General features: G+C 66.4%; 54 protein-coding genes. 27 read left to right on the top strand and 27 right to left on the bottom strand.

All coding sequences use genetic code 11. The features are described from left to right. Positions 1-81 precede the first annotated feature (81 nt). Together QW863_RS30780 and QW863_RS30775 are read right to left on the bottom strand one after the other, a co-directional pair. Complete coding sequence (locus tag QW863_RS30780; RefSeq protein ID WP_315717796.1) at positions 82-381, bottom strand: hypothetical protein; 300 nt, start codon at positions 379-381, stop codon at positions 82-84. A 432-nt stretch (positions 382-813) separates the two neighbouring features. After that, on the bottom strand, positions 814-1,998 hold the full coding sequence (locus QW863_RS30775) for a urate hydroxylase PuuD (protein WP_315717795.1): 1,185 nt from the start codon (positions 1,996-1,998) through the stop codon (positions 814-816). Positions 1,999-2,197: 199 nt separating this feature from the next. Here QW863_RS30775 and QW863_RS30770 point away from each other — a divergent pair, with 199 nt between their 5' ends. After that, entirely contained in the window at positions 2,198-2,500 is a 303-nt protein-coding gene (locus QW863_RS30770) for a hypothetical protein (protein WP_315717794.1), read from the top strand. Positions 2,501-2,523: 23 nt separating this feature from the next. Here QW863_RS30770 and QW863_RS30765 read toward each other — a convergent pair whose 3' ends face one another. After that, complete coding sequence (locus tag QW863_RS30765; RefSeq protein ID WP_315717793.1) at positions 2,524-5,238, bottom strand: molybdopterin-dependent oxidoreductase; 2,715 nt, start codon at positions 5,236-5,238, stop codon at positions 2,524-2,526. Beyond that, positions 5,235-6,059 (bottom strand): FAD binding domain-containing protein, encoded by an 825-nt coding sequence (locus tag QW863_RS30760; protein ID WP_315717792.1) that lies wholly within the window; start codon positions 6,057-6,059, stop codon positions 5,235-5,237. Before QW863_RS30760 ends, QW863_RS30765 begins: the two co-directional genes overlap by 4 nt. Positions 6,060-6,199: 140 nt before the next feature. On the opposite strand from QW863_RS30760, the gene QW863_RS30755 reads away from it, so the two are divergent. Next, positions 6,200-7,546, top strand: coding sequence for an 8-oxoguanine deaminase (locus QW863_RS30755; RefSeq protein ID WP_315717791.1), 1,347 nt, complete (start codon positions 6,200-6,202; stop codon positions 7,544-7,546). A 75-nt stretch (positions 7,547-7,621) separates the two neighbouring features. Here QW863_RS30755 and QW863_RS30750 read toward each other — a convergent pair whose 3' ends face one another. The 4 genes from QW863_RS30750 to QW863_RS30735 all read right to left on the bottom strand — a co-directional run bounded on the left by QW863_RS30750 (position 7,622) and on the right by QW863_RS30735 (position 12,327). After that, positions 7,622-8,701: a BMP family ABC transporter substrate-binding protein gene (locus tag QW863_RS30750; RefSeq protein WP_315717790.1), complete on the bottom strand. Its 1,080-nt coding sequence runs from the start codon at positions 8,699-8,701 to the stop codon at positions 7,622-7,624. 81 nt (positions 8,702-8,782) lie between these two features. Then, entirely contained in the window at positions 8,783-9,700 is a 918-nt protein-coding gene (locus tag QW863_RS30745) for an ABC transporter permease (protein WP_315717789.1), read from the bottom strand. Further along, positions 9,687-10,778 carry an ABC transporter permease gene (locus QW863_RS30740; RefSeq protein ID WP_315717788.1) on the bottom strand — a complete coding sequence of 364 codons (1,092 nt, stop codon included), beginning with the start codon at positions 10,776-10,778 and terminating at the stop codon, positions 9,687-9,689. The genes QW863_RS30745 and QW863_RS30740 overlap by 14 nt, the downstream gene beginning before the upstream one ends. Then, positions 10,762-12,327 (bottom strand): ABC transporter ATP-binding protein, encoded by a 1,566-nt coding sequence (locus tag QW863_RS30735; RefSeq protein WP_315717787.1) that lies wholly within the window; start codon positions 12,325-12,327, stop codon positions 10,762-10,764. The genes QW863_RS30740 and QW863_RS30735 overlap by 17 nt, the downstream gene beginning before the upstream one ends. Positions 12,328-12,895: 568 nt before the next feature. Here QW863_RS30735 and QW863_RS30730 point away from each other — a divergent pair. Next, positions 12,896-14,017 (top strand): hypothetical protein, encoded by a 1,122-nt coding sequence (locus tag QW863_RS30730; protein WP_315717786.1) that lies wholly within the window; start codon positions 12,896-12,898, stop codon positions 14,015-14,017. A 52-nt stretch (positions 14,018-14,069) separates the two neighbouring features. Here QW863_RS30730 and QW863_RS30725 read toward each other — a convergent pair whose 3' ends face one another. Continuing rightward, positions 14,070-14,594, bottom strand: a complete 525-nt coding sequence (locus QW863_RS30725) for a nucleoside deaminase (protein ID WP_315717785.1) — start codon at positions 14,592-14,594, stop codon at positions 14,070-14,072. A 130-nt stretch (positions 14,595-14,724) separates the two neighbouring features. Between QW863_RS30725 and QW863_RS30720 the strand changes: the two genes are divergently transcribed. Continuing rightward, complete coding sequence (locus tag QW863_RS30720) at positions 14,725-15,687, top strand: cation diffusion facilitator family transporter (protein ID WP_315717784.1); 963 nt, start codon at positions 14,725-14,727, stop codon at positions 15,685-15,687. Positions 15,688-15,780: 93 nt separating this feature from the next. Here the strand turns inward: QW863_RS30720 and QW863_RS30715 are convergent, their stop codons facing one another. Together QW863_RS30715 and QW863_RS30710 are read right to left on the bottom strand one after the other, a co-directional pair. Beyond that, positions 15,781-16,917 (bottom strand): MFS transporter, encoded by a 1,137-nt coding sequence (locus QW863_RS30715; protein ID WP_315717783.1) that lies wholly within the window; start codon positions 16,915-16,917, stop codon positions 15,781-15,783. A 32-nt stretch (positions 16,918-16,949) separates the two neighbouring features. After that, positions 16,950-17,723, bottom strand: a complete 774-nt coding sequence (locus QW863_RS30710; protein ID WP_315717782.1) for a DeoR/GlpR family DNA-binding transcription regulator — start codon at positions 17,721-17,723, stop codon at positions 16,950-16,952. Positions 17,724-17,846: 123 nt separating this feature from the next. Here QW863_RS30710 and QW863_RS30705 point away from each other — a divergent pair, with 123 nt between their 5' ends. From QW863_RS30705 to QW863_RS30690, 4 genes are all read left to right on the top strand, one after another. Further along, positions 17,847-18,785 carry a 2-dehydro-3-deoxygalactonokinase gene (locus QW863_RS30705; protein ID WP_315717781.1) on the top strand — a complete coding sequence of 313 codons (939 nt, stop codon included), beginning with the start codon at positions 17,847-17,849 and terminating at the stop codon, positions 18,783-18,785. Further along, on the top strand, positions 18,782-19,423 hold the full coding sequence (locus QW863_RS30700; protein ID WP_315717780.1) for a 2-dehydro-3-deoxy-6-phosphogalactonate aldolase: 642 nt from the start codon (positions 18,782-18,784) through the stop codon (positions 19,421-19,423). The genes QW863_RS30705 and QW863_RS30700 overlap by 4 nt, the downstream gene beginning before the upstream one ends. A 181-nt stretch (positions 19,424-19,604) precedes the next feature. Next, on the top strand, positions 19,605-19,952 hold the full coding sequence (locus QW863_RS30695; protein WP_315717779.1) for a DUF3147 family protein: 348 nt from the start codon (positions 19,605-19,607) through the stop codon (positions 19,950-19,952). Continuing rightward, positions 19,952-20,452 (top strand): DUF3147 family protein, encoded by a 501-nt coding sequence (locus QW863_RS30690; RefSeq protein WP_315717778.1) that lies wholly within the window; start codon positions 19,952-19,954, stop codon positions 20,450-20,452. The genes QW863_RS30695 and QW863_RS30690 overlap by 1 nt, the downstream gene beginning before the upstream one ends. On the opposite strand, the gene QW863_RS30685 is transcribed toward QW863_RS30690, so the two are convergent. Beyond that, positions 20,433-23,087 (bottom strand): flavin-containing monooxygenase, encoded by a 2,655-nt coding sequence (locus tag QW863_RS30685; protein WP_315717777.1) that lies wholly within the window; start codon positions 23,085-23,087, stop codon positions 20,433-20,435. The two genes, QW863_RS30690 and QW863_RS30685, sit on opposite strands and share 20 nt — an antisense overlap. Positions 23,088-23,376: 289 nt before the next feature. Between QW863_RS30685 and serA the strand changes: the two genes are divergently transcribed. Both serA and QW863_RS30675 read left to right on the top strand, forming a co-directional pair. Further along, positions 23,377-24,624: a phosphoglycerate dehydrogenase gene (serA, locus tag QW863_RS30680; protein WP_315717776.1), complete on the top strand. Its 1,248-nt coding sequence runs from the start codon at positions 23,377-23,379 to the stop codon at positions 24,622-24,624. A 21-nt stretch (positions 24,625-24,645) separates the two neighbouring features. Then, the gene (locus QW863_RS30675) at positions 24,646-25,125 is read left to right on the top strand and encodes a TOBE domain-containing protein (protein ID WP_315717775.1); all 480 of its coding nucleotides are present in this window, start codon (positions 24,646-24,648) and stop codon (positions 25,123-25,125) included. Here QW863_RS30675 and QW863_RS30670 read toward each other — a convergent pair. The 8 genes from QW863_RS30670 to QW863_RS30635 form a co-directional block, all read right to left on the bottom strand. Continuing rightward, the gene (locus QW863_RS30670; protein WP_315717774.1) at positions 25,034-25,456 is read right to left on the bottom strand and encodes a LysR family transcriptional regulator; all 423 of its coding nucleotides are present in this window, start codon (positions 25,454-25,456) and stop codon (positions 25,034-25,036) included. The two genes, QW863_RS30675 and QW863_RS30670, sit on opposite strands and share 92 nt — an antisense overlap. Further along, positions 25,453-26,043, bottom strand: coding sequence for a DUF2478 domain-containing protein (locus tag QW863_RS30665; RefSeq protein ID WP_315717772.1), 591 nt, complete (start codon positions 26,041-26,043; stop codon positions 25,453-25,455). The genes QW863_RS30670 and QW863_RS30665 overlap by 4 nt, the downstream gene beginning before the upstream one ends. An 11-nt stretch (positions 26,044-26,054) precedes the next feature. Then, complete coding sequence (locus QW863_RS30660) at positions 26,055-26,918, bottom strand: xanthine dehydrogenase (protein ID WP_315717771.1); 864 nt, start codon at positions 26,916-26,918, stop codon at positions 26,055-26,057. A 204-nt stretch (positions 26,919-27,122) separates the two neighbouring features. After that, the gene (modC, locus tag QW863_RS30655) at positions 27,123-28,217 is read right to left on the bottom strand and encodes a molybdenum ABC transporter ATP-binding protein (protein WP_315717770.1); all 1,095 of its coding nucleotides are present in this window, start codon (positions 28,215-28,217) and stop codon (positions 27,123-27,125) included. Next, positions 28,214-28,903, bottom strand: a complete 690-nt coding sequence (gene modB / locus QW863_RS30650) for a molybdate ABC transporter permease subunit (protein ID WP_315717769.1) — start codon at positions 28,901-28,903, stop codon at positions 28,214-28,216. The genes modC and modB overlap by 4 nt, the downstream gene beginning before the upstream one ends. 26 nt (positions 28,904-28,929) lie before the next feature. After that, positions 28,930-29,697 carry a molybdate ABC transporter substrate-binding protein gene (gene modA, locus QW863_RS30645; protein WP_315717768.1) on the bottom strand — a complete coding sequence of 256 codons (768 nt, stop codon included), beginning with the start codon at positions 29,695-29,697 and terminating at the stop codon, positions 28,930-28,932. Positions 29,698-29,956: 259 nt separating this feature from the next. Continuing rightward, positions 29,957-31,522 (bottom strand): amidase, encoded by a 1,566-nt coding sequence (locus QW863_RS30640; RefSeq protein WP_315717767.1) that lies wholly within the window; start codon positions 31,520-31,522, stop codon positions 29,957-29,959. Positions 31,523-31,549: 27 nt separating this feature from the next. Then, positions 31,550-32,968, bottom strand: coding sequence for a M20 family metallopeptidase (locus tag QW863_RS30635; RefSeq protein WP_315717766.1), 1,419 nt, complete (start codon positions 32,966-32,968; stop codon positions 31,550-31,552). Between the two features lie 299 nt (positions 32,969-33,267). Here QW863_RS30635 and QW863_RS30630 point away from each other — a divergent pair, with 299 nt between their 5' ends. Beyond that, positions 33,268-33,513, top strand: a complete 246-nt coding sequence (locus QW863_RS30630; RefSeq protein ID WP_315717765.1) for a hypothetical protein — start codon at positions 33,268-33,270, stop codon at positions 33,511-33,513. A 6-nt stretch (positions 33,514-33,519) separates the two neighbouring features. On the opposite strand, the gene QW863_RS30625 is transcribed toward QW863_RS30630, so the two are convergent. Both QW863_RS30625 and QW863_RS30620 read right to left on the bottom strand, forming a co-directional pair. Continuing rightward, positions 33,520-33,708, bottom strand: coding sequence for a hypothetical protein (locus tag QW863_RS30625; protein ID WP_172112235.1), 189 nt, complete (start codon positions 33,706-33,708; stop codon positions 33,520-33,522). Between the two features lie 53 nt (positions 33,709-33,761). Next, positions 33,762-33,917 (bottom strand): hypothetical protein, encoded by a 156-nt coding sequence (locus QW863_RS30620; RefSeq protein ID WP_315717764.1) that lies wholly within the window; start codon positions 33,915-33,917, stop codon positions 33,762-33,764. 116 nt (positions 33,918-34,033) lie between these two features. On the opposite strand from QW863_RS30620, the gene QW863_RS30615 reads away from it, so the two are divergent. The 6 genes from QW863_RS30615 (at position 34,034) to QW863_RS30590 (ending at position 39,602) form a co-directional block, all read left to right on the top strand. Continuing rightward, on the top strand, positions 34,034-34,612 hold the full coding sequence (locus tag QW863_RS30615) for a cytochrome c oxidase subunit 3 family protein (protein WP_315717763.1): 579 nt from the start codon (positions 34,034-34,036) through the stop codon (positions 34,610-34,612). A gap of 3 nt (positions 34,613-34,615) precedes the next feature. Continuing rightward, on the top strand, positions 34,616-34,879 hold the full coding sequence (locus QW863_RS30610) for a cytochrome C oxidase subunit IV family protein (RefSeq protein ID WP_315717762.1): 264 nt from the start codon (positions 34,616-34,618) through the stop codon (positions 34,877-34,879). 101 nt (positions 34,880-34,980) lie between these two features. Beyond that, positions 34,981-35,433 (top strand): cytochrome c, encoded by a 453-nt coding sequence (locus tag QW863_RS30605; protein WP_315717761.1) that lies wholly within the window; start codon positions 34,981-34,983, stop codon positions 35,431-35,433. 36 nt (positions 35,434-35,469) lie between these two features. Further along, positions 35,470-36,816, top strand: coding sequence for a cbb3-type cytochrome c oxidase subunit I (locus QW863_RS30600; protein ID WP_315717760.1), 1,347 nt, complete (start codon positions 35,470-35,472; stop codon positions 36,814-36,816). Positions 36,817-36,875: 59 nt separating this feature from the next. Continuing rightward, on the top strand, positions 36,876-37,685 hold the full coding sequence (locus tag QW863_RS30595; protein WP_315717759.1) for a CbbQ/NirQ/NorQ/GpvN family protein: 810 nt from the start codon (positions 36,876-36,878) through the stop codon (positions 37,683-37,685). Between the two features lie 3 nt (positions 37,686-37,688). After that, positions 37,689-39,602 carry a nitric oxide reductase activation protein NorD gene (locus QW863_RS30590; protein WP_315717758.1) on the top strand — a complete coding sequence of 638 codons (1,914 nt, stop codon included), beginning with the start codon at positions 37,689-37,691 and terminating at the stop codon, positions 39,600-39,602. 67 nt (positions 39,603-39,669) lie between these two features. Here QW863_RS30590 and QW863_RS30585 read toward each other — a convergent pair whose 3' ends face one another. Continuing rightward, on the bottom strand, positions 39,670-40,104 hold the full coding sequence (locus QW863_RS30585; protein ID WP_315750299.1) for a DUF2267 domain-containing protein: 435 nt from the start codon (positions 40,102-40,104) through the stop codon (positions 39,670-39,672). A 1,264-nt stretch (positions 40,105-41,368) separates the two neighbouring features. On the opposite strand from QW863_RS30585, the gene QW863_RS30580 reads away from it, so the two are divergent. Both QW863_RS30580 and QW863_RS30575 read left to right on the top strand, forming a co-directional pair. Then, a complete protein-coding gene (locus tag QW863_RS30580; RefSeq protein ID WP_315717756.1) occupies positions 41,369-41,611 on the top strand; it encodes a hypothetical protein in 243 nt (80 codons plus the stop codon). Between the two features lie 303 nt (positions 41,612-41,914). Further along, positions 41,915-42,709: a creatininase family protein gene (locus QW863_RS30575; protein ID WP_315717755.1), complete on the top strand. Its 795-nt coding sequence runs from the start codon at positions 41,915-41,917 to the stop codon at positions 42,707-42,709. A 103-nt stretch (positions 42,710-42,812) separates the two neighbouring features. Here the strand turns inward: QW863_RS30575 and QW863_RS30570 are convergent, their stop codons facing one another. Next, complete coding sequence (locus QW863_RS30570; protein WP_315717754.1) at positions 42,813-43,751, bottom strand: LysR family transcriptional regulator; 939 nt, start codon at positions 43,749-43,751, stop codon at positions 42,813-42,815. A 179-nt stretch (positions 43,752-43,930) separates the two neighbouring features. Between QW863_RS30570 and QW863_RS30565 the strand changes: the two genes are divergently transcribed. The 7 genes from QW863_RS30565 to QW863_RS30535 are packed head-to-tail and all read left to right on the top strand — an operon-like array spanning position 43,931 to position 50,414. Continuing rightward, on the top strand, positions 43,931-44,881 hold the full coding sequence (locus QW863_RS30565) for an N-carbamoyl-D-amino-acid hydrolase (RefSeq protein WP_315717753.1): 951 nt from the start codon (positions 43,931-43,933) through the stop codon (positions 44,879-44,881). A 23-nt stretch (positions 44,882-44,904) separates the two neighbouring features. Further along, positions 44,905-45,726 (top strand): ABC transporter substrate-binding protein, encoded by an 822-nt coding sequence (locus QW863_RS30560; RefSeq protein ID WP_315717752.1) that lies wholly within the window; start codon positions 44,905-44,907, stop codon positions 45,724-45,726. Continuing rightward, positions 45,723-46,577: an amino acid ABC transporter permease gene (locus QW863_RS30555; RefSeq protein ID WP_315717751.1), complete on the top strand. Its 855-nt coding sequence runs from the start codon at positions 45,723-45,725 to the stop codon at positions 46,575-46,577. Before QW863_RS30560 ends, QW863_RS30555 begins: the two co-directional genes overlap by 4 nt. Further along, entirely contained in the window at positions 46,577-47,341 is a 765-nt protein-coding gene (locus tag QW863_RS30550) for an amino acid ABC transporter ATP-binding protein (RefSeq protein WP_409977981.1), read from the top strand. Before QW863_RS30555 ends, QW863_RS30550 begins: the two co-directional genes overlap by 1 nt. A gap of 4 nt (positions 47,342-47,345) precedes the next feature. Continuing rightward, on the top strand, positions 47,346-48,164 hold the full coding sequence (locus QW863_RS30545) for an ABC transporter substrate-binding protein (RefSeq protein WP_315717750.1): 819 nt from the start codon (positions 47,346-47,348) through the stop codon (positions 48,162-48,164). Beyond that, positions 48,151-49,044 carry a polysaccharide deacetylase gene (locus tag QW863_RS30540; RefSeq protein WP_315717749.1) on the top strand — a complete coding sequence of 298 codons (894 nt, stop codon included), beginning with the start codon at positions 48,151-48,153 and terminating at the stop codon, positions 49,042-49,044. The genes QW863_RS30545 and QW863_RS30540 overlap by 14 nt, the downstream gene beginning before the upstream one ends. Continuing rightward, entirely contained in the window at positions 49,041-50,414 is a 1,374-nt protein-coding gene (locus QW863_RS30535; RefSeq protein ID WP_315717748.1) for an amidohydrolase family protein, read from the top strand. Before QW863_RS30540 ends, QW863_RS30535 begins: the two co-directional genes overlap by 4 nt. A gap of 6 nt (positions 50,415-50,420) precedes the next feature. Here QW863_RS30535 and upp read toward each other — a convergent pair whose 3' ends face one another. The 3 genes from upp to QW863_RS30520 form a co-directional block, all read right to left on the bottom strand. After that, positions 50,421-51,050: a uracil phosphoribosyltransferase gene (upp, locus tag QW863_RS30530; RefSeq protein WP_231327004.1), complete on the bottom strand. Its 630-nt coding sequence runs from the start codon at positions 51,048-51,050 to the stop codon at positions 50,421-50,423. Positions 51,051-51,321: 271 nt separating this feature from the next. Further along, complete coding sequence (locus QW863_RS30525) at positions 51,322-52,545, bottom strand: URC4/urg3 family protein (RefSeq protein WP_315717747.1); 1,224 nt, start codon at positions 52,543-52,545, stop codon at positions 51,322-51,324. A gap of 14 nt (positions 52,546-52,559) precedes the next feature. After that, a complete protein-coding gene (locus QW863_RS30520) occupies positions 52,560-53,816 on the bottom strand; it encodes a GTP cyclohydrolase II (RefSeq protein WP_315717746.1) in 1,257 nt (418 codons plus the stop codon). Between the two features lie 256 nt (positions 53,817-54,072). Between QW863_RS30520 and QW863_RS30515 the strand changes: the two genes are divergently transcribed. Further along, positions 54,073-55,302 (top strand): amidohydrolase family protein, encoded by a 1,230-nt coding sequence (locus tag QW863_RS30515; RefSeq protein ID WP_315717745.1) that lies wholly within the window; start codon positions 54,073-54,075, stop codon positions 55,300-55,302. Positions 55,303-55,483 lie beyond the last annotated feature (181 nt).

Here is a 55,483-nt window from a genome sequence, read left to right as displayed (position 1 = left end):
ACCGTAGACGTCGTTCGGCGCTGGCGACGATGCTGACGATCAGGCGGAACGACGAGGCCGGCGCGGACGTACGCATACCGCTCATCGCACGGGGCCCGCCGGCGAAGGCGTGTCGACATGATCCATCGTCGTCATCGACACCGGCTGCGGCTCGTCGATGAGAGCGGAGCGATCGCGACGGCGTGCCAGCCGCCGCTCGCTGCTCCGGTCGCGCCTGATGGCGATCCCTTCGACCAGCCGGGCCACGACGCCGACCACGGCAAAGCTCAAGAGCAGCGAGATGCACAGCAGCCCCAGATAGAGCTTCAGCACCGAGCTTGCGAAGCAGGCAAGCGCGATGAGCGCGACAATGGCCAGCCGGCCTTTGACGGAGATCGACATGATGGGGCGTTTCGCTGGTAGCTGATTGTGGGCGCCACTCTAGCGCCATGTTTTCTGCCGCCAAGCCGCGTCCCAATGGGTGGTAAATTTTGCCGCAAGGTCATGACGACAATCGGATGTGCTCCAGCTCAATCGTCGTCGCACGCGTCGCAGTTCAACTCCGCGTTGCGAAGATCCGGTTGTCCTTGTGCCGGCTTCTCGCATTCGTCGTGGGGAACCGAAGCGAGCATCCATCGTCGCCGGGGTCCGGTCTTCCCTGCGCCCTCTCGTTACGATGAGGGCCGAGATATCGCACGATCCGGGCGCATCGCGTCGCGGCAACGCGAAGCCGCGTCATCTCTCCGAGTAACGGATCAAATGCGTTTCTGCGCATCAGTACCCGACGAGACCGGCTGTTTGAGATGGCCAGCAAGACGATCGGCAGACGTGCTGCTACTGCGCGCTGGCCCACGCCGCAAGCACGGCGCGCTCCTCGCCGGTGATCTCGGTGATGTTGCCGGGCGGCATCGCGTTGGACCAGGCGGCGTTGCGCGCGATCAGCCGCGCATTGCGCTGGATGTGCTCGGCGGTGTCGAGCCGCACGCCCCGGGGCGCGCTGACGATGCCGTCCCACACCGGCTCGGCGGCATGGCACATGCTGCAGCGGGAGGTCACGATCTCCTCGACCTGCGCGAAACTCGGCTGTGCCGTTGCGGCGACCTTGGCGTCGCGTGGGCCGGCCGCGGACAGCAGCAGGATGCCGATCATGCCGGCGGCGGCCACGCCCCACACCCACCATGGCGACGGGTTGCCCTTGTGACGCTCGTTGAAGAAATGCCGGATGACGGGTCCGAGCGCGAGCACGATGGCGACGATCACCCAATTGTAGCGGGTGCCGAACAAGAGCGGATAGTGATTGCTGATCATCAGCACCACCACCGGCAGGGTCAGATAGTTGTTGTGGACCGAGCGCTCCTTGCCGGCCTTGCCAAGCTTGGGATCCGGCGCCTCGCCGGCGAGCAGCGCGGCGACGATCTTCTTCTGGTTGGGGATGATCACCGCGAACACGTTGGCTACCATGATGGTGCCGATGATGGCGCCGATCTGGTTGAAGGCGCCGCGGCCGCTCAGCACGTGGGTGAAGGCGTAGGTGAGCGCGACGAGGAAGATGTAGCCGCCGATCGCGAATGGCAGTTCGTGCCGGGCAAGGCCGCTGCGGCAGGCGGCCTCGTAGAGCAGCCACGCCAGCGCCAGCGAGCCGAAGCTGAACAGGCCGGCCTGAAGGGGCGTGAGATCGAGGATCGACTTGTCCACCAGGAACAGGTCGGCGTTGAGATAGTACACCACGATCATCAGCACGAAGCCGGACAGCCAGGTGGTGTAGGCCTCCCATTTGAACCAGGTCAGCTCGCTCGGCATCTGCGCCGGGGCCACCAGATATTTGACGATGTGGTAGAAGCCGCCGCCATGCACCTGCCAGGCCTCGCCCATCACGCCGGTCGGCAGGCCCTCGCGCGGCCTCAGGCCGAGGTCGAGCGCAATGAAGTAGAACGAGCTGCCGATCCAGGCGACGGCGGCGATCACGTGCAGCCAGCGGAAGATCAGGCTCAGCCATTCCGATATGATCGAAGCCCACATCGTGCGCTCATCTCCTTCGACAGGGCAAGTCCAGAGCCGAGTGCCTGCGTCTCATCTGTGGCATCGATCGCATCTGATTTCCAGCGCGTCGCTGTGGCAGTCAGTGCACAACAGATTAGCTGTCATGCGCGCGTGATGCGGTGGACTCCGGTGGCGCGATTGCGTTCAATGTGGCGGTCTGACAAGCGGGACGGGCGGAATGACGAGACTGGTTCTGATCATGCTGGTGCTGGGACAGTTCGCTAGTGTGCCTCTGGCGGCGGCGCAGACCGCACCCAAGCAGAGCACGGCCAAGCGCGCCGATGCCTGCGCGCCGATCGGACGAACCGAGGACGGCAAGCTGGTCTATGCGATGAAATGCGAGAGCATCCCCAAGCCGGTCGCTCCCGCCGCCCCGCCACAGGCGGCCGCCCAGCCGTCGGAGCCGGCTGCGGAACCGGAGCCCGAGACCCGGCGGAGCGGCGTGTTCGGTTGGTCGTACGATCGCCGACCCAAGCCATAGCGCAGCCGTTTCCCCAGACCGGCTCATTCGCCGAATTTCTCCTGCAACTGCGGAAGCAGCCGGTCCGGCTTGAATGGCACGACCGCGAAGCGGATGCCGGTCGCAGCGCGCAGCGCGTTGCCGAGCGCGGCGGCGACCGGATTATAGGGGCTCTCGCTCATCGACTTCGCCCCCAATGGGCCGATCGTGTCGTGGGTGTCGGCAAACAGCACCTCGGTGCGCGGCACGTCGGCATAGGACGGCAGGTGATAGTCGCGGAAGCGCGGATTGATCACGCGGCCCATGTCGTCGATCACGATCTCCTCGTACAGCGCGGCACCGAGCGCTTGGGCCACGCCGCCCTCGACCTGGCCCCGGCACTGCATCGGATTGGCGACCCGGCCGGCATCCGCGGCCTGCACGCTCTTGAGGATCCTGATCTCGCCGGTCCCCTTGTTCACAGCGACGCGAAAGCCCTGGACGTTGAACGCGACCGAGCGCGGCGTGCCCTGCGAACTGCCGCTCGCGGTGAGCGGCGATCCGCTGGCGTTCGCGAGCTCGGCGAAAGCGAGACGGTGTGCGCCGCAGGTGATTGCATCATCGGCGATCACGCAGGCGCCGGGAGCGACGTTCCACCTGTCGGCAGCGAACCGCTTGATCGTCTCGGCCAGCGCCTCGGCCGCAGCCTGGGTCGCGCGTCCCGCGACGAAGGTGCCTGTCGAGCCATAGGCGCCGGTGTCGTGGCCGCCATGCGCCGTGTCGGACTGCTTCAGCGTGATGCGATCGACGGTGGTGCCGAGCACGGTCGCGGCGATCTGGCGATGGACGGTGCTGGTGCCGTTGCCGAATTCGGCGGTGCCGACGGTGAGCACGAAGCCGCCGTCGTCGCGCAGGCTGACGGTGGCATCGGCGATATGGCCATCGGGCGGCACGGTGTCGATCATCGTCAGCGCGATGCCATCGCCCTTCAGCCACTCGGCCGCCAGCTCCGGCGTCGGCGTGGCCTCGGCCATCGCGCGCTCGACCAGATCAAGGCACTGGTCGAGCCCGTAGGAGCCGTACAGCACGTCGCTGGGCTCCGATGCCGGCGGCGCCAGCATGGCATCGCCCAGCCTGACGATGTTGCGGCGTCGCATCTCGAAAGCGTCGATGCCGAGCTGCCGCGCGAGCTCGTCGATCGCGGCTTCGACCGCGAAGGTGGTTTGCGGCAGGCCGTAGCCCCGATAGGCGCCGGCCGGCACCGTGTTGGTGTAGACGGCGAGGCCGTCGACCTTCTTGTTGGGACAATTGTAGACCGAGATCGACTCGGCGCAGGCATGGAACAGCACGGGCCCGGCATGATTGCCGTAGGCGCCGGTGTTGGAAAGAACATCGAGCTGCAGCGCGGTCAGCTTGCCATCCTTGTCGGCGCCGGCCTTGACCGTGACGCGCATCGGATGCCGCGTCGAGGTCGCGATGAACTGCTCCTCTCTGGTGAATTCGAGCTTCACGGGGCGCTTTGTCTTCAGCGCGGCGAGCGCGAGGATGTCCTCGACGAACATCTCCTGCTTGCCGCCGAAGCCGCCGCCGACGCGCTCGCAGAACACGCGGACATTATCGGGCGCGAGGTCGAAGATCTCGCACAGCGCCCGTTTCGTCAGGAACGGCACCTGCGTGCTGGAACGGACGGTGAGCACGCCCTTCTCGTCGAGCCAAGCGAGACCGCCGTGCGTTTCCAGCGCCGCATGCTGCACGCGCTGGGTGGTGAAGGTGCCTTCATAGGTCGCGGCGGCGGACGCGAGCGCGGCGGCGACGTCGCCGAACTCGCCATGGGTCTCGGCGACGATGTTGCGGGCGACGTCCGCGATGCGATGCGCGCTGCCACGGCCGGCGTGAATGACCGGCGCGCCGGGCTCGATCGCGTCAGCGGGATCGACCACGGCAGGCAGGATCTCGTAGTCGACGACGAGACACCGACAGGCCTCTTCGGCCGCTGCCTCGGTCTCGGCGACGACGGCCGCGACCTTCTGGCCGATGAAGCGCACGACATCGTCGAGCACGCGGGTGTCGGCCGGATCCATCCACGCCTGCTCATGGCGCGCGGTGGAGAACAGAGCCGCCGGCGCATCCTCGTGCGTCAGCACCGCATGCACGCCGGGCACGGCCAGCGCAGACCTCTTGTCGATGCCGACGATGCGCGCATGCGCGTGCGGCGAGCGCGCGAGCTTGACGTGCAGCAGGCCTTCGACCGTCGTGTCGAAGGTATAGCGCGCCCGGCCGCGTACGACGTCGGGGCCGGCGGGGGCGGGCAGGCTGCGTCCGAAGGCTTCGCCGGCTGTGACCTGCTCGACATGAACGTGGCCGAGCAGCGCGTCCTCGATGGCGCGATAGCCGGTGCAGCGGCACAGATTGCCCTTCAGCGCCGCGCCGAGATCCTTCTTCTGCGCCTGGTTCAACGAGGCGCAGGTGACGATCATGCCGGCGGTGCAGAAGCCGCATTGGAACGCCTGCGCATCGAGGAAGGCCTGCTGCATCGGATGCAGGCCGTCATCGGTCGCGAGGCCTTCGACAGTCGTGACCGCCTTGCCATCGGCACGAAAGGCAGGGATCAGGCAGCTGTGCACCGGTTCGCCGTCGAGCAGCACAGTGCAGGCACCGCAATCGCCGGCGTCGCAGCCCTTCTTGACGCCGAAATGGCCGGTGTCGCGCAGAAAGGTCCGCAGGCATTGCCCGGGGCGCGGGGCAGCATCGACCTCCTTGCCATCGACGATCACGCTCATGGCCTGAAGCCCGCGAGCTCGGCGCGGATCTCCTCGGCGAGGCGCAGAGTCATCGCCTTGCGCCAGGCGGGCCTGCCATGAACATCATCATGATACGACGCGTCTGGGATGCTGCCGAGAATGCCGGCGCGCAATTCGGTTGGGTCGGGCATCGTGGCAAAGCGCAGCTGCTGCGGCTTGATAGTCGATCCGGTTACCGTGAGCAGCAGGTCGCCGCTGCGGCCCGAGGTGCCGATCAGCAGCGCGCCGGAGCGTCCGACCGGGGTGAGGGCGATCTGGCGGAAGGCAGTGCGGCGCTTCAGCGCGGCCAGCGGAACGTCGATCTGGCGCAGCAGATCTCCAGGCGCGAGCACGTTGCTGTTGTTTCCGGTGACGAAGTCGGTGACCTGGATGCGCTGCTCGCTGCCGTCGTTCTTCCAGATCGTGCAGACGCCCTCGAGCGCGGCGAGCAGCGAGATCATCGGCCCGGCTGGCAGCGACATGCAGAGATTGCCGCCCACGGTCGCCGTCTTCCAGATCTTGAACGAAGCGAGGAACGCGCGGCAGCATCGATCGATCAGCGGCGCCGCGATCCACTCGGCCGGGCAGGGCAGCGCGTCCAGATCGGCGACGCTGCAGGTCGCGGCGATGCACAGGCCCTGATCGCTGATGCTGAGAGACGGCCAGGCGAGATCGTGGAGATCGATCAGCCGCGACAGGCGCGGCTGCGGTTCCGAGAAAAGCCACGTGCCGCCGGCCAGCCAGGCATCGCCTGCCTGCCAGCTGGGCAGCTCGGCCCGCGTCCTCGGGCGCACGACCGCCGTGATGGTGTTCAGATCCATGGTGAAGCCAGCTCGTGGGCGCAGCCTATCGCGGGTGGAATCCTTGCAAGACCAGCGCCAACTGGCAATAGGATGACGCCGGCCTTCCGCTTGCAAGTTACCGGCACATGCAAACGCCCAATCACCGAGACGAGACAGCCATGAGCACGACGCCGATCTGGATCAAGGACCCGCTCGCCATTCTCGCCGAGGGTGCTGCGCGCGGTGTCGTCGTCAAGGACGGCCGCATCGCCGAGCTGGTGCCTGCCGGGGCCGAGCCGGCCACCGCTGATGCGGCGATCTATGATGCCAGCGGGCATGTCGTGATCCCCGGGCTGATCAACACCCATCATCACTTCTACCAGACGCTGACGCGCGCGCTGCCGGCTGCGATGGACCGCGAGCTGTTCCCCTGGCTGAAGGCGCTCTATCCGATCTGGGCAAAGCTGACGCCGGAGGCACTGGATGCGGCGGTCACGGTTGCGATGGCCGAGCTGATGCTGTCCGGCTGCACGACGACGACCGATCATCACTACGTGTTTCCGGCCGGCCTCGAGGACGCGGTCGGCATCGAGGTGGCGGCTGCGAAGCGGCTGGGCATTCGAGTGCTATTGACCCGCGGCTCGATGAACCTGTCCGAGCGCGACGGCGGACTGCCGCCGGACAGTGTGGTGCAGGACGAGGATACGATCCTCGCCGACAGCGAGCGCGTGGTCGCGACCTATCACGAGCGCGGGCCGGATGCGATGGTGCAGATCGCGCTGGCGCCGTGCTCGCCGTTTTCGGTCACGGGATCGCTGATGCAGAAGACGGCCGATCTCGCCGACAAGCTCGACGTGCGGCTGCATACCCATCTCGCGGAGACCGAGGACGAGAACCGCTTCTGCGAGGCGATGTTCGGCTGCCGTCCGCTCGACTATCTGGAGAAGCATGGCTGGCTCGGACCGCGAACCTGGCTGGCGCACGGCATCTTCTTCAATGCCGAGGAGATGAAACGGCTCGGCAAGGCCAAGACCGCGATCACTCACTGCGCCTGCTCGAACCAGTTGCTCGCATCCGGCTGCTGCCCGGTGTGCGAGATGGAGGAGGCGGGCGTCGGGATCGGCCTCGGCGTCGACGGCTCGGCGTCGAACGACGGCTCAAACCTGATGCAGGAGGTGCGTGCCGCGTTCCTGCTGCAGCGGGCGCGCTACGGCGTTGGCCGGATCAGCCACAAGGATGCGCTGCGCTGGGCGACGAAGGGCTCGGCCGCCTGCGTCGGCCGGCCGGAGCTCGGCGAGATCGCGGTCGGCAAGGCCGCCGACCTCGCGCTGTTCAAGCTCGACGAGCTGCGCTTCTCGGGTTCAGGGGATCCGATCGCGGCGCTGGTGCTGTGCGGCGCGCATCGCGCCGACCGCGTGATGGTCGGCGGCCGCTGGACCGTGATCGACGGCGCCATTCCGGGGCTGGACGTCGGCGGGCTGATCGATCGGCACAGCGCGGCCGCCAAGGCCATGCGGGGAGGGTGAAGCGCGCAGCGTTGGAAAATATCCGCTCGAGAACTCCCCCCGACGTGTGGGGGGAGTTCTTGCCGGGTGCTGCGTCTACTTGCCCGGCACCTTGTCGTCGACGCCCTTGACGTAGAAGTTCATGCCGAGGATCTGGCCGTCGGCGAGATGGTCGCCGCCCTTGCACTCGATCTCCTTGCCGTCCTGGCCGAGCACCGGGCACTTGAACGGGTGCAGCTTGCCGGCGGTGATCGCGGCCTGGGTCTCCTCGGCCAGCTTCTTCACGTCATCGGGCATGTTGGTATAGGGCGCCATCTCGAACATCTTGGAATCGAGGCCGCCCCAGGTGTCCTCCGACTTCCAGGTGCCGTCGAGCTCGGCCTTGACGCGCGCGATGTAGTAGGGGCCCCAGGTGTCGAGGATCGAGGTGAGCTGCGCCTTGGGGCCGAACTTGATCATTTCGGAGTCCTGGCCGAAGGCGAGCTTGCCGCGCTCGGCTGCGATCTGCATGGCAGCCGGGCTGTCGGTGTGCTGCATGATGATGTCGGCGCCCTGGTCGATCAGTGCCTTGGCGGCGTCGGCTTCCTTGCCCGGGTCGAACCAGGTGTTGGCCCAGATGATCTTGACCTTGATGTTCGGATTGACCGTCTGCGCGCCGATGATGGTGGCGTTGATGCCCGAAATGACCTCCGGGATCGGGAACGAGCCGATATAGCCGAGCACGCCGGCCTTCGACATCTTGCCGGCGATGATGCCCTGGATGTAGCGGCCCTGATACCAGCGCGCCGAATAGGTCGACATGTTCTTGTCGCGCTTGTATCCGGTGGCGTGCTCGAAATGCACGTTGGGATACTTCTTGGCGACCTTCAGGGTCGGATCCATGTAGCCGAACGAGGTCGTGAAGATCAGCTTGTTGCCGGCGCGGACCAACTGCTCGATGGCGCGCTCGGCGTCCGGGCCTTCCGGTACGTTCTCCAGATAGGTCGTCTCGATCTTGTCACCGAGCTCCTTCACCAGCGCCTGGCGCGCGAGCTCATGCTGATAGGTCCAGCCGAGGTCGCCGATCGGTCCGAGATAGATGAAGCCGACCTTCAGCTTGTCGGCGGCGTGCGCCACGCCGGCAATGCTTCCCGCCAGCACCAGCGCGGCGGCAGCCCCCAGAAGCCTTTTCATCATCGTCCATGCCTCCAAACAATCCGGGGAAAACCTCGTGCGCCAGAGCACCGCGCCCCATCGCTGGCGCTCCGGATGATTGGTTCAGCGATCCGGCACGAACACCGTCCCCAGCGCTGCCGGCGCGGTGGAGCCGCCGGTGCGGGCGCGCGACAGCAGCACCAGAACGATCACGGTGGCGAGGTACGGCAGCGCCGACATGAACTGCGAGGGGATGCCGACGCCGGCGCCCTGCGCATGCAGCTGCAGGATCGTCACCGCACCGAACAGGTAGGCGCCGATGACAAGGCGGCCCGGTCGCCAGGATGCGAACACGACCAGCGCCAGCGCGATCCAGCCGCGCCCCGCGGTCATGCCGGGGATGAAGAACGGCGTATAAGCCAGCGGCAGATAGGCGCCGGCGAGCCCGGCGCAGCCGCCGCCGAACAGCACCGCGAGCAAACGGATGCGCAGCACGGGATAGCCGAGCGCGTGGGCGGAGACATGGTTGTCGCCGCAGGCGCGCAGCACCAGGCCGGCACGGGTGCGGTACAGGAACCACCAGACGGCGATGATCAAGACGAGCGACAGATAGACGAACGCATCCTCGCCGAACGCGATACGGCCGACCAGCGGGATGTCGCTGAGGCCGGGAATGGAAAGGTGCGGCGCGGTGCTGATGCGTTCGCCGACAAAGCGCGCGCCGATCAGGCCGGACAGACCGGTGCCGAGAATGGTCAGCGCGAGGCCCGTCGCCACCTGGTTCACGGCGAGGCCGAGGGTCATGAACGCGAAGATCAGCGACATCAGCATGCCGGCGACGATGCCGCACAGCGCGCCGACGATGATCGAGCCGGACAGCCAGGCCCCGCCGAAGCCGCAGGCCGCGCCGACGATCATCATGCCCTCGACGCCGAGGTTGAGGACGCCCGAGCGCTCGGTGACCAGCTCGCCGGTGGCCGCCAGCAGCAGCGGCGTCGATGCGGCGAGCACCGACAGGATGATTGCTTCAACCAGCACCACTTTGCACCTGCCGCGCGGCGAAGACGAGCTTGAAACGGTAGAGGATGAGCGAGTCGCAGGCGAGCACGTAGAACAGCAGGATGCCCTGGAACACCTTGGTCACATCGAGCGGAATCTTCATCGTGATCTGGGCCTGCTCGCCGCCAATGAACGTCAATGCGAGAAAAAGCCCTGCAATGAATATTCCAACCGGATTGAGCCGTCCGAGGAAGGCCACGATGATCGCGGTGAAGCCATAGCCCGGCGAGATGCCAGGCTGCAGATGTCCGATGGGTCCCGCCACCTCGATGATCCCTGCGAGACCGGCCAATGCGCCCGACACGGCGAACGTCAGAAGGATGAGCTGGTTCGCATTGAAGCCGCCGAACCGTGCCGCACGCGGCGCCACGCCCACGACTCGGATCTCGAACCCCTTGATGGTGCGCTCGAGCAGCACGAAGGCGCCGGCAACAACAATCAGTGCGATGATGCTGCCGAGATGCAGGCGTCCGCCCTCGATCAGCACCGGCACGGTGGCGACCGGATCGAACTCCGCCGTGGTGGGGAAGTTGAAGCCGGCGGGATCGCGCCAGGGGCCGCGAACGAGATAGTCGAGCAGGAGATCGGCGACATAGACCAGCATCAGGCTGATGAGGATCTCGCTGGCGCCGAACTTGACGCGGCACAGCGCCGGGATCAGCGCATAGAGCGCGCCGGCTGCGGCGCCTGCGACCAGCATCGCCGGCAGCACCCAGTGTCCCGCTTCGGTGCCTTGCGTCTTCACCGCGATCCAGCTGCCGGCAACGGCCCCGATCAGGAACTGGCCCTCGGCGCCGATGTTCCAGGCGTTGGCGAGGTAGCACAGCGACAGGCCGATCGCGATCATCACCAGCGGCGTGGCCTTCACCGCGATCTCCTGCAGCGAATACCCGTCGGTGAGCGGCGCGATGAAGTAGACGCCGAGCGCAGTGATCGGGTTCTTACCGAGCACGGCGAACAGCACGCTCATGGTGACGAGCGTCAGCCCGATCGCGATCAGCGGCGAAACCAGCGCAATGATGCGCGAGCGCTCGGCGCGCTTCTCAAGCACGAGCTGCATGCGCGGCCTCCTTCTCGATGCTGGCGCCGCCCATCAACAGGCCGAGCTTTTCGCGCGTCGCCTCCGCGCGTGGCAGCGCCTTCGAAAGCTGCCCGTGAAACATCACGGCGATGCGGTCGGCGATCTCGATGAGTTCGTCGAGGTCCTGGCTGGTCACGAGGACGGCAGCGCCCGCGCTGGCGAGATCGATCAGCGCCTGGCGGATGATCGCGGCGGCGCCGGCGTCGACGCCCCAGGTCGGCTGGTTGACGACCAGCACCGCCGGCGTGCGCAGGATCTCGCGGCCGACGACGAACTTCTGCAGATTGCCGCCGGACAGGCTCGCCGCTTCCGGATCGCGCTTCGCCTTGCGGACATCGAATGTCTCGGTGGTGCGATCGACGGTCCGCAGCGTCGCTGCCGCGTTGATGAAGCCGTGCCGGACCATGTCGCTGGCCGCGTGTCCCGTCAGCAGCGCATTCTCCGACAGCTTCATCCGCGGGGCGGTGCCGTGCCCCAGCCGCTCCTCCGGCACGAAGGCGGCTCCCATCTTGCGTCGCTGGCTGATCGAGAGATTGCCGCAAGCGAGGCCCTCGATGATGATCGTGCCGGGCTCTTTGACGAGGCGTTCGCCGGACAGCGCAGCAAATAGCTCGTCCTGGCCGTTGCCGGCGACACCGGCAATGCCGAGGATCTCGCCGCCCTTCAGCTCGAAGGAAATGTTCTTGAGGCCCACGCCATGCAGCTCGCTGGGGGCGAGGGTGAGATCATTGACGACCAGGCGCGGCACGGTGGTGCGTCGCTCGGCCGGCGGCTTCACTTCCTTGATCTCGGTCCCCACCATCATGCGGGCCAGCGAGGCAGCCGTCTCCAGCTTCGGATTGCAGGTCGCGACCTTCCTGCCGCTGCGCAGGATGGTGGCGGTGTCGCACAGCCGCTTCACCTCCTCGAGCTTGTGGCTGATGTAGAGGATGGCGCGGCCTTCTGCTTTCAGTCGCTCCAGCACGACGAACAGCTGGTCGGCCTCCTGCGGCGTCAACACGGCGGTGGGCTCGTCCAGGATGAGGAATTTCGGACTCTGCATCAGCGCCCGCACGATCTCGATGCGCTGCCGCTCGCCGACCGACAATTGCCAGACCTCGCGCTTCGGATCGAGCGGCAGTCCGTAGTCGCGCGCGACGTCCGCGAGCCGCGCTGACATGGACTTGAATGGCTCTTTGCCGTCGAGCCCGAGCGCCACGTTCTCAGCCACGGTGAGGTTGTCGAACAGGGAGAAATGCTGAAACACCATGCCGATGCCGAGAGATCGAGCCTCGGCCGGGCCGGACAGCTTGATGGGCACACCCTGCCAGCGCAACTCACCGGCGCTCGGCTGCACCAGTCCGTAGATCGTCTTCACCAGCGTCGACTTGCCGGCACCGTTCTCGCCGAGCAAGGCGTGAATCTCGCGTGGCCGGATCTCGATGTCGATCTCGTCGTTGGCAAGGAAGTCGCCATAGCGCTTGGTCAACCCGATCGTCTGCAGGAGCGGAGGCGTAGGGTTCGGATCGGCCGGCGCGGGTTCAGGCATTTGCTGCGTCGTGGGCAGGGGAACGAAGATGCCTCAATTGTGATCTAATTTGCCGCGGCGCGTAAGAGGCGAAAAGCGCCATCCTCTGCCCAACTCTTGTCCAAGCGCCCATCGCGCGGCGATCGGCGAATGCAGCGCGCCCTTGGTTGCAAGCAGCGTACGCTGCAATCAGCCGTGATCGATAAAGCTCTGTGGCACTATTGAGACACTGGCCGGAAATCGATCCGCCGCGGCAAGCTGCACGTTGGATGAGCAGCGTCATCCAATACGCGTCAGGGGCGCGCTTGCGCCCAGGCTTGCTCGCGAAAGCGCGCGGAAGGCCACGCGGGGGCTTTCGGAAAAACTTCTGCAATGTGAAGCGGCAAGATCGGAATTTGGGAGCATCGCGGCCGCGGCCAATCGTCCCATGTTCAGGCCTGCGTCTGCTGTCGTCGCTGCTGCAATACGGCGGAACCTTGATCAAACTGCGGGCAAGTCCTGGAGAAAGTTGAGGCTTCTCCAGCCGGTGGAACGGCGCAACTGTGCATGCAAGTCGGGAATCGGCGCTTGTCAACTGGGGGTGTTCTGAATGTCGTTACGTCACACAATCGCAGCGGCCGTCGCGCTGGGCGCGGTAGCGCTTAGCTCAGTCGGTGTCGCAGGGGCTGCCGACCTGCCCGCCAAGGCGATCGCGAAGAAGGCTCCGGCCGAGGTGCCATTCTTCCTCGTCGTCGACAATCGCGTCAGCTACTCCTACATCTTCGATGCCAGCCAGCCTGGTGCATGGAGCGTCAACGGCAACGGCACGTTCAACGCCAAGACCGCCAAGCAGGTCTATTCGTTCACCCATTTCGACGTCTGGGGTTACGGCACCAACTTCTTCACGATCTCGCTGTTCAAGTCGGACCACAACGACCCGGCGGGGCCCTGCACGCAGACCGGCGGCATCGTCTCGCCCAACGCGGGCTTCGCGTTCACGCCGGCGAGCTGCGCCGGTGCGACCGAGATCTACGGCCTGTTCCGCTCGACCTTCGGCTGGAACCAGATCTTCAACACCAAGGCCTTCACGGTGGGGCCGCTGCAGAACATCTCGTTCGAAGTGGGCATGGATGCCAATACCGAGAACCGCTACTTCGGCGCGGCCAAGCGTGACGTCGTCGCCGGTCTGCAGTTCGCGTTCAACCTGCCTTACAAGGGCTACTTCAACGTCGCTCCCTTGATGTACTGGGAGTTCGCCAACCACAACTCGTTCTCGCAGTGCGGCGCCGGCTGGTCGAACCCCTGCATCTCCGACGGCAACACCTCGTTCAAGCCAACCTGGGCGGTCGAGACCAACTACTACATGGATCTCGGTTTCCTGCCTGAGAGCATGCAGTTCTTCTCGATCTCGGGTCGCGCCGGCTGGTATGGCAAGAAGGGCACCGATACCGAGCCGCTCCCGGCCAGCGTCGCGAACGGCGTCTATCCGACCAAGGTCGAGTTCAATTCCGAGCCGATCCGCCTGACCTTCGATGCGTCGAAGGCGATGTGGGGTGAGAAGCAGAGCCACATGATCGACGTCTGGGTGGCCTATCGCTACTGGCAGAACAAGTTCGGCCTCGACCACAACAACGCGGTCGGCTGTTCCGTCGCCGGTGTCGGCGGCACCCGCGTCGCCACGGGCGCCTGCACCGAATCGTCGCTCTACTCGGGCGTGACCGTGAAGTTCTGACATCGATCGAGCCACGCGAGCAGGCGCCGCGCCTCCGGTCGCGGCGCCTGCTTCAGTTGTCCCAGACGCCGTCATGTAGTGCCGCGGCTTCCTCCTCCAGCAGGGGGCCGACGATTTCGGTCGCGCGCTGGCCGCTCGCGAACACGTCGCGGCAGGGCAGGTCGAGCGTCGGATTCTCCGGATGATTGCCGGTGATGCCGCGCAGCCGCCGCTCACCGAGGCCGTAGACCACGCGTCCGATGCCGGCCCAATAGATGGCGCCCGCGCACATCGCGCACGGCTCTGCCGACGAATACAGCGTGGCCGCCGCCCTGATCTCGGGCGCTATCGAAATGCAGGCCTGGGTCGCAACCAGCCGCTCGGCATGGGCCGTGGCGTCATGAGCTGGCATGTAGCCGTTCTCGGCCTCGATCAGAACGCGGCCGTCGGCAGCGATCAGCACCGCTCCGAATGGATGATTGCCGTTGGATGTCGCGCGGCGGGCGATGGCGAAGCTGTGCCGCAGGAAATGTGTGTCCCGGTCTTGGGCGCCGGCTTGCCTCCGTCCGTCTCTCGCCTGATCTCTCGGCGCCATCATCACTCTGCTCCGTTGCGGATCGGGCGATCCTGCTCCGGCGCGACGACGCGCGCAAGCGCGCCAAGGGAACCGATGCGCCGCAGCTCGCGTTGCCCGGCGCACGAGCGCAAAGAGAGAATAGGCAGGCGACATGGCGGCAAACGCGGATTCCAAGGTTGCCGTCTATGCCGCGCTTGCCGGCAATCTGCTCGTGGCCTGCACCAAGACCGCCGCGGCGGTGTGGACCGGCAGCTCGGCCATGACGAGCGAGGCGATCCACTCCGCCGTCGACACCTCGAACGAACTGCTGCTGCTCTACGGCTTTCATCGCGCAAGCCGTCCGCCCGACCAGCGGCATCCGCTCGGCCATGGCCGTGAGCTCTATTTCTGGAGCTTCATCGTTGCGCTGCTGCTGTTCGCGCTTGGCGCCGGCGTCTCGCTGTACGAAGGCGTGGCGCACCTGATGCATCCGCTGCCGATCGAAGACCCGACGGTGAACTACATCGTGCTCGGGCTCTCCTTCGTGTTCGAGGCAGGCTCCTGGTGGGTGGCGGTGCGGCGGTTTCGCGCGGCTGCGCCGGGTCTCTCCTATCTCGAGGCGTTCAGGCGCAGCAAGGACCCGCCAGCCTTCATGGTCGTGTTCGAGGACAGCGCGGCACTGATCGGCATCGTGATTGCTGCTGCCGCGATGGCTGCGGCCGTCGCCTTCGATGAGCCGGCATGGGACGGCATCGGATCGATCCTGATCGGTGTGCTGCTTGCGGCGACCTCGATGGTGCTCGCGCGGGAGAGCAAGAGTCTCCTGATCGGCGAGCCGGCGGATCCGGAGCTGGCGCGTTCGATCCTCGACATCGCGCGCAAGAGGAAGGGCGTCAAGTCAGCCAATGGCCTGCTCACGGTGCAGCTGTCACCGCAGCATGTCGTTGTCGCGCTGAGCATCGAATTTGCGGACGATCAGCGCGCCGATGATATCGAGCGCGCCGTCGTTGCGATCGAGAGCGAGCTGAGGGCGCGGCATCCGATCGTCGCGGCGCTGTTCGTCAAGCCGCAGACCGGTGCGCGCTATCAGGAAATGCGCGAGAGCGTGCTCCAAAATGGCTCGACTCCGGCGTGAGATCCGCAGCTCAGCGATAGACGACGTCGCTTCGGGCAGACGAATGGCCGAGGCATGAGATGCCGGGTCGAACCGGAGCGGCGCGCCTCGTTCCTAAGGCTGCGTGCTCGCGGCCAACGGCGCACTCAGCAGCACGATCACCAGCAGTGCGGCCAACATCCAGAATGCGGCCGGCAGGCTGGTGGCTGCGGCGATGAAGCCGATGCCTGCGGGGCCCAGCAGCACGCCTGAGTAGCCTGCGGTGGTGACGGCCGCGACGGCCAGCCCGACCGGCATGGCGGTCTGCGCCCCGGCTCGGCGGAACAGCACCGGGACCAGGTTCGACGCGCCGAGGCCGATCAGCGCAAAGCCCGCCATGGCAGCAGCAACCCACGGAGCCGTGAGCAGCAGGACGAAGCCCGCGATGGCGATGGCGCCGCCCCCGAGCAACGTTGCGCGATCACCGATCCGTGCAACCACCGCGTCACCGACGAGGCGCCCTGCGGTCATTGCGATCGAGAACATGATGTAGCCCAGTCCGGCCTGCGCCGCCGGCAGGCGGCCGGAACCGACGAGCAGCAGCGCGCTCCAGTCGAGCATCGCGCCCTCGACCAGGAACATGATTGCGGCGAGTGCCGCCAGCAGCAGCACCGCGCCGTGCGGAAGCACGAGCAGAGGCCCCGATTGCGCGGGTTTGCTCGCCATCAGTCGCGGGGCAGCCACGATCATCGCGGCCAGGGCGAGGGCGCAGCAGGCGAGCGTGCCGAGCAGCGGCGCGACGTCGAATGCGAGCAGCGCCGTCATGACGCCGGAGCCCGCGAAGCCGCCGATGCTGAACTGGGCATGGAAACCCGACATCAGCGGACGCTCGCTCAGCCGCTCGACGTCGATCGCCTGGATGTTCACCGCGACGTCGAGCGAGCCCAGCGCCGCACCGAAGGCGAACAATGCGAGTGCGAGTGTCGCTGGCGTTGCTGCGATCGCCAGCAGCGGCAGGAACAGCGCGAGAGCGATGCCGCTGACGATGACGACCGGCTTGCTGCCATAATGGGCGCTCAGCAGTCCGGCGGCCAGCATCGATGCGACCGAGCCAACGCCGAGCGAGAGCAGGAGCAGCCCGAGCGTCGCATCATCGACGCCGAGCCGCTGTTTGGCAAACGGCACCAGCGGTGCCCAGCAGGCGATGCCGAAGCCGGCGACGAAGAAGGCCAGGCGGGTCGCGAGCCGCGCCCCGCTGTGATCAGAACTCATTTGGAAGATTCCTGACTTTCTGAAGGGCGCTGTCACCCCGGCGGGGCGGCCGTCATGATGGCGGCTCCCGCCCGTTTGAGCAGGGCGAGCCGGGCCGCCGGCGCATCATGCTCGACGGTGAGCTGGCTGATGGTCTTGGCGCCGGCGATACGGTGGGGGGCTCGGGTCTCGAGCTTCTCGTTGGTGACCATTGCGACGCTGACGCGGCTCAGCGACAGCAGGGTCCGCTTGAATGCTGCGTCAGCCGGATCAACCGCGCTGATGCCGCCTTGCGCCGATACAGCGCAGACGCCGATGAAGCAGCGGTCGATGTTCAAGCGCTGCACCTGCATGAGGGCGTCGGCGTCGACACAGCCGCCGACTGCGGGGTGAACGGAGCCGCCGATCATGATCAGCTGCAGGTCCTGCCGGTGCAGCACGGTTGCGGCAATGTCGATGGCGTTGGTTGCGACGGTGAGATCGAAATCATCGGGCAGGACCTCAGCGAGGGCGAGATTGGTGCTGCCACTATCGAGGAAGAGAAATTCGCCACGCGCGATGCCGCGGGCGGCCGTCCGGGCGAGCGCCAGCTTGCGGTCGCGATCTTGCCCGATCCGCGCCGCCATCGGTGTCATGCCGCCGGCGATCGGCAATGCGCCGCCATACACCCGGCGGCAGCGTCCTTCGGCGGCAAGCGCACGAAGATCGCGCCGGATGGCATCCTCGGAGACGCCGAATTCGTGGGCCAGGGCGGCCGCGACGACCGCGTGCCCCGCCGAGAGGCGGCCGGCGATCTGGTCGCGGCGCGCCAGTGGAAGGTCTGACATGCCCTCTTCATATCAGGCATAAACAAGAATAACAACGTGCATAATCGTGCATTGCGCAATTTGTTGTTTGCGCGGCCCGCGCGGCATGGCATTGCCAGATGTCGAAGTGATCGGGAGCAAGGTGTGACCGCCGTCTATTCGTCAGCAACGCCGGCCCTTGTCGCCGTCGACTGGGGGACATCCAGCTTCCGCGCCTGGCTGATGGCCGGAGATGGGACGGAGCTGGCCGAGAGCCGCGGTAGCGAGGGCATGCTGCATTGCGCGACATCAGGCTTCGCGCCGGTGCTGCGCGACCATCTGGCGAAGCTCGGCGCGCCGGCCGATGTTCCGGTGCTGATCTGCGGCATGGCCGGCGCGCGGCAAGGCTGGGTCGAGGCGCCTTATCTGCACACGCCCACCCGGCTGGAGGCGCTGCATGCCGGCGCGATTGGCGTCGACACGGAGGGCGACGTCAGGATTCTGCCGGGATTGGCGCAGGCGCGGGCGGATCAGCCGGACGTGATGCGCGGCGAGGAAACCCAGCTGCTCGGCGTCACCGAGCCGGACTTCACCGGGATCGTCTGCATTCCGGGCACCCACAGCAAATGGATCCGGATCGATGCCGGCGCTGTGATCGACTTTGCCACCTACATGACCGGCGAGCTGTTCGCGGTCGTCTCTCAACATAGCATTTTGATGCACGCCGTCGAACCGGAGGCCTCGGCCGTCGAGCACGACGCGGCGTTCCGCGAGAGCTTCGCAGCGTCGCTTGCCGCGCCGACGGCACTGACCAATGCGCTGTTCCGGCTGCGCGCAGCCCAGCTCCTCGGTTTTGAGCAGCGGTCCGATGGGGCTGCGAGGCTCTCCGGGCTTCTGATCGGCAGTGAGATCGCCGACGCTCGGGCGCGGTTTGGCGCCGAGCTTCCACTCCGGTTGATCGGAGCGGGCCGGCTCGGCCGGCTCTATCGCGCGGCGCTGGCCGCTGCTGGTTTCGACGTGAACGAATGTGATGCCGAACAGGCGTCCCGGCGCGGCCTGGTCAAGGCCGCGCGGCAGATCTGGGGAGCGCGTTTCCGACCATGACAAAGTCCGTTGCCTGGCCGCATGTCAAGCGGTCGCTGGTCGCGATCCTGCGCGGCATCAAGCCCGACGAGTCCGAGGCCATCGTCGATGTCCTGATCGAAGCCGGTTTCGAGCTGATCGAGGTTCCTCTTAACTCTCCGGAACCGTTCGTCTCGATCGAGCGTCTCGCCGCCCGGTTCGGCAAGGACTGCCTGATCGGTGCAGGGACGGTCGTCAATGCCGCAGATTGCGTGCGTGTCGCGGAGGCCGGCGGGCGTCTGATGGTCAGCCCCAACGTCGATGTCGAAGTGCTGGCGACGGCGCAGGCCTACGACATGGTCACCATGCCCGGGGTGTTCACGCCGACGGAGGCCTTTCTTGCTTTGCGTTGCGGCGCCTCGGCCCTGAAATACTTTCCGGCGTCGGTGCTTGGTCCGTCGGGGATTGCAGCGCAACTTGCCGTCCTGCCGAAAGGCGTCGTGGTCGGTGCCGTCGGCGGTGTGTCGGACAACAATCTCGCCTCCTATGCCGTAGCCGGTGTGCGAGCCTTCGGACTCGGCTCCAGCCTGTACAAGCCGGGGATGAGCGCGAGCGATGTGCGAGACACCGCGGTCGCTTCCGTGCGTGCCTATGACGATGCCATCGCAGCCACGGGCTGAGCAGATCACGCTCCATGACGGCTTCGTGACGCTGTCTTGAAACTGTCGTCAGAGCTCGGCGTTGGAAGGGAACCAATTGTCCGTGCTCGCAAGAGTCTTGGTCCGCGTCTCCGGAACGAGCGGCCCTTGAACGCAGCTTGCGCGCATGGACCGGCTACGAACAACCGGGAGCAAGCCGGACATGACCGAATCCGTCATCCGCTTCCTGATCGGCGGCGTCATCGTTTCGACATTCGCGATCATTGGCGATGTGTTGCGTCCGAAGAGCTTTGCCGGCCTGTTCGGAGCAGCGCCCTCGGTCGCGCTGGCGACGTTGGGCGTTGCGGTTGTCACGCATGATGCCGCCTATGCGGCGGTCCAGAGCCATTCGATGATGTTCGGCGCAGCCGCGCTCTGTCTCTATAGCATGACCGTGTGCCGGCTGCTGATGCGGCAGCATATGCGCGCATTGAGCGCGAGCCTGCTCGCAACGGCCGTGTGGCTGGTCGCAGCGCTGGGACTGCAGGCGGTCTTCTCCGGAGGGGCGTGATGCTGATCCGCATCTCGCCCTCGGCGCTGAAGGACGGCAGGTGGCATGAATACGTCATCCGCTTTGCGCTGGGCGGCGCCGCCACAGTCGCGACCGGGCTCATTGCCAAAGCCTTCGGTCCTGCGATCGGCGGCCTCTTCCTGGCATTGCCGGCGATCTTCTGTGCCAGCGTCACCCTGATCGAGGCGCACGAGATCAGGCGCAAGCGCCGTCAGGGATTGTCCGGCGAGCGGCGCGGACGCGAAGCAGCCGCACTCGACACCGCAGGTGCAGTGCTCGGCAGCCTCGGCATGCTGGCGTTCGCGGCCGTATTCTCGACGCTGGTTCAGTCAAGCGTCGCGACCGCCTTCGTCGCCGCAACGACGGCATGGCTCGTTGTCTCGGTGACAGCGTGGGCCATCCGGCGCAAGCTGCGCGTTGCGGCAACGACCCGCAAAGTTGCGGGCCGTTGCGATACGTCTCGGCCGCAGCCTCCGCTGGTCAGCTGGCGGCGGCGTTGATCTCCTGCGATTCGCCTTCTTCCGCAGACTGGGTGAATGCCTGCAGCGCCTCCGCCATCTGCATGCGGCCGCCGACGCCGGTGATGACGACGTCGACCATCGTGAACGACGAGTGGAAGTGGCCGTGGGCCTTGAGCTGCCCGACCGGCACGCCGTTGGCGGCGAGCGCCTCCGCATAGGCGACGCCCTCGTCGCGCAGCGGATCGAACTCGCAGGTGACGATGTAGGCCGGCGGCAGGCCCTGCAGCTTGCCCCGCAACGGCGACGCGCGCGGATCGGTGCGATCCGCCGGCGAGCAGTAGATGTCCCAGAACCAGTACATCAGGCCGCGCGTCAGGAAATAGCCGGCCGCGTTGTCGGTGTAGGACGGCCGATCGAAGCTGCAATCGGTCACCGGGCAGACCAGCAACTGTCCGCCGATGAGAGGCCCGCCGCGATCCCGCGCGAGTTGGCAAGTGACCGCAGCGATGTTTGCGCCGGCGCTCCAGCCGGCCACCAGCACCGGTCCGTCGCGTCCGCCGAGCTCGGCGGCGTGCTCGGCCACCCAGCGCGTCGCCGCATAGCCGTCCTCGGCCGCCGCCGGGAAGCGGTGCTCGGGCGCGTGGCGATAGCCGACGCTGACGAAGATCATGTTGGAGCGGCGGCACATGTCGCGGCAGAATGGATCGTCCGATTGCTCGTCGCCGAGCACCCAGCCGCCGCCATGGAAGTAGACGACGATCGGATGCGGCCCAGGCGTCGCCGGCCGATACAGCCGATAGGGCAGGGGACCGTCGGCGCCCTGCAATGTGCCATCCTTGACTTCGCCGACGGGACGTCCAGGCGGCCTCGTCGCGTTGAACTGCGCAACGAATTCGCGGGCGCCAGCGGCGCCCATCGATTCGATCGGCGGCAAGTTCATCTCGGCCAGCATGTTCAGCACCAGCCTGACATCCGGCTGCAGCCGCACGATCTCGCCGTCATTGCATTGGGACGCGCCGTTCGGACCTGACAGCTTGAAGCCGAGCATGCCGCGGCTGACGATTTCGTTGCAGATGCCGCGATAGGGGCCGACGCCGCCAGTATAGGGCATCAGGGTCTGCGGCTTGCCCGGCACGTTGGCACCGGTGTACCAGGTGTTGGCGAGCCGATGCAGCGTCACGGTCGCGCAGTCCGCCATGTGGCGTGCCCAGCCGGCCTGCGCAGTCTCCGTGGCCTCGATGGTCGTGAACCCGGCTTCGCGCAGGGCGACGAGACGATCGACGACCCAGTCGACATGCTGCTCGATCGAGACCGCCATGTTCGACAGCACCGATGGGCTGCCGGGACCCGTGATCAGGAACAGATTGGGAAAGTCTGCGACCGTGAGCCCGAGATAGGTTTGCGGTCCGTTGGCCCAGACATCCTCCAGCGATTTGCCGCCGCGCCCGGTGATCGGATGCACGGCGCGGATCGCACCGGTCATGGCATCGAAGCCGGTCGCGAACACGATGACGTCGATGTCGAAGCTGCGCCTGTCGGTCTTGATGCCATCAGCGGTGATGGATGTGATCGGCTCCTGGCGCAGATTGACCAGCGTGACATTGGGCCGGTTGAACGTCTGATAGTAGTTGGTGTCCAGGCACGGGCGCTTGGCGCCGAACGGATGGTCGTGAGGCGTGAGCGCGGCGGCGGTCTCGGGATCCTTGACGATCTCGTGGATCTTCTCGCGGATGAGGTCGGCGAGCAGCGCATTGCCGTCGGGGTCGACACCCTGGTCGGCCCAGAGCTGCGTCAGCATGCCGACGAGGTCGCCCGACGCCCACAGCTTCTCGAAACGTTCGCGGCGCTCGGCCTCGCTCAACGCCCAGCTGAAGTCGGTGGCCGGCGGGATCGGCACGCCAGCCATCGACCAGCGCGCCTGCTCGCGCAGCCCATTGCGATCCTCTGCGAGCTGCGCGGCGCGATCGGCCGGGAGCGGGCCGTTATGCGCCGGCAGTGCGAAGTTCGGTGTGCGCTGGAAAACCGTGAGCTGTGCTGCCTGCTCGGCGATGATCGGAATCGACTGGATGCCGGATGAGCCGGTGCCGATCACCGCGACGCGCTTGCCGCGGAGGTCGACACCGTCATGCGGCCAGCGGCTGGTGAAGTAGATCTCGCCCTTGAAGTCGTGCACGCCGTCGATCTCCGGCGGCTTCGGCTGCGACAGGCAGCCGGTCGCCATGATGTAGTGGCGGCAGGAGACGGCGGGGCCCTTGTCGGTCGTCAGCAGCCAGCGCTCCTTGGCGTCATCCCAGGAGGCGCCGAGCACGCGGGTGCCGAAGCGGATGTCGCGGCGCAGATCGTAGCGATCGGCGACGAAGCCGAGATAGCGCAGGATCTCCGGCTGGGTGGCGTATTTCTCCGACCATTGCCACGCCTTCTCGAGCTCGGGATCGAACGTGTAGCTGTAGTCGACGGTCTGGATGTCGCAGCGCGCGCCGGGATAGCGGTTCCAGTACCAGGTGCCGCCGACATCGTTGGCCGTATCCAGAGCCACGGTCGAGAAGCCCGCCTTGCGCAGGCGGTGCAGCAGGTAAAGTCCCGCAAATCCGGCACCCACGACGGCGACATCGACCGTCTGCGTTTCACCGCCCGACACCTCCGACGCGCGTGTCTCGACAACCCCGTCTGACATGCTGACCTCCCGATGATTTTGTGATTGGAAGAAAGGCTAGCTCTGCTCGCAGGGTTTGTCAGCAGCCAAAGCAGCGATCTGCGGTTGTTGCAGTGCGGGCCGTGCGGTGCGGCCGGTATGCCAGGCGCTGATTTTGCATCGCCGGTCAAAAGGCCGCGACGGAGTGGACAAGACCCTGAGAAAGCGACAGAAAGCGACCCTGCCGCGTCGCATTCACCAAGTTTCAACGCATCGCGACTGTAACAACCGCTACACTACGCCACATCCACGACTGAATCAGGCCAGGCCCATGCCGTTATCGCTTCCCAAGCAAAAGATCCGCGTTCTGCTCCTCGAGGGCGTGAACGACTCGGCCGTCCGCATGTTCGAGGCCAACGGCTATTCGGAAATCGAGCGGCTGCCGAAGGCGCTCGGTTCGGCGGAGTTGAAGCGTATGCTGTCGGGCGTGCACATGCTTGGCATTCGCTCGCGCACGCATCTCACCGCCGATGTGCTGCAGGCGGCCGACCGGCTGATGGTGGTCGGCTGCTTCTCCGTCGGCACCAACCAGGTCGATCTCGATGCCGCGAAGCGGCTCGGCATCCCCGTATTCAATGCGCCCTATTCGAACACCCGCAGCGTCGCCGAGCTGACGATCGCCGAGGTCGTGATGCTGATGCGCCGCATCTTCCCGCGCTCGGTGTCGGCGCACGCCGGCGGCTGGGACAAGTCGGCCAATGGCAGCCGAGAGGTGCGCGGCAAGACGCTCGGCATCATCGGCTATGGCAACATCGGCTCGCAGCTGTCGAACCTCGCCGAGGCCATGGGCATGCGGGTGATCTTCTTCGATCTCACCGACAAGCTCCGTCACGGCAACACCGAGCCGGTCGAGAGCCTCGACGAGCTGCTGGCGATGAGCGACGTCGTGTCGCTGCATGTCCCGGAGACGCCGGCGACCGCCAACATGATCGGCGAGCGCCAGATCCGTCACATGAAGGATGGGGCCTATCTGATCAACAATTCGCGCGGCACGGTGGTCGACATCGAGGCGCTGGCCAGCGCATTGCGCGAGGGCAAGCTCTCAGGCGCTGCCGTCGACGTGTTTCCGGTCGAACCGGCATCGAACGCCGATCCGTTCGTTTCGCCGCTGCAGGGCCTGCCCAACGTGATCCTGACCCCGCATGTCGGCGGCTCCACCGAGGAGGCGCAGGACCGCATCGGTGGCGAGGTTGCGCGCAAGCTGATCGACTATTCCGATGTCGGCTCGACCTTCGGCGCCGTGAACTTTCCGCAGGTGCAACTGCCGGCGCGCCCGACGGGCACGCGCTTCATCCACGTTCATCGCAACGTGCCCGGCGTGCTGCGCCAGGTCAACGAGGCGGTGTCGCGGCACAACATCAACATCCTCGCGCAATATCTGCAGACCGATCCCGAGGTCGGCTATGTCGTGCTCGAGACCGACGTGGTCGGCGGTGAGGGCGAGGCGCTGCTGTCGGAGCTGCGCGCGGTGGAGGGCACGATCCGCGTTCGCGTCCTGTACGATCACGACCGGCCCTGAGGCTGTGGAGGCTGCCGCGCGATGACCGGCTCGTCTGCATCGTCTTCAGCCTCGTCCGTCGTTCTCAGCACGACGGTGCCGGCGCGCGTGCTGCGCCATGATCCGCAATATGGCATGTCGACGTTGTTCTTCGCCGACGGCGAGTTGCGCGTTCCGATGGTCGACGCCGCGATCGACGCCGGCGTCTCCGTGACCATCGAGGCCCGCGATGTGTCGATCGCGCTGTCGCGGCCGATGGATGTTTCGATCACCAACCGGCTGCCCGGCCGGATCGAGGAGATCCTGCCGCTCGATCCGCCCTATGTGCGCGTGACGTTCGATCTCGGTGCGACGAAGCTGCACGCCTTGGTCACGCTGGAGTCCGTCGAGCGGCTGGCGTTGGAGCCGGATCTGTCGGCCTGGGCGATGATCAAGAGCGTCGCGATCGGGCCCGGCGCGGTTCGGCCTTCGGAGCTGCCTCGGCCGCGCCGCTGGCCCGCTTCTGATAGCGGGGATCGGTAGCCTTCTGCAGCTCAGCGAGCGCCGCGGCGGTGGCCGTGCGGGTGCGCCGTTCCATCGAGCGATACAGCGCGATCAGCCGCTCGCCGAACGGCGTGATCTCGGCGCCGCCGCCCCGTCGCCCCGGATGAGTCTCGAACACCGGCGTCTCGAAGGTGCGGTTGAGCGCATCGACCATCAGCCAGCATTTGCGGTAGGAGATGCCGCTCGCGCGCGCGGCGCCGAGGATCGAGCGCTCCCGGCGGATGAAGTCGATCAGCAGCAGATCTTCGGGCGACAGACTTCCGCCGTTGCCGAAAGTGATGGTCAATGCGATCTGAGCTTCGCGCTTCATCCTATTCCGATCCGCTCGCGTTGTGAGCCGATCATGTCACGCGGGCTTCGCGCTGTCACCATGCGGCCGGACCACGCCTCGATCCAGCCGGGACGGCGCGCGACATCGACCGGGACGCATTCGGCGAACACGCCGGCGAAGCGCGTCCATGTCTCCATCATCGCGGGCGATACCGCCGTGATGATCGGAAGCCCGGCTGACATCGCCGAGCCGAAGGCGTCGGCGAGGCCTCCTCCCGCCGCCTCCTGCTTGCCGAACTTGCTGAGGATCACGACATCCGTGCCACGCGCGATCGACTGCTGCACGGCGGCGCAGGCCAGCACCAATCCTTCGGGATCGAGATTGCAGGCCTGCGATCCCGGGCCGAGATCCTGCGAGATCGAGAACACGCGGTGGTCGTCGAGGCTGCGCAGCATCATGGCCTTGCACGGCCTGGTCTTGTCGGCGCTGCTCTCGATCACGCCGGAGACGCGCAGCCCGATGCCTGCGAGCCGCGTGGCGAGCTCATCGAGCAGCTCCTGGATGACGGTGGACGCAGCGCCCTGCAGCGCCACGATCTGACACGTCCCGACCTCAGCGACACCCATGGCAGTCCTCCTCACACGTTGGCGGAGACGCGGCCCGCCTTCCGACCGGTTTGCATGATCGCGTGGACCGCCGAGACGACGCTCGCGGCGATCGATCGCCCGCGGTCGTCCATGCCGGTCCATGCGGCGTGGCGGCCGCGCGGATCGATCTCCAGCAGCTTGACGTTGGCCGGCACGCGCAAACCGTCGCGCGCGATGCCGCGCAGTGCGCCATCGAGCGGCGCCAGCACCGGCGTGCCGCCGAGCGAGCCGAGCTGCAGTCCCTTGTAGACGCGGGTGCCGATGTCGAGCGGCGTATGCCAGACGGCGTCCTGATTGGAATAGACGAAGCGCTCGCGGCCGGCGCCGCCGAGCGCGCGCGCCTTGCCGTCCGCGTCGCGCGTGGTGCCGTGCGCCACGATCGCGCCGGTCTCGCAAGGATGCGTCTCGATCGCGATGTCGCAATTGTGCCCGACCGCAAAGCGCGGTCCGATGCCGACGGCGATGCCGGCAACGCCGCGCAGATCCGGCGTGGCCAGATGCTTCTGCATCCGTGCGTCGACGATGACCGCGGGATAGCGGAACGCGATGATGTCGGTGAGATGCATCCCGGTGACGGCGACCTGGCTGGGCTCGCGATGAATGCGCACGACGTCCGCGATGCCCTCGGCCCGGCAGCCGACCACGCCGTCGATGTCGCAGGCCTCGCCATACAGGACGTCGTGGAAGGCCATGCCGCGTCGGATCACCGGCGGAAAGGCGTCGTGACAGAGGACGAGCGCGAAGCGCTCATGGTTGAGCTTGGCCGCGATCGCGGAGGCGATCTCGTTGGTGCCCAGCACCAGCGCGAGCGGCTTGGGCGCGTTCGGATGCCAAGTGACGGCGGCGGCTTTCATGCTGATGACCTCGTGTTGCGAGATCGAATGAGCAAGCCGCGGGCCAGATCGTTGCGCGCCGATCAACATGTTCATTGCATTGAGGAAAAGCAGGCAGTCTTGGTTCGTCTGATGCAAAGCTGTATTGTTTGAGATATAACATCGGATGCTATATTGTCGCTTATACAACATGTCGTGATGGTGGGGCAGGTCGGCGCGTGCCGATCAGGCGATGGGCTCTTCGCGGCGCACCAGCGCGACGCCCTTGACCTGGGCGTAGACGGCAAGCCCTGCCTGCAGGCCGAGCTCGTTCCACGAGCGCTGGGTGACCCGCGACAGCAATCGTGCACCCTGGCCGTCCTCGCCGAGGCCGAGCAGGGCGGTGACGCGGTGGTCCGATTGGCTGCGGATTTCCAGGATCTTCGCGCGTAGCACGTTGACGATGGTGCTGCGGCTCGGCGTTTCCAAGGCGAGGCTGACGTCATCGGCCAGCACGCGCAGGCGGCGGCGTGTTCCCGGCGCAAGCGGCTCGGCCGGCAGCACGAAATGCCCGCCCGGCACCGCAAGCGTCACCATGCCGTCGATGGCGTCGTGCTTCAGAACGGTGGCGTCGAGACTGACCGCTGCATCGCGGGAGAGCGCGAGCGGCAGTGTCAGGTCGGCTTGGAGCACGGACAGCGGACCTGAAGCCAGGACGCTGCCATTGCGCATCAGCACCAGCTGATCGGCGAGCCGCTCGACCTCCGCGATATCGTGGCTGATGTAGAGGATCGGCAGGTCGAGCGCGGCATGCAGCCGCTCCAGATAGGGCAGGATCTCGTCCTTGGTGATCTGGTCGAGCGCCGACAGCGGCTCGTCCATCAGCAGCAGCTTCGGCTGGCTGAGCAGAGCGCGGCCGATCGCCACGCGCTGCCGCTCGCCGCCGGACAGATGGCGCGGCGAGCGCTCCAGCAGCTTGGCAATGCCGAGCAGCGACACCACCTCATCGAAGCCGATGGCGGTGGGGCCGGACGGGCCGGGATGCCCGTACATCAGGTTGCGGCGGACGGAGAGGTGCGGAAACAGATTGGCTTCCTGAAAGACGTAGCCGATCGGGCGCTGGTGCACTGGGCGGAAGGTCTTCTCGTCCTGCCAGACGTCGCCGGCGACGGAGCATCGTCCGTCCAGGCGGTTGAGGCCGGCGATGCTGCGCATGACGGCAGTCTTGCCGCAGCCGGACGGGCCGAAGATCGCGGTGACGCCGCGCGCCGGCACCTCGAACCGCGCGTTCAGCTCGAAGCGCCCGAGCGTACCGCGGAAATCGACCTTGACGGTGCTCATGACGCACGTCGCGTCATCTTCTTCTCGATCAGCATCATCGTCAGAATGACGCCGAACGAGAACACGACCATGCCGAGCGCCAGCACCGAGGCCTCGGTCCATTGCGAGGTCTCGACGTAGTCGTAGATCGCGACCGACAGCACCTTTGTCCTGCCGGGAATGTTGCCGCCGATCATCAGCACGACGCCGAACTCGCCGACGGTGTGGGCAAAGCCGAGGATCGCGCCGGTGAGGAAGCCGGGGCTCGCCAGCGGCACGGCGATCGTCCAGAACGCGCGCCAGGGCGTGGCCCGCAGCGTGGCGGCTGCTTCCAGGGGCTTCTCGCCCATGGCCTCGAAGGCGTTGCGGATCGGCTGCACCACGAACGGCATCGAGAACAGCACCGAGCCGATCACGAGGCCTGGGAAAGTGAAGGCGAGGGTGCGTGCGCCCCACAAGGAAGCCAGCGTTCCGCCCGGACCGCTCGGGCCGAGCGCGACCAGCAGATAGAAGCCGAGCACGGTCGGCGGCAGCACCAGCGGAATCGCCACCAGGGCTGCGACCGCCTCCTTCCACCACGCCGGCGACCGCGCCAGCCACCATGCGATCGGTGTTCCCACGATCATCAGAATGATGGTCGTGATCGCTGCCAATTCGAGGGTCAGACTGACCGGTTGCCAGATATCGGCCGAGACGTGCAAGTTCATCCTTGGAAGTTCATCGACGTGAGTGCTCAGCTGCCGGACTTCGGGTCCAGAGCATAGCCGAACTTCTCGATGATCGCACGGGCTTCCGGAGTCCTGAGGAAGGTCAGGAACGCGGTCGCCGCCTCGTTGCCGGCGGATGCCTTCAGCAGCACGGCGTCCTGACGGATCTCGCTGTAGAGGTTCTGCGGCACCAGCCAGCGCGAGCCGCCCGCATTCGGCATCAGCTGCGACAGTGCGACGAAGCCGACCTCGGCATTGCCGGTATCGACGAACTGGAACGCCTGCGAGATCGTGTTGCCCTGCACGATCTTGGGCTTGATTGTCTCATAGAGATTGAGCGCCTTCAGCGTCTCCACTGCAGCCGCGCCATAGGGCGCGGCTGCGGGATTGGCGATCGACAGCTTGTTGAACGCGTTCGCCTTCAGCGTTTCCTCGCCTTTCACCGCGTTCGGGTCCTTGCTCCACAGCACCAGCTTGCCGATCGCGTAGGTGAAACGGCTCCCGGCGACGCCGAGGCCCTCGTCGACCAGCTTCTTCGGCCGTTCGTCGTCGGCGGAGAGCAGGATCGCGAACGGCGCGTTCTCCTTGATCTGGGTGTAGAACTGTCCGGACGCGCCGAAGCTCAGCACCAATTCGTGTCCCGTCTTGGCCTTGAACAGACCGGCGATCTCCTTGGCCGGCTCGGTGAAGTTGGCGGCCACGGCGATGTTGGCGCTCCCGGCGAACGCATTTGCGCCAGTCAGGAGAGCGGCAGCCGCGCACAGGGCAGCGGCGACGAAGCGCATCGATCTCATCACAATTGTCCTCGTTCATATCGCAGAGACGGGTTCGCTTCGGTGAATTGCAAGTCCCGTTCCGGCGCAGCGCCCGTACCGATGCCGTGCTATATTCATTCGTATACATCAAAATAGACAGGTCGGCGACGTCCCGTCAACCCGAGGGGCTCCTCGGGCAAACGCGATGGGCGTCAGTGTTCGACTTTCGACAATCGAGGCTGAAGCGATGTCGGAAACATGACTGCCCGAGAACCGGGGTCCTCGGGCCGGCGCGAGACTAAGCCATCCGCTCCCAGAGCTGCCGCGCCAGCATGCCCGCACGCTTCTCGATCGCCGCGGCGGCATCGAGCGCGAGATCCTCGCGATAGCGGCCGGCGATCAGCTGCACGCCGATCGGCTGGCCATTGTGAACCGCCACCGGCACCACGGCGCCGGGCAGCCCGAGCACGTTGATGGCCGAGATGAAGCGGATCTCGTTGAAGAAGATTTCGCGCACGCGCTGCGGGCTTACCGTGTCCTCGCGCGGGCCCGGCGTCGGCTTGACCGTCGTCGGCGCCAGCACCACCGGATAATCCTCGAAGAACAGCTGCCAGGCGCGGATATGGGTGGAGCGCTGCGCCGTCGCGTTCATCCAGCCCGCGAGGTCGAGGATCTGGGCCTTGGCCCGCATCCCGCCCCACGCCTTGTGGAAGTCTTCCGAAGTGACGGCCAGCATCTTGGCCTCCTGCATCACGACCACCTCGGTGGTGATGACGTCGCACCAGGTCTGCCAGACGCCGGAGATGTCGGGGACCTCGACCTCGCTGACCCGGTAGCCGGAGCGCTCCAGATGATCGGCGGCCTGCCGCAGTGCGGCCTGCACCGAAGGATCGACGTCCATGTCATCGGGGATCTTGGCGAGCGCGACCTTGATCGGCCGCTTGGGCTTCTCGCCCTCGAGCGGGGCCGGCACCCACCACGGATCGCGCGGATCGCGCCGGCTCATCACCTCCAGCGCCAGCCTGACGTCGGCGACGCTACGCGCCAGCGGGCCCTGCGACGACATCAGATGCGCCAGCATCGGCCGCTCGGCCGCGGCGCTTTCGTTGTAGGCCGGGATGCGCCCCTGCGTCGGCTTGATCGTGACAACGCCGTTGCAATGCGCCGGCCAGCGCAGCGAGCCGCCGATGTCGTTGCCATGCGCGATGGTGCCGATACCGGCGGCGACCGCAGCTCCAGCGCCGCCCGACGAGCCGCCGCAGGTGATCTCGGGATCCCACGGGTTCAAGGTCAGTCCGTGCAGCGGGTTGTCGGTGAAGCCGCGGAATGAGAATTCCGGCGTGTTGGTGAGGCCGAGCACGATCGCGCCCGCGTTCTTGAGGTTGCGCACGACGGGCGCGTCCGACGGCGCGATGATCCCCATCTGCGCCGGAACGCCGTTGGGGTTTGGCCGTCCCTCGTAGTCGACGTTCTCCTTGATGGTGACGGGCACGCCATGCAGCAGGCCGTCCTTGTTGCGCGCCTTGTCCGCGGCGCGCGCAGCCCTCAATGCTTCTTCGGACAGATCGACGACGACCGCATTCAGCTTCGGATTGACCTCATGCATGCGCGCGATATGAGCTTCGGTCACCTCGACCGAGGAGACCGCGCCGGAGCGGATCGCAGCGGCGGTGTCGAGCGCCGACCACTGCCAGACCGGTCCTCTCGGCAGCCGCGGCTTTGGCGCGGCGGCCTTCGCCTGTGGCCTGGCCTGCGGCTTCGCCTTTGCGGGCTTTCTGTTGGCCGTGGCGCGCGCGGCCACGCGCTTCGGAGCCGGCTTGGCGGTCTTCGCCGCCGGCTTCTTCCTTGTCGCTGTTTTCGCCATCGTGTTCCCCCCCCCCCAGTGTATCTCTCAAACGACCGACATGGTCAGCGGCGGCTCGACCTCGGCGGGCAGCGGGCTGACATAGGGCGTGCGCAGCGTCCGCTTCTTCAGGTCGGCCTTGGCGGCTGCGATCAGCGCCGGCTCATTGAGCGCCTTGATGCCGAGACCGGCCATCGCCTTGGCGGCCTGCACCATCGCCTTGTGCGAGGCCGGCGTCTTGCCTTGCGCAACGACCTGCCAGGTGTGGAACGGCGTGCCGATCGCCACCGTCGGCGCGTGCACCTGCACCGTTGGCACCACCCAGCTGACGTCGCCGACATCGGTCGAGCCGATCTGCGGATTGCGCTTGGCGTTCAGCGGCACCAGGAAGTCGGCCAGCGGCTTGTCGGTCGGATCCATGCCGATGCTGTAGTAGACGGATTCGATGTCCTTGTCGGTCAGGGTCGCCTGGATCTGACCGGCAAAATCCTTGTCGCTCGCGTCGAAATGCGGCGGCCCCAGCTCCTCCATGATCCCGTGCAGCGCCTCTTCGAGCGGCGTGTTGGGCAGGATGTTGGAGACCGCCGAGATGATCTTCATCTCGACCTTGGTCTCGGTCATCATCGCGGCACCTTGCGCGATCTTGTGCACGCGTCCGACCAGCTCGTTCATGCCGGGCAGGTCGCGCGCGCGGATCGAGTAGCGGACGCGCGCATGCGCCTGCACGACGTTGGGCGCAATGCCGCCGGTGTCGAGCAGCGCGTAATGCACGCGGGCGTCGCTCGGCATGTGCTCGCGCATGTAGTTGACGCCGACATTCATCAGCTCCACCGCGTCGAGCGCGCTGCGGCCGAGATGCGGCGAGGCGGCCGCATGCGAGGTGCGTCCAGTGAAGATGAAGTCCGCGCGCGTGTTGGCGAGAGAGGGCGTCATCACCACTTCCCAGAAGCTCGACGGATGCCAGGTGATCGCGATGTCGGCATCCTCGAACGCGCCTGAGCGCACCATGAAGGCCTTTGCGGCGCCGCCTTCCTCGGCAGGGCAGCCGTAGTAGCGCACGCGTCCCGGAACCTTGTTGGCGGCGAGCCAGTCCTTCACGGCGGTTGCCGCGAGGAGCGCCGCCGAGCCCAGGAGATTGTGGCCGCAGCCATGGCCATGGCCGCCGGTCTCGATCGGACGATGCTCGGCGACGCCGGCCTCCTGGCTGAGGCCGGGCAGGGCGTCGTATTCGCCCATGAACGCGATGACCGGACCACCTTCGCCCCATTCGCCCATCAGCGCGGTCGGGATGCCCGCGACCTTTTCGATGATCCGAAAACCCTGGTGCTTCAACTCGGCGAGGTGTTCGGCGGACGAGCGGGCCTCGGTGTAGCAGACCTCGGGCATGCTCCACACCCGGTCGCTGAGCTCGATGAAACGGGTCTTGATCGCGTCGACGCCGCGCCAGATCTCGCTGCGGTTGTCCATCTCCGGTCCTTGTCCTCTGCTGCCGATAGGGAGCCGGTATGGTTATCAGCTAAGTTCCCTGACGCCTAGCGATCCGCCGCGAGAGCAGCCATGCGGCGCGCGGCAAGGCGCGGTGGAGCGCGCGTCATCCTTTGAGCAGATGATGCTGCGATTGGATGCAGCGCGATGCTTTCGGCGGCGCAGCGAGAAGGGTGGGGACGCCGTCCTCAAATTTCGGAACTGCCGCCGTGCGCCGTTACCGCACCCGTCCAGGAACGATCGTGGTCGCGTCCTGTTCTCGTGTCAGGAGTGCGACCGCCATGCGTGCAGGACCCATCACTATCATCGTCGCATTGCTGCTGATTCTCGCGGCCGCCGTCGTCTTCGCCTATCAGGGCATGACCTTGCCCGGCGATCCGATGCCGACCGAGGGCTGGATCGCGCTCACGCTCGGCGTGGTGTTTTCGCTCATCGTGGGGATCGGGCTGATGGTGCTGTTGTTCTACAGCAGCCGCAAGGGCTACGACGAGCCATCACAGTTCGGGGCTGATGATCATCGCGACTGAGACCGCTCAAGCCGGATGCGGCGGATGCTGTGTCCGCGGATGCCGGTCGTGAAGCAGCTTGGCGAGTTCGTGCCTCAGATCGTCGTGACCGCGCATCGCCGTCTCGAACAGCGCTTCCTGGATGTCGCGCGGCATGTCGCCCCAGACGCCGATGGCGGCGTTGCCGAGCAGCTCTGCGAACCGGTTGTCGTCCATGCGGCACCTCCGGACGATCTGACGCCCGAGGACGGCAAAGGTTCCAGGCGAGGTTATTGCGTGGTGAACAGGACAACCGCAATCGCAACGGAGAGCGCGATCGCGGACACGGTCCCCGTGGTCGACAGCACGCCCATGCGCCGCAGCGCCGCTGCAAACACGATGATGATCGGGGTGGCGGTGACGAGGCCGAGCTGCGCTTCGGTCATGGACATGCTCCTGATGTCGATCCGGTAGCGCATCCGGGCGCCGTGCTGTTTGTGCGCCGACAAAGAGCATGTCTGCCGCCCCGATTAGCTTTGCCGACATCTGATCGGAGGTGGCGGTGTCGGCACTCACATACGAACCGGAACCAACGGAGCGCTGGGGCGTGCTCGACGGGTTGCCGGGCGACCCCATGATGTGGGTCCTGATCCTCAGCGAGCTTGTCGCTTTCGGCCTGCTGCTCGGCGCCTTCGTCGTGGCGCGCGCAGTCAATCCAATCGTGTTCGCAGCCGGGCAGGCCATGCTGGACGGACCTCTCGCCGCATTGAACACGATCGTGCTTGTGACGAGCGGGTGGGCTGCGGCGCGCGGGGCGGCGGCGGCGAGAGGCGCATCGCCGGCCACCGCACGGCGTTGGATCATGCTGGCGATCCTGCTCGGCGCGGCCTTCATTGCCGTCAAGCTGACCGAGTATGGCAGGGAGATTGCCGCCGGCGCAGGCCTGGAGACGTCGCCGTTCTTCACGCTCTATTTTCTGCTCACGGGCTTCCATCTGCTTCACGTCGTACTCGGGATGGTCATCCTCGGAATCGTCGGTCGTCATGCCGCGCCCAACAGTGTCGAGACCGGGACGGCGTTCTGGCACATGGTCGACCTGGTCTGGATCGTGATGTTCCCGATCCTCTATCTGGTGGGATGAGTCATGGTCCGCGATCGCCTCACGCTCGCCTGGCTTCAATTGCTGAGCTTCGCCGTCGCCACGCTCGCGGCCTCGCTGCTGCTGCCGAATCGCTGGCTCGCCGATGCCCTCGTGCTCGCGCTCGCATTGGCAAAGGGCAGGGTGATCGTGCTGGATTTTCTCGGCCTCCGCCATGCGCCCGCGCTGTGGCGCGGCCTGCTCGCATCGTGGCTCCTAGGCCTGGTTGCGCTCGCCGGGCTGGCGGTGGCGCTCCGCGCGCTGGTCTGACGGGCCATCGCCGTGCTGCTTGCGCCGCGACAAAGAGACTCCCGGCAGTGCCGGTAGATTGCCTTCACCATCGACCTTCACCAAAACGGAAAGGACGTGTCATGGCGGAACGCCTGACCAAGTCGGCCGCACGGAACGTCTTCTACGGCGGTTCGGCCTTCTTCTTTGCGATCTTCCTCGGGCTCACAGCGCACAGCCACTACTACATGGTCACGACCTCGACCAATGCGTCGACGCTGTCCGACGGAGTCGCTCGCGGCAAGCACGTCTGGGAGAGAAACTCCTGCATCAACTGCCATACCCTGCTCGGCGAGGGCGCCTATTTCGCGCCAGAGGTCGGCAATGTCTGGGACCGCTGGGGCGGCCGGCAGGACCCGGCCGCCGCGCGCGAGATGCTGAAATCTTGGATGCAGTCGCAACCCTCCGGTGCGCCCGGCCGCAGGCAGATGCCGCAGTTCAATCTGTCCGACCAGGAGCTCAACGACCTCGCCGACTTCCTGCAATGGACCGACACGATCAAGCGCCAGGACTGGCCGCCGAACAAGGCCGGCTGAGCCGGCATCCCGTCCCCGTCATGAGAGAGATCCGCGATGAGATATGAGACCCAGAAGGTCGCGATGCTGTATTTCTACGGCGCGCTGACGCTATTCCTCGCCCAGGTCATCTTCGGCCTGCTCGCCGGCACCATCTACGTGCTGCCGAACACGCTGTCGGTCCTGCTTCCCTTCAACATCGTCCGCATGATCCACACCAACGCGCTGATCGTGTGGTCGCTGATCGGCTTCATGGGCGCCACCTACTTCCTGCTGCCCGAGGAGACCGAGACCGAGCTCTACAGCCCGCTGCTCGCCAAGATCCAGTTCTGGATGTTCTTCGGCGCCGCGGGTGCGGCCGTCGTCGGCTATCTCTTCCACTACCATGAGGGCCGTGAGTTCCTCGAGCAGCCCTTCATCATCAAGGTCGGCATCGTCGTCGTCTGCCTGATGTTCCTGTTCAACGTCACGATGACCGCCCTGAAGGGTCGCAAGACGACGGTGACCAACATCCTGCTGTTCGGTCTGTGGGGCGTCGCGATCTTCTTCCTGTTCGCGTTCTACAATCCGGCAAATCTCGCCGTCGACAAGATGTACTGGTGGTACATCGTCCATCTCTGGGTGGAGGGCGTCTGGGAGTTGATCATGGCCTCGATCCTGGCCTTCCTGATGATCAAGCTCAACGGCATCGACCGCGAGGTGGTGGAGAAGTGGCTCTACGTCATCATTGGCCTGGCGCTGTTCTCTGGCATCCTCGGCACCGGCCATCATTTCTACTGGATCGGCGCGCCCGGCTATTGGCAGTGGATCGGCTCGCTGTTCTCAACGCTCGAGGTCGCGCCGTTCTTCACCATGGTGATCTTCACGGTGCAGATGACGCTCAAGGCGGGACGCAAGCATCCGAATCGCGCCGCGCTGCTGTGGTCGGTCGGCTGCTCCGTCATGGCGTTCCTCGGCGCCGGCGTGTGGGGCTTCCTGCACACGCTGTCCAGCGTGAACTACTACACCCACGGCACCCAGGTGACCGCCGCGCATGGCCATCTCGCCTTCTTCGGCGCCTATGTGATGCTCAACCTCGCGGTCATGGCCTATGCGGTGCCGCAGCTGCGCCAGCGTGCGCCGTATAACCAGTGGCTCTCGATGGCGAGCTTCTGGATCATGTGCACGGCGATGATGACGATGACCTTTGCGCTGACCTTCGCCGGCATCATCCAGGTGCATCTGCAGCGCGTGCTCGGCCAGAGCTACATGGACGTGCAGGACCAGCTCGCGATGTTCTACTGGGTGCGGCTCGGCTCCGGTGTGTTCGTGGCGATCGCGGCGCTGATGTTCGTCTGGGCCGTGCTGGTGCCCGGCCGCGCCAAGCAGGCGATCATCCCCGGCGCCCTGCAGCCGGCGGAGTAAAACCCCGCAGGCGGCGGCTTCGATGCCGCCGCCTGCATCCCCCGATTCGGAGAGTGATCATGAAGCCCGCGCTGCACGCGATCGATACCGTCCTGTCGTTCCCCTCGTACACGCCGACCGGCAATGAATGCGCGCTGTTCGAGCATGCGTTCCGACATCGCCTACCGGTGCTGCTGAAGGGGCCGACCGGCTGCGGCAAGACCCGCTTCGTCGCGCACATGGCGGCGCGACTGGGCCTGCCGCTGCACACGGTCGCCTGTCACGACGACCTCACCGCCGCCGACCTCACCGGGCGATATCTGCTCAAGGGCGGTGACACCGTGTGGACCGACGGCCCGCTGACCCGCGCGGTGCGCGAGGGCGGCATCTGCTATCTCGACGAGGTCGTCGAGGCGCGGAAGGATGTGACCGTCGTGCTGCATCCTCTCACCGACGACCGCCGCATTCTTCCGCTGGAGCGCACCGGCGAGGAGCTGCTCGCGCCCGACGGCTTCATGCTGGTGGTGTCCTACAATCCGGGTTATCAGTCGCTGCACAAGGCGCTGAAGCCATCGACACGGCAGCGCTTCATCGCCATCGAATTCGGCTTCCTGCCCGCCGAGCAGGAGATCGCGGTGGTTGCCGCCGAGAGCGGGCTGGCGCCGGAGCGCGTTCGGCCGCTGGTGGCGCTCGCGCATCGGCTGCGAGCGCTGCAAGGCCATGACTTGGAGGAGGGCGTCTCGACGCGGCTCCTGGTCTATTGCGCGACGCTCGTCGCTGCCGGAGCATCCATCGCGGACGCCGTGCTCGCCGCGATGATCGAGCCGCTCACCGACGACGCCGACGTCAAGGCCGCGTTACGCGAGGTCGCGCATGCCGTGATCGGGTGAGCCATGCTCGACTTCCTCGAACTGGAGGAGACCGTCGGCCGCGCCTGGCATCGCCTGGTCGGCACGACCTCGAGCTATCCGGTCCATCCGGATCAGGCCGTCGCCCTGAACGAGATCAGCGGCCGCATCGCCGTGATGTTCCGCGCGCTGGGCGGCGAGAGCGGCGTGCAGGTCGCCGGAGCCAAGGCGCGCAAATCGGGCCATCGGCTCGGCTGGCGCCAGCGCATTGGCCTCGGCGACGAATGCCTCGATCAGGCCGGGCGCGATGGCGCCACCGTCTTCCTGCCGGAGACCATCGCGCTGCTGCCGGGTCGCGCGCTCAATACGCAGCTCTATCACTGGCTCGCGGCGTGGTTCGCGACCATGGCGGTCGAGCCGATCGCGGAGCGCGATCCGCTGCGGCATGATCTGCTGGCGCTGCGCCGGGCCTGTGAGACGACCTCGCTGGTGCTGGCGCGCTTCCCTGGACTGGCGCGTCCGCATGCGCAACTCGCCGAAGCGCTGGCTGTGGCGCGTCCGCGGCGGCCGCTGCCTCGGCTCGAGCAGCAGGTCGAGCACATCGTCATGGCCCTGCTCGGCGCCGGCGCGCCGCCCAAGGGCGCGCTGTGGAATGCGGTCATCGCTGGCGGCGCGTTGCCGGAGGCCGCCCCGCCCGGCTATCGGCCGATGCTGCCGTGTCCGCTGTGGGGCGATTGCTGGAGCCGCGATGCCGTTGCCGCGGCGCGCGAGGACGACGAGACGCAGACGCCCGCAGAGCAGGAGGGGGCACCCGACACCCGCAAACGCTTCGCGCGGCGCGAGCGCGACGACACGGCCAAGCGCGATCCATTCATCCTCAACCGCTTCGAGAAGATCCTGGCGATGGCGGAGATGGTCAATGTCGATCGTCCGTCCGACGATACCGACGATGACGACGCCCGCAAGGCTGCCGACGATCTCGATGAGCTCGCGATCGCCAGGCGCAAGGGGCGTCCGGCGAGCAAGCTGAAGTTCGATCTCGACCTGCCGCCCGAGGCGGTGGACACGGCCCGGCTCGACAGCGGCCGGCTGTATCCCGAGTGGAATTATCGCAGCGGCGCCTATCTGCCGGACCATTGTCGCGTCGTGACCGGCGATGCCGCCGAGGCGGGCGAGGCGTGGTCTCCGGACGATGCGATGCGCCGGCGCATCCGCAGCGTGCGGCGCAGGTTCGAGACCTTGCGGCCGCGTCATGAGGTGATGCGCGCGCAGGCCGACGGCCACGACCTCGACATCGACGCGCTGGTGCGCGCGCGCAGCGATCTCAATGCCGGCCATGGCGGACTTGATCGCGTGCATCTGGCGATGCGCCCGCTCGCGCATGATCTCGCGGTGACTCTCCTGGTCGACGTGTCCCTATCGACCGATGCGTGGATCGACGGCGTGCGCGTTCTCGACGTCGAGAAGGAGGCGCTGCTGGTGCTGGCGCATGGGCTGTCGGCCTGCGGCGACAGCCACAGCATTCTCACCTTCACCTCGCGGCGCAACTCATGGGTCCGCCTGGAGACCGTGAAGGCATTCGACGAGCCGATGAGCGGGCGGGTCGAGCGCCGCATCGGCGCGCTCAGGCCCGGCTACTATACGCGTATCGGCACGGCGGTGCGTCATGCCGCCAGCCAGCTCGCCGAGCGATCCGAGCGCAAGCGCCTGCTGCTGGTGCTCACCGACGGCAAGCCGAACGACGTCGATCACTATGAGGGGCGGTTCGCGATCGAGGACACGCGCAAGGCGGTGCAGGAAGCGCGGCGCGGCGGCGTCGCGGTGTTCGGCGTGACCATCGATGCGTCGGCGCAGTCGTATTTTCCCACCCTGTTCGGCCGCGGCGGCTACGCCATCGTCGGCAACATCAGGCGACTGCCCGCCGCGCTGCCGGCGCTGTACCGGCAGCTCGCGCATTGAAGGCGAGAGGCGCACTGCCGCCGTACCGACGACCGATACCGGCCAGCTGATCGAAGGGGTCCGGCCCTCAGGTCGCCGGCTCGCGCAGATTGCGCAGCGGCACCGGCAGGTGGCCCATCAGCTTGTCGAACTCGCCGGGATCGAGCTTCTCCCAGAGAATTTCGAAGATGCCGCGCGCAGCCGTGAGCGGATCGACCGGGAATTGCGGCGGCAGTTGGCGGAAGATGTCATCGACGAAATATTCGAGATGGCGGTCCTTGGTCGGGGTTGCCGCGTGGTGCCAGCCCTCGTAGTAGATCCCGCGAATGAGCATCGGCAACTGGGCGCCGAAATTCACGGCGACGGCCATCGGCATACGGTCGCGCAGCACATGCAGCACGGCACGCAGTGCGTTGTAGGCCTGCTGCCGGCTCGCCAGCGCGAGGCGTTGCTCGATGGCCTTCAGCCAGATGTTGGTTTCCTGGACGGTGTGATCCAGGGCGGTCACGCCGGTCTCGCTCATGTGGTTCTCCATGATGACAAGTGCACAGGACCGTTCGAGGGACGCCGAACGAGATAACGGCAAGGCCTGATTCGCTTGAACGCCTTGTCAGTAGGTGGTGCGTTCGGGCCGGTTATGTTGACCTGCATCAAATCACGATGTCGTGGTTGGACCGTGAGGTAAATGGCGGGTCAACGTCCGGCGCAGTCGTTTACGATCCCTTGCTACCGCAGCGGCACCGGCGGTAGGCAAGCCCATCCGTCATCTTACGGGGATCGTCGTGGTCCCGTGCACGGCACGTGACAATGGTCAGCAGTTCACTCTGACAAACAGCCATCGACAAACAGAACGTCTACAAATCAGCACGTCGCGATCTCGCGGCGCCTATCGCGCCCGAGTCTTGCTTGACGGAGCCCTCTTCAAGTGAGAGGGCGCAGGGAAGGCCGGGAGCTCGCCGCCCCCATGGCCCCCGTGCGGAAAGAATGCACGGGGCAGGAACCACAGGTTCGGCTGAGACATCCCGGCCTTCCCTGCGCGATAGTGTTACGGCTTATACGCATTCTCCCCGGTGAACGGGCTGTCTTGCCACCGTCACCCGCGCGAGGCTGAAACCTCGTCACGAGCTTGACGCCAGCGTCGCGGCGCCAGGACCATGCGACTTCGCCGTCCGCGCCGTGCCGTTCGTCCGCAGGCATGACACCCGCTGCGACACGTCGCGTCCATCGCATCCCGCACTCCACGTCTCGTGACGTTCGCGACACGCCCCTCTTCATGAGGCGGGATGCGCGGAAATGTCGTCCTGATTTGCCCGACGGTGCAAGCTGTTTATCTGCGGCAGACTGGCACGACGGGCAATTCGCGCATGGCGGTCATGCTGATTCGTTCGTCCGATGGCCCCGGGATTTTGCGTCTGCCCGTGCTCAGTCGGAGAGCGCATCCAAGTTGGGATCGGGCTGCTGCCTTGGGGGCGGCGCGAGGTGGGCGCTGCGGGCGCTGAGAGACGCGCGACCACGGCGCTCCTCGTTCGCGGTGGCGCGCATGATGGCGAGCGACCGGAACGTTCGCGTTGCAAGTCCGGAACTTGCGCGACTCGTTCGCGCCGAACATCCCGAGATCATCGCGGGCCGGCGCTGCGCCGTCAGGTTGAACCCGTAATCGCCCTGCTTGTGAAGAACACGTCTTCGCTTGCTCGTCGCGACAGACTCACCTTACATCGGAGTCGTCCGAGGCGGAGAGATCGCGCGCTCGACACCCCTTTCAACTCACGAATCGACGTCGGCTCGCAATGCTCAAGTCTGCCCAAGAGAAGTCTGTTCACAACAAGCCTGCTCAAGACAAATCCGGCAACGACCTTCCGCTGACCGGCTATGCCGTCGTGGTCGATGGTCAGATCAAGACCGAATTCAAGACCAAGGATGGCGCACACAACGGCGCGCATGACCTCAAGCGCCGGTTTCCGATGTTGCAGATCAGGGTGTACGACGCGGAGACGAAGCAGACCCACGACATCGAACTGACGCGGGCGTGAGACCGGCCTGCCGCGCGGGCCGTGGTGTTGTGAGGACGCAAGGCCGTTGCACCTTGTCGAGCCCGCAATCGCTGTCGATGTTTGAGTGCATGGAGAGCATGCTCCTGATGTAGCCGAGGGTGCGGTGTCGGTCGCCGCGTCCTCGCCCCTGTGGGAGAGGGCGCAGTATCGCGCAGGGGCGTGCGGTCTGAGGTGCACGCAGGCGACTGTCGGCCTGCGCGCCCGATACGCCGGGATGGGCTGTTGCGGTGGCTGCGTGATATGAGCCAATCTGCCTCATCTCCGACCATGCGAGCAGCCATCATGACCGAAACCGCCTGGAACAGACTTTCCGCCGCAGCGCTTCGCGCGCTCGCGGCCCGAGACGCGATCGTGCTGTTGCCGGTGGCCTCGACCGAGCAGCACGGCCCGCATCTGCCGACGGGAGTTGACGACTTCCTGTGCAGCGAGGTCTGCCGTCGCACCGCGCTGGAGCTGACTCCAGACCATCCCATCGTGGTCGCGCCGACCGTTTGGTGCGGGCTCGCCGACCATCACGTTCCGTTCGGTGGCACCTTCACCCTCGGTCTCTCCACCTACCACGCCGTGCTCAGAGACCTGTGCCGCTCGATTCTGAATGCCGGCTTCCGCCGCATCGTGATCGTCAACGGCCATGGCGGCAACATCCAGGCGCTGGCCACCCTCACCGGCGAACTGACGCGCGAGCTCAATGCGCCGATCGCGACGACGACCTATTTCATGGAAGGGCGGGAGACCATGGCCAAGGTCCTCGAGGATCAGGAGGGCGTGATGCATGCCTGCGAAGCCGAGACCTCGATGATGATGGCGGCTCATCCAGGCCTCGTCGACGCGGCGAGGCTCGACGCTGCCTTTGGGCCGAGCTTCGACATCATGGGCTCGCTGGTCCCGTCGCTGAAGATGTTCAGATCGTTCGCCGACATCACCACCTCCGGCGTCGCAGGCGATGCGCGCAAGGCATCTGCTGCAAAGGGCGAGAAGCTGCTCGCCGGCTGCGCGGCGGCGCTGGCGGCGCGATTGCGGGCGGGCGAGCCATGGTCCACTGCACCAATTCCGCCGCCAGCCGCAAGACGACAGTGACGCGGAGCATCATCCCGAGAAGCCCGTCGCAGGCGGGCGTTTCGGATGATGGGCCGCAAACGATACGTCCACGGGTTTGATGGACGCATGCCGATCGGCAAGCTCAGCCGCGCTGCGCGGAAGCGGCGAGGCTCGGAGCTCCGATCGCGTCGAGGCCGTCCGCAAGACTGCGGCTCGCGTTTCGCACCTCGCTGCGAAACGTCTTCGCCAGGTTCGACAGCGGCCGCGCCTCCGACCACAGCACATAGGCCGAGACTTTGGTGCTCGGCGTGAACGGCCGTACCACGAGATCATGCCCGCCCTGGCGCGGCGAGAATGGATCGACCACGGCGACGCCGACGCCGGTCGAAGCCAGCACGCAGGCCGTGTTGCAGTAACGCACTTCGACGGTCGGCTGGAAGTCGGCATCGGCTTGCCGGAAGCTCTCGCGCACCGCTTCGCCGAGGCGCGTGCCGCGTTCGAGGCCGATCAGCGGGAAGCCGGCGAGATCCCGCGCTGAAATCACGTCGCATTCGGCAAGCGGATGCAGGGCCGGCATCACGCACACCATCTCCCCGGTATGCACGACCTCATGGGCGATCCCGGGATGATCGGACAGTCCGAGCGCGAAGCCGAGCTCGGCGACGTTGCCGAGCACACCCTCGATGATGCCTTCGTAGCGGCGCACGTCGAAGAACATCCGCGTCTGCGGCCGGCGCCGCAGGAAGCCTGACAAGGTCGGCGGGATGATGCTGTAGGCGAGCGGCGGCGTGGCGACGATCGACAGATGACCCGTCTTCTGCTCGCGCAGGTCACGCACGCGGTTTTCCAGCCGGGCGTGCAGGGTGAAGATCGCCTCGCTCTCCTCATAGAGCGTCATCGCCTCGGGTGTCGGGAACAGCCGGTTGTTGACGCGCTCGAACAGCGTGAAGCCGGCCTGCGCCTCCATCGCCTTCAGCGCATTGCTGATCGCAGGCTGCGACAGCGCGAGCTCCTCGGCGGCAGCGACCGTGGTGTGGTGGCGGATGACCGCCCGCAGGATCTCCAACTGGCGCAGGTTCATGGCATGGTCGCCCTATTAGCCCGGGTGATGATCTCGGCCAAAATATCATAGACCGAGGTCGTCCCGACTGGTTGCAATTCCTGCGCCGGTTTCGCTTCATTGATGCTTCTCTTGCGCGTCGCAGAGGGCGGTGCTGCCGCCTGCTGGAAAGGCATGACGCACAGATCGGAGGCAGAGTTTTGAGCCGTATCTTCCGCGCCGCCGCCGCCCAGATGGGGCCGACCCAGCGCGCCGACAGCCGCGGGCACACGCTGTCGCGCATGATCGGGCTCCTGGAACAGGCGGCCGCCCAGGGCGCGAAGCTGGTGGTGTTTCCGGAACTCGCATTCACGACCTTCTTCCCGCGTTGGATCCTCGAAGGCGATGAGCTCGACAGCTATTTCGAGCGCGCGATGCCGAACCCGTCCGTTGCCGCGCTGTTCGACCGGGCGCGGGCGCTTCGCGTCGGCTTCTATGTCGGCTATGCCGAGCTGACACCGGACGGACGCCGCTTCAACAGCTCCATCCTTGTCGATCCCGACGGCGAGATCATCAGCAAATATCGCAAGGTGCATCTGCCCGGCTCCGTCGAGCCGCGCCCGAGTGCCAAGTATCAGCAGCTGGAGAAGCGCTATTTCGGCTATGGCGATCTCGGCTTTCCGGCCGTGCGCGCCGGCCGCGAGTGGGGCGGCGCCATCATGGGCATGATGATCTGCAACGACCGGCGCTGGCCGGAATCGTGGCGGGTGCTCGGGCTGCAGGGCGTCGAGCTGGTCTGCGTCGGCTACAATTCCGCAGCCTACGATCCGAATGGCGGCAACACCGAGGATGCCTCGCTGCGTACCTTCCATTCGACCCTGGTGGCGCAGGCCAACGCCTACATGAATGCGACGTGGGCGATCGCGGTCGCAAAGGCGGGCGACGAGGACGGCAGCGGGCTGATCGGCGGCTCCTGCATCGTCGATCCCAATGGCTGCATCGTGGCGCGGGCGAAGACGCTCGCCGACGAGGTCGTCGTCGCCGACATCGACCTCGATCTGTGCCGCCAGGGCAAGGACAAGATGTTCAACTTCGCGGCGCATCGCCGGCCGGATCAGTACAGGCTCATCACCGAGCGCGCCGGCGCCGTCGAGCCGGTCGTGGTCGATTAGCCGTTCACGTGGGGAGTTGCAGGATGCGCCGTTCGTTGTTCGCAGGTTTCGTCATCCTCGCCTCGCTTGCTCCGGCGGGGGCCGCGGAGCTGCCCGCTGAGATCAAGCAGGCTGGCGTGCTCAAGCTCACGGTCAACTCGACCTACGCGCCGATGGAATATCACGACCCCGCCACCAACGAGCTGAAGGGGCTCGACATCGATCTCGCCAACGAACTGGCGAAGCGGTTCGGCGTCAAGATCGTGTGGAGCGAGACGGCGTTCGCCGAACTCATTCCCTCGCTGCAGACCCGGCGCGCCGACTTCATCATCTCGGGCATCTCCGACCGTGCCTCGCGGCGCGAGACCGCCGACTTCGTCGACTATCTCGTCACCGGCCCGCAGTTCTTCGTGCTGGCGGAGAGCGATGCCAAGGTCGCGACCGATCTGTGCGGCCGGAAGATCGGCACCACGCGCTCGACGAGCTTCCCGCAGGAGATCGAGAAATGGAGCAAGGCCAATTGCGAGGCCGCAGGCAAGCCTGCCGCGCAATATGTGCCGGGGGAGAACTCGATCGATGTCCGCAATCAGCTCAAGCAGAGCCGCATCGATGCCGCCGTGCAGGGCAGCGAGACCTTGCCCTATGCGCAGTCGCAGGAGGCCGGCAAGTATCGCATCGTCGGTGAGCCCATCGCCTTCGGCTACCAGGGCATCATGTTCCGCAAGGACGATGCAGGCTTTCGCGAGGTCGTGACCGAACAGCTCAAGTCGATGATCGCCGACGGCAGCTACAAGGACATTCTCGACAAATGGGGTCTCGGCGCCAATGCGGTGCGCGAGCCGATGCTCAACGCGGCGCCGCAATGAGCCGCGCCGACGTACTGGCCGATGGCTTTCCCGACCTGTCGGCGCACAGGATCGCGCGCAAGGCGCATTGGGGCCGCTGGCTTACGGCTGCCGTCATTGTCGTGATCCTGCTGGCGATCGGCCGCGCCTTCGCCAGAGGCCAGATCGAATGGTCTTACGTCGAACGCTTCGTGACCGCGCCGGTGATCCTGCGCGGCATCGTCAACACCATGGTCATGGCCGTCGCGGCGATGGCGCTGGGCATCGCGCTCGGCGTGGTCGTCGCGATCATGCGGCTGTCGCCCAATCCGGTGCTGCGGTCGGTCGCCGCCGGCTACACCTGGCTGTTTCGCGGTACGCCGCTGATCCTCCAGTTGTTGTTGTGGTTCAACCTCGCGCTGGTGTTTCCGACCATCGGCATCCCCGGCCTGTGGAGCGCGCGCGCCGTCGACGTGATGACGCCGTTCCTGGCCGCGCTGCTCGGGCTCGGCATCAACCAGGGCGCCTACACCTCGGAGGTGATGCGGGCAGGGCTGCTCTCGGTCGACATCGGGCAATACGAGGCGGCGCAGGCGATCGGCATGGGACGGCTGCAGGCGCTGCGCCGGATCATCCTGCCGCAGGCGATGCGCGTGGTGATCCCGCCGCTCGGCAACGAGTTCATTGGCCTGGTCAAGGCGACCTCGCTCGCCAGCGTGATCCAGTATCCGGAGGTGTTGCACTCGGCCGAGAACATCTACTACGCCAATTCGCGCGTCATCGAGCTCCTGATCGTCGCCGGCCTCTGGTATCTGCTCGTGGTCTCGGTCCTGACGCCGCTGCAGATGCTGCTCGAACACCGTTTTGCCCGTGGCATCGCGCGGGGGCGCTGATGACGCCGCTCGTCGCCATCCGTCAGGTCAGCAAGCGCTTCGGGGAATTCCAGGCGCTCAAGCAAGTCTCGCTCGATGTCTTCGAGGGCGAGGTGGTGTGCCTGATCGGGCAATCCGGCTCCGGCAAGACCACCTTGCTCCGTTGCGTCAACCAGCTGGCCACGGCGGACAGCGGCGGCATCTGGCTCGACGGCACGCTGCTCGGCTTCCGCGAGACGGCCGGCCGGCTGCATCGGCTGTCGGAGCGCGAGATCGCGCGGCAACGCCTCGCCTGCGGCATGGTGTTCCAGCGCTTCAACCTGTTCCCGCACATGACGGCGCTGGAGAACGTGATCGAGGGGCCGGTGCAGGTGCAGAGGCGCAGGCTTGCCGAGGCGAAGGACGAGGCCTTGTCGCTGCTGCGCCGGGTCGGCCTTGCCGACAAGGCGCAGTCCTATCCGGCGCAACTGTCCGGCGGTCAGCAGCAGCGCGTGGCGATCGCACGCGCGCTCGCAATGAAGCCGCGGCTGGTGCTGTTCGACGAGCCGACCTCGGCGCTCGACCCGGAGCTGGTCGGCGAGGTGCTCGGTGTGATGAAGGAGCTGGCGAGGTCCGGCATGACCATGCTGGTCGTCACGCATGAGCTCGGCTTCGCGCGCGAGGTCGCCGACCGGGTTGTCTATATGGACCAGGGCGTGATCGTGGAGAGTGGTCCGGCCGGCGAGGTGCTGCGTGCGCCGCGCGAGGCGAGGACCAAGGCATTTCTGGCAGCTGAAGTGGGGTGAGGTGATGGAATTGAAGTCGATCGTGTTGGCTGGGCTCATGAGCGCGGCCGTGGCGGGCGCGGCTCTCGCCGCCGAGCTGCCGGCCGAGATCAAGCAGAACGGCCTGCGCATCGCGGTGGTGCCGAACTATCCGCCGATGGAGTTCAAGGATCCGGCCACCGCGACCCTGACCGGCTTCGACGTCGAGCTCGGCGAGGCGCTGGCCAAGAAGCTCGGCGTCAACGCGGTGTGGCAGGAGACCAGCTTCGACCAGCTGATGCCGGGCCTCGCCACGCAGCGTTTCGACATCATCCTGACCGGCATGACCGACTACAAGAGCCGGCAGGATACCGCGACCTTCATCGACTACCTGCGCAGCGGTCCGCGATTCTTCGTGCAGGCTTCGCGCGCCAGCGAGTTCAAGGAGCCGACGGCGCTGTGCGGCAAGAGGGTCGGCGCCTCCAGGCGCACGATGTTCCCGAAGGACATCGCCGCCTGGAGCGAGAAGAACTGCGGCGCGAGCGGAATCGAGTTCGTCGGCACCGAGGGCTCGGCCGACGCCCGCACGCAGCTCAAGCAGGGCCGCATCGACGCCGCCGTGCAGGGCAACGAGACCTTGCCCTACATCATGGATCTCGAGCCGAACACTTACGTGCCGGTCGGCACGCCCATCGCGTACCAATATACGGGGCTGGCGACGCCGGTGAAGGCGGACGAACTGCGCGAGGCGCTGCGCGCCGCGCTGGAGGGCCTGATTGCCGACGGCAGCTACAAGGCGCTGCTGGCGAAGTGGAAGCTGAGCGACAATGGAATCGAGAAGGTGCTGATCAATGCTGGACAGTAAGGCGCTCGCGGGAATCCCGGTCGTTCCCGCCAACACCGCGCCGCCGGCGCCGGGCTATCCATGGCCTGCGCCGCACAGAGCGGCGATGTTCCTTTCGTTCGACATCGACGCCGAGAGCGCCTGGACCTCGAAGGATCCCGCGCATGCGGCGCGTCTGGTCACGATGAGCTTCGGCGGCTTCGAGGCGCGCGTCGGCACGCCGAAGCTTCTCGAGCTGCTCGCCGAGCTCGATCTCAAGGCGACGTTCTTCATCACGGGATGGGCGGTCGATGCGCATCCGGCGATGGCGGAAGCGGTGCTGAAGGCGGGCCACGAGATCGGCCATCACGGCTATCACCATCTGCTGCCGGATCCCGGCGATCCCTTCATCGTCGAGGAGATCGAGCGCGGCTTCGAGGCGATCCAGCGCCGGCTCGGAATCCGGCCGATCGGCTACCGCGCGCCGTTCGGCGAGTTCTGCGAGGAGCTGCTGACAGCGCTGGTGCGCCAGGGCATCGTCTACACCTCCTCGTTCCGCGATGACGTCAGGCCCTATCGCCATCGCTTGGCCTCCGGCTCGCCGGGCACGATCGAAATCCCGGTGACCGCGAGCTATGACGACTGGATGCACGGCCTGTCGGCGCGGTTCTCGCCGCGCTCGATCTTTCCGAAAGAGCACGTGCTGTCGATGTGGAAGGATGAGCTGGACGAAGTCCGCGATTGGGGCGCGATGGTGACGACCGTGCTGCATCCGCAGGTCTCGGGCCGGCCGATGCGCTTCCGGCTGCTGCGCGAGTTCCTGACCTACGCCAAATCGTGCCGGGACGTGTGGATCACGACCGGAGCCGAGATCGCGGCGAACTACCAGCGCCATGAGGCGGCGGAAGCGAAGGACGCATGAGTACGACGGCGATCTTCGGCAGCTACGTGCTGACGCGCAAGGACGGCGCGCAGGACGTCCTGCGCGATCACTGGGTGCTGGTCGAGGGCAGGCGCATCGCGGCCGTGACGCGTGATCGGCCGGCGGCGGACGAGATGTTCGATCGTCCGGGTCGCTTCGTGCTGCCGGGCCTGTTGAACCTGCACAACCACATCTTCAGCGAGGCGATCGCACGCACGTTCACCGAGGACGGCAACGGCCGGCGCAACAACAAGAGCATCGTCTACACCGTGCTGCTGCCGCTGTCCAAGCGCGGGGCCGAGATCCTTTCGGTGGAGGAGCGGCTGGCGATCGGCCGCATGGGGGTGTTGCAGCTCCTGAAGGGCGGCGCCACCACGGTGATGGAGCCGTTCCGCAACACGATCCCGGAGCTGTTCGATGCGGCTCTCGAGATGGGCCTGCGCTTCTATGGCGCGCCCTATCTGTTCTCGACCGGCGATGCCAAGGCGGATGCCTCCGGCGTCGTGACTTACGCCGGCGATGACGGCGAGGCCGACATGGCGGTCTGGAATGCGCTCCATCAGCGCTGGCACGGCCAGGGCGACGGCCGCATTCGTCTTGCGATGAGCCCGCACGCGACCGATACCTGCGGACCGGATCTGTTGCGCGCGGCTGCCAGCCGGGCGCGCGAGCTCGGCGTTCCCATCACCACGCACATGGCGCAGAGCGCGGGCGAGGTCGCGACGATCGCGCAGCGCCATGGCGGCCGCACCCCGGCCGAATATCTCGACTGGCTCGGCCTGCTCGGACCCGATCTGCTGGCGGCGCATTGCCACGCGTCGACCGATGCGGACCTTGCGCTGATGGCGGCGCGTGGTGCCGGCGTGCTGAACTGCCCGCGCGTGTTCGCGCGCGCCGGAGTCACCGCCGCCTTCGGCCGCTTCGCCGCGCATGGCGTCCGCACCGCGGTCGGCACCGACGGCTACAACATGGATCTGCTCGGCGAGCTCAACGCGGCGTCGATGATCTCGAAGATCGCGCTGGGAAGCGCCGAGACGGCGAGCGCGCCGGAACTGATCGACGCCGTCACCACGACGGCCGCCGCCATGATCAAGCGCGACGATCTCGGCGTCATCGCGCCCGGCGCGACCGCCGACCTCACCGTCGTCGACATGACGCATCCACATCTTCAGCCGCTACACGACCCGCGCCGCGGCCTGATCGCGCTCGCGAACCGCGCCAACATCGACCAGGTGATGATCGACGGCCGGCTGCTGATCCACGACGGCCGCTATCTCCACGGTGACGAGGCTGCCATCACCGCCGCAGGGACTGCCGCGATCGAGAGGATCTGGGCGCTGCCGGAGGCGGAGGCCGCATTCGCCGGCTGAATGCTGCTACCGCGTGCCGTAGGCGCGGTCGCCGGCGTCGCCGAGGCCGGGGACGATGAAGGCGTCGTCGTCGAGGCCGTCGTCGATCGCGGCGGTCCACAGTGCGACATCGGGATGCAGGCCGCGGACGCGCTCGACGCCCTCGGGCGCCGCGATCATGCAGACCATGCGGATATCCTTGGCGCCGCGCTCCTTGAGCCGGTCGACCGCGGCGACTGCGCTGTTGCCGGTCGCGAGCACCGGCGTGACCACGACGGCGAGGCGCTCGTGCAGGTCGGACGGCGCCTTGAAGAAATACTCGACGGCGGTGAAGGTCTGCGGCTCGCGATACAGGCCGATATGGGCGACGCGGGCGGTCGGCACCAGATCGAGCATGCCGTCGACGAAGGTGACGCCGGCGCGCAGCACCGGCACGAACACCAGCTTCTTGCCGGCGATCTTGGCCGACTGCATTCGCGCCAGCGGCGTCTCGATCTCGACCTCCGTGAGCGGCAGGTCGCGCGTGACCTCGTAGCACAGGAGCATGCCGATCTCCTTCAAGAGCTCGCGGAACGACTTGGTCGAGATCGACTTGTCGCGGATCAAGGTCAGCTTGTGCTGCACCAGCGGATGATCGACGACCGTGACGCCTTCCATGGCTTTCATCTCCGAAGCGTAGGGTGGGCAAAGGCGCGAAGCGCCGTGCCCACCTGATACTAGCTCAGCTTGGAATGGTGGGCACGCTGCGCTTTGCCCACCCTACGCGCAACTTATGAATTGCGTCATTGCGAGGAGCGAAGCGACGAAGCAATCCAGACTTTCTTCCGGGCTCTGGATTGCTTCCGCCGTCGCCCTTCGGGCTATGGCGGACAAGTCGCTTCGCTCGCAATGACGTCGGCTGTTATGAAGCAAGGCTGCCAAACACCTCTTAAAACACCGTGCCGTCGCTGAGGATGGTCAGCGGCGGCGAGCCGTCCGGGCGGCGGGCGAAGGCGAGCTTGCGGCCGGCGGCCCAGCTGCCGCCTTCGAGGATGCGCGCCAAGGGCAGCTGTTCCGCCGTCTGGCCGGTGCGCTGGCGGATCAGCGCGGCCAGGCGATCGAGCAGGGCGACGGTCAGCGCGCGCCATTCCACCACCAGCGGGGAATCAACGGCATGCGCCCGCGCGGCATCGGCGGGATCGCGCAGCACCAGCACGCCGCCGTCGACGAACAGGCCGCCATTGCGGTATTCGGCGAGTCCCGTAAGGCCGTCGATGTTCTCGACCACGAGGCCGGCGCGCTGCAGCGGTTCGATCAGCGAATAGCTCAGCCATTGCGACAGCTTGTGCAATGGGACGAGACCGCTGGTCGCGTCATCGGTGACCAGGGAAGCATGGCGCCAGCAGTCGCCGAGCGCGATGCCTTGCAGCGTCAGCCGCGACGGCCAGATCGGGCCGAGCTGCAGCAGCACCTGCTGCAGAATGTCGGCGGCCTGGAGGTGGCCGCCGGTCGCACCGGCGGCGAGCTGATCGAACAGACCGCCGGGACGTGGGGTATCCTTCCGACCGAAGATATCCGGCTTTGCAGCCGTGACCTCGCCTAGCCGGCGCAGCAGCGCAACGCGGCCTTCGAGTCCGACCAGCGGATTGTCGGCGCTCACCTGGAAGCCGCGTTCGAGATCGGCGACGATGGTGTGCTGCAGCTTCGCGGCGTCGGCCCGCAGCGGATGGCTTGCATCGGCCGAGAACGCACCGCGTGCGAACATGTCGAGGCTCGCCAGTGCCAACCCTTCGGAGCGGCCGATGCGCGCGCCGGTCACGGCATCCCGATAGCGCCACGCCGCGCCGGCGCCGGCGTCGAGCAGCACGCTGGTGATGGCGAGATCGAACTCGGCGCGCGCCCGTGAAGCCGCATCCGGCCAATTCACATTGTCGGCGATCGCGGCCCAGCGATCGACACCGCCGACCACGAAATGCCGCCAGCGCGAGTGGAACGGCACCTCGCCACCGGGATAGGCCCTGCGGGTCACGTCGAGCACGAGGTCGGCAATCGCATCGAGCTTTGCGAGGTCGATGCGGAAGTGCGGCAGCTTGTCGGCGAGACCGAGCGCAAGCAGCTGATGCGCCCGCTCGCGCACTGCGCGGGCGGACAGGAGATATGAAACGTCGGTCATGATCAGCCGCTGCGCTAGTACTTTTCGAGCGGTCGGCCGACGGTGTCGCCGAGCGCCTCGGGCTTCTGCGGCTCCAGCGAGAAATAGCCGGCGGCCTTCTTGGCCGCGATCTCGACATGGGCATCCGCCGGGATCAGCTCGTCGGGGATCGGCACGCGCTCGACGATGTCGACACCCTGGCCCACCAGCGCGTCATGCTTCATGTCGCTCATCGAGATGAAGCGGTCGATGCGTTTGACGCCGAGCCAGTGGATGACGTCGGGCATCAACTGCTGGAAGCGCGCATCCTGCACGCCGGCGACGCATTCGGTGCGCTCGAAATAGGCCGCCGCGGCGTCGCCGTCCTCCTGGCGCTTGCGCGCATTGTAGACCAGGAACTTCGTCACTTCGCCGAGCGCGCGGCCTTCCTTGCGGTTGTAGACGATGATGCCGAGGCCGCCGTTCTGCCCGGCCGCAACGCATTCTTCGATACCGTGGATCAGATACGGGCGACAGGTGCAGATGTCGGAGCCGAACACGTCGGAGCCGTTGCACTCGTCATGCACGCGACATGTGATCTTCGTCCGGCTGTCATTGAGCTTGTCGACGTCGCCGAACAGATAGACCGTGGTGCCGCCGATCGGCGGCAGGAATACCTGCAGGTCGGGCCGGGTCACCAGCTCCGGATACATGCCGCCGGTCTGCTCGAACAGGCCGCGGCGTAGACTGGTCTCGCTGGTGCCGAAGCGCGCGGCCACGCCGGGCAGGTACCACACCGGGTCGATCGCGATCTTCACCACGGAGACGCTGCCATTGGCATGCACGACGTCGCCGTCATGAACGAGGCGCTTGGCCGCGAGCGCCGCATGCAACTCAGGAAGCTCGATCCGCGCCTTGGTCACGGCGATCGTCGGCCGGATATCGATTCCTTCCGCGATCTCGCCGCCGAAATTCTCGGCCACCAGATGACCCCAGGGATCGAGTGCGACGATCTTCGCCGGCTCTCGCCACTGCGCGAACGGGCCGATCGTGGCGGCGGGATGGGTGTTGGTGAGATCGGGGCGGCGGATCGGGTCGAGCGCACCAGATGATACCGCGAGCGCGCGGTAGACCGTGTAGGAACCGCCATGGCTGCCGATCACGTTGCGGTCCTGCGGACGTGATACCGTGCCGATCACGGGTCCGCGCTCGCGTGCGCTTTCGGCGCCCCAGTGGAGCGGGAAATTATGCTTGGCGCCTGGCACCGGGTGCGAGGTCAGGCGGATGTGATCCGTACGGTTGGAGCGAGTCATCGGACAGCCACCCCCAAAACGGCAACGGCCCGCCTTGACGACGGGCCTGAGCAGAACGCGTTCACGTTTTCCATGCACCAATATAGCAGTTTTTCCCCGCCAAACAAGTGGTCCCGGGTGGCCGGTTATTTGTAAACGAATGGTTTCGGATCCCGGTCGGCGGTCCCGCGGCGTCAGGCCCTGGCATGGCGCTTGCCTTTTGCAGGCGGCGCCGCCAGCTTGGCGCGCATCTGGAATTCTCGACGGCAACGGCGGCATGGACCTGATCATTCGCAATGCGGTGCTGGCGCAGCACAGTGAGCTGCGCCGGGCCGATATCGGAATTTCCGACGGCACCATCGTGGCGATCGCGCCGTCATTGCAGGCCGACGGCGAACAGCGCGATGCCGAGAACTGCCTCGTCGTGCCCGGCTTCATCGAGACGCACATCCATCTCGACAAGACCTGCATCCTCGACCGCTGCGCGATCAGGGAAGGGACCGTGGCAGAGGCGGTGCGCGAGACTGCGGCCGCCAAGCGCAACTTCACGGCCGACGATGTCTATGACAGGGCGAAGCGGACCGTTGAACGCTGCGTCAGCCACGGCACGATGCGGATGCGCACCCATGTCGAGCTCGATCCCGGCATCGGCTTCATCGGCTTCGAGGCGATCCAGCAGCTCGCGCGCGACTATGCCTGGGCGCTCGACCTCGAGATCTGCGTGTTTCCGCAGGAAGGGCTCACCAACTATCCGGGCACCGAGGAGCTCTTGATCGAGGGCCTGCGCCGCGGCGCACGCACCATCGGCGCCGCCCCGTATTTCGACACCGACCCGCCGGCGCAGATCGACCGCATCTTCGCGATCGCGCGTGACCGCGACGTCGACATCGACATGCATCTCGATCTTGCCGAGACGCTCGATCACATGCAGATCGAATATGTCTGCCGCAAGACGGAGGAATACGGCTGGGGCGGACGCGTCGCGGTCGGCCACGTCACGCAGCTGTCGCTGCTGCCGCCGGAGCGTTTCGACGCGATCGCAACGCAGCTCGCCAATGCCGGCGTCGCAGTCACCGTGCTGCCCTCGACCGACCTGCATCTGATGGGACGCCGCCACGATCATGCGATTCCGCGCGGCGTGGTCCCGCTGGAGCCGCTGCGCGCTGCGGGGGTGACCTGCTCGCTCTCGACCAACAACGTGCTGAACCCGTTCACGCCGTATGGCGACGGCTCGCTGATCCGGATGGCGAACCTCTACGCCAACGTCTGCCACGTCTCGCGGCCGGATCATCTTGCGGGGTGTCTCGACATGGTCACGCACGACGCGGCGCGGCTGATGCGGCTCGATGACTACGGCATCGAGGTCGGCGCGCCGGCCGATCTCGTCTGCATCGATGCGGCGACGCCGACCGAGGCCGTGGCGACCCTGGCGCAGCCGCTCTGGGGCCTCAAGCGCGGCCGGCCGTCGTTCTCGCGGATGCGGCCGGTGTTGCACCGGCCGGGGTGAAACGATGAGGGGTGTTGCATGACGCTGTCGCCACATTCGTCATTGCGGGAAGCGAAGCGACGAAGCAATCCAGCGTCCTCGTGTAGCCCTGGATTGCTTCGCTTCTGTTCAGCCCGGAGACATAGCTTACACCTGTTCGGGGACATAGTTGACAGTTTTGGGGTCGCGCAGATCAATCGCT

It is taken from the genome of Bradyrhizobium sp. SZCCHNR1017 (assembly GCF_032381375.1).
GTDB lineage: Bacteria > Pseudomonadota > Alphaproteobacteria > Rhizobiales > Xanthobacteraceae > Bradyrhizobium.
Note: the sequence above shows the minus strand (reverse complement) of the source record. Positions and strands in the feature narration are given on the sequence as shown.

What these genes read in the sequence shown, in the direction of transcription:
- QW863_RS30585 (WP_315750299.1), bottom strand. Translation starts at nt 40,104, where the DNA reads ATGAGCGAGACCGGCGTGACCGCCCTGGATCACACCGTCCAGGAAACC.
- QW863_RS30775 (WP_315717795.1), bottom strand. Translation starts at nt 1,998, where the DNA reads ATGTGGGCTTCGATCATATCGGAATGGCTGAGCCTGATCTTCCGCTGG.
- QW863_RS30765 (WP_315717793.1), bottom strand. Translation starts at nt 5,238, where the DNA reads ATGAGCGTGATCGTCGATGGCAAGGAGGTCGATGCTGCCCCGCGCCCC.
- QW863_RS30525 (WP_315717747.1), bottom strand. Translation starts at nt 52,545, where the DNA reads ATGACCGACGTTTCATATCTCCTGTCCGCCCGCGCAGTGCGCGAGCGG.
- QW863_RS30575 (WP_315717755.1), top strand. Translation starts at nt 41,915, where the DNA reads ATGACCGAAACCGCCTGGAACAGACTTTCCGCCGCAGCGCTTCGCGCG.
- QW863_RS30720 (WP_315717784.1), top strand. Translation starts at nt 14,725, where the DNA reads ATGGCGGCAAACGCGGATTCCAAGGTTGCCGTCTATGCCGCGCTTGCC.
- QW863_RS30715 (WP_315717783.1), bottom strand. Translation starts at nt 16,917, where the DNA reads ATGAGTTCTGATCACAGCGGGGCGCGGCTCGCGACCCGCCTGGCCTTC.
- QW863_RS30695 (WP_315717779.1), top strand. Translation starts at nt 19,605, where the DNA reads ATGACCGAATCCGTCATCCGCTTCCTGATCGGCGGCGTCATCGTTTCG.
- QW863_RS30750 (WP_315717790.1), bottom strand. Translation starts at nt 8,701, where the DNA reads ATGATGAAAAGGCTTCTGGGGGCTGCCGCCGCGCTGGTGCTGGCGGGA.
- QW863_RS30550 (WP_409977981.1), top strand. Translation starts at nt 46,577, where the DNA reads ATGACGCCGCTCGTCGCCATCCGTCAGGTCAGCAAGCGCTTCGGGGAA.
- QW863_RS30770 (WP_315717794.1), top strand. Translation starts at nt 2,198, where the DNA reads ATGACGAGACTGGTTCTGATCATGCTGGTGCTGGGACAGTTCGCTAGT.
- modA (WP_315717768.1), bottom strand. Translation starts at nt 29,697, where the DNA reads ATGAGATCGATGCGCTTCGTCGCCGCTGCCCTGTGCGCGGCTGCCGCT.
- QW863_RS30735 (WP_315717787.1), bottom strand. Translation starts at nt 12,327, where the DNA reads ATGCCTGAACCCGCGCCGGCCGATCCGAACCCTACGCCTCCGCTCCTG.
- QW863_RS30625 (WP_172112235.1), bottom strand. Translation starts at nt 33,708, where the DNA reads ATGGACGACAACCGGTTCGCAGAGCTGCTCGGCAACGCCGCCATCGGC.
- QW863_RS30620 (WP_315717764.1), bottom strand. Translation starts at nt 33,917, where the DNA reads ATGACCGAAGCGCAGCTCGGCCTCGTCACCGCCACCCCGATCATCATC.
- QW863_RS30635 (WP_315717766.1), bottom strand. Translation starts at nt 32,968, where the DNA reads ATGGACAACCGCAGCGAGATCTGGCGCGGCGTCGACGCGATCAAGACC.
- QW863_RS30520 (WP_315717746.1), bottom strand. Translation starts at nt 53,816, where the DNA reads ATGACTCGCTCCAACCGTACGGATCACATCCGCCTGACCTCGCACCCG.
- QW863_RS30590 (WP_315717758.1), top strand. Translation starts at nt 37,689, where the DNA reads ATGCTCGACTTCCTCGAACTGGAGGAGACCGTCGGCCGCGCCTGGCAT.
- QW863_RS30780 (WP_315717796.1), bottom strand. Translation starts at nt 381, where the DNA reads ATGTCGATCTCCGTCAAAGGCCGGCTGGCCATTGTCGCGCTCATCGCG.
- QW863_RS30755 (WP_315717791.1), top strand. Translation starts at nt 6,200, where the DNA reads ATGAGCACGACGCCGATCTGGATCAAGGACCCGCTCGCCATTCTCGCC.
- QW863_RS30685 (WP_315717777.1), bottom strand. Translation starts at nt 23,087, where the DNA reads ATGTCAGACGGGGTTGTCGAGACACGCGCGTCGGAGGTGTCGGGCGGT.
- modC (WP_315717770.1), bottom strand. Translation starts at nt 28,217, where the DNA reads ATGAGCACCGTCAAGGTCGATTTCCGCGGTACGCTCGGGCGCTTCGAG.
- QW863_RS30730 (WP_315717786.1), top strand. Translation starts at nt 12,896, where the DNA reads ATGTCGTTACGTCACACAATCGCAGCGGCCGTCGCGCTGGGCGCGGTA.
- QW863_RS30540 (WP_315717749.1), top strand. Translation starts at nt 48,151, where the DNA reads ATGCTGGACAGTAAGGCGCTCGCGGGAATCCCGGTCGTTCCCGCCAAC.
- QW863_RS30710 (WP_315717782.1), bottom strand. Translation starts at nt 17,723, where the DNA reads ATGTCAGACCTTCCACTGGCGCGCCGCGACCAGATCGCCGGCCGCCTC.
- QW863_RS30740 (WP_315717788.1), bottom strand. Translation starts at nt 10,778, where the DNA reads ATGCAGCTCGTGCTTGAGAAGCGCGCCGAGCGCTCGCGCATCATTGCG.
- QW863_RS30725 (WP_315717785.1), bottom strand. Translation starts at nt 14,594, where the DNA reads ATGATGGCGCCGAGAGATCAGGCGAGAGACGGACGGAGGCAAGCCGGC.
- QW863_RS30595 (WP_315717759.1), top strand. Translation starts at nt 36,876, where the DNA reads ATGAAGCCCGCGCTGCACGCGATCGATACCGTCCTGTCGTTCCCCTCG.
- QW863_RS30545 (WP_315717750.1), top strand. Translation starts at nt 47,346, where the DNA reads ATGGAATTGAAGTCGATCGTGTTGGCTGGGCTCATGAGCGCGGCCGTG.
- upp (WP_231327004.1), bottom strand. Translation starts at nt 51,050, where the DNA reads ATGGAAGGCGTCACGGTCGTCGATCATCCGCTGGTGCAGCACAAGCTG.
- QW863_RS30535 (WP_315717748.1), top strand. Translation starts at nt 49,041, where the DNA reads ATGAGTACGACGGCGATCTTCGGCAGCTACGTGCTGACGCGCAAGGAC.
- QW863_RS30560 (WP_315717752.1), top strand. Translation starts at nt 44,905, where the DNA reads ATGCGCCGTTCGTTGTTCGCAGGTTTCGTCATCCTCGCCTCGCTTGCT.
- QW863_RS30515 (WP_315717745.1), top strand. Translation starts at nt 54,073, where the DNA reads ATGGACCTGATCATTCGCAATGCGGTGCTGGCGCAGCACAGTGAGCTG.
- QW863_RS30700 (WP_315717780.1), top strand. Translation starts at nt 18,782, where the DNA reads ATGACAAAGTCCGTTGCCTGGCCGCATGTCAAGCGGTCGCTGGTCGCG.
- QW863_RS30570 (WP_315717754.1), bottom strand. Translation starts at nt 43,751, where the DNA reads ATGAACCTGCGCCAGTTGGAGATCCTGCGGGCGGTCATCCGCCACCAC.
- QW863_RS30665 (WP_315717772.1), bottom strand. Translation starts at nt 26,043, where the DNA reads ATGGGTGTCGCTGAGGTCGGGACGTGTCAGATCGTGGCGCTGCAGGGC.
- QW863_RS30640 (WP_315717767.1), bottom strand. Translation starts at nt 31,522, where the DNA reads ATGGCGAAAACAGCGACAAGGAAGAAGCCGGCGGCGAAGACCGCCAAG.
- QW863_RS30580 (WP_315717756.1), top strand. Translation starts at nt 41,369, where the DNA reads ATGCTCAAGTCTGCCCAAGAGAAGTCTGTTCACAACAAGCCTGCTCAA.
- QW863_RS30630 (WP_315717765.1), top strand. Translation starts at nt 33,268, where the DNA reads ATGCGTGCAGGACCCATCACTATCATCGTCGCATTGCTGCTGATTCTC.
- QW863_RS30600 (WP_315717760.1), top strand. Translation starts at nt 35,470, where the DNA reads ATGAGATATGAGACCCAGAAGGTCGCGATGCTGTATTTCTACGGCGCG.
- QW863_RS30675 (WP_315717775.1), top strand. Translation starts at nt 24,646, where the DNA reads ATGACCGGCTCGTCTGCATCGTCTTCAGCCTCGTCCGTCGTTCTCAGC.
- QW863_RS30690 (WP_315717778.1), top strand. Translation starts at nt 19,952, where the DNA reads ATGCTGATCCGCATCTCGCCCTCGGCGCTGAAGGACGGCAGGTGGCAT.
- QW863_RS30660 (WP_315717771.1), bottom strand. Translation starts at nt 26,918, where the DNA reads ATGAAAGCCGCCGCCGTCACTTGGCATCCGAACGCGCCCAAGCCGCTC.
- QW863_RS30670 (WP_315717774.1), bottom strand. Translation starts at nt 25,456, where the DNA reads ATGAAGCGCGAAGCTCAGATCGCATTGACCATCACTTTCGGCAACGGC.
- QW863_RS30610 (WP_315717762.1), top strand. Translation starts at nt 34,616, where the DNA reads ATGGTCCGCGATCGCCTCACGCTCGCCTGGCTTCAATTGCTGAGCTTC.
- QW863_RS30555 (WP_315717751.1), top strand. Translation starts at nt 45,723, where the DNA reads ATGAGCCGCGCCGACGTACTGGCCGATGGCTTTCCCGACCTGTCGGCG.
- modB (WP_315717769.1), bottom strand. Translation starts at nt 28,903, where the DNA reads ATGAACTTGCACGTCTCGGCCGATATCTGGCAACCGGTCAGTCTGACC.
- QW863_RS30760 (WP_315717792.1), bottom strand. Translation starts at nt 6,059, where the DNA reads ATGGATCTGAACACCATCACGGCGGTCGTGCGCCCGAGGACGCGGGCC.
- serA (WP_315717776.1), top strand. Translation starts at nt 23,377, where the DNA reads ATGCCGTTATCGCTTCCCAAGCAAAAGATCCGCGTTCTGCTCCTCGAG.
- QW863_RS30605 (WP_315717761.1), top strand. Translation starts at nt 34,981, where the DNA reads ATGGCGGAACGCCTGACCAAGTCGGCCGCACGGAACGTCTTCTACGGC.